Annotated in this window: 48 protein-coding genes, 4 tRNA genes and 1 riboswitch (1 of these 53 running past the window's edge); of the genes, 39 read left to right on the forward strand and 13 right to left on the reverse strand. The window is 61.0% G+C overall.

The features are described from left to right. Window positions 1-686 precede the first annotated feature (686 nt). Window positions 687-956 carry a DUF2790 domain-containing protein gene (locus QRN10_RS07025; RefSeq protein WP_181081214.1) on the reverse strand — a complete coding sequence of 90 codons (270 nt, stop codon included), beginning with the start codon at window positions 954-956 and terminating at the stop codon, window positions 687-689. A 400-nt stretch (window positions 957-1356) separates the two neighbouring features. Between QRN10_RS07025 and acs the strand changes: the two genes are divergently transcribed. The 7 genes from acs to argR all read left to right on the forward strand — a co-directional run bounded on the left by acs (window position 1357) and on the right by argR (window position 9218). Beyond that, window positions 1357-3312, forward strand: coding sequence for an acetate--CoA ligase (gene acs, locus QRN10_RS07030; protein ID WP_181081213.1), 1956 nt, complete (start codon window positions 1357-1359; stop codon window positions 3310-3312). Window positions 3313-3925: 613 nt separating this feature from the next. Beyond that, a complete protein-coding gene (gene aotJ / locus QRN10_RS07035) occupies window positions 3926-4711 on the forward strand; it encodes an L-arginine-binding protein AotJ (RefSeq protein WP_181081212.1) in 786 nt (261 codons plus the stop codon). 91 nt (window positions 4712-4802) lie between these two features. Beyond that, window positions 4803-5492, forward strand: a complete 690-nt coding sequence (locus tag QRN10_RS07040; RefSeq protein WP_003193627.1) for an ABC transporter permease — start codon at window positions 4803-4805, stop codon at window positions 5490-5492. Then, window positions 5489-6187 (forward strand): ABC transporter permease, encoded by a 699-nt coding sequence (locus QRN10_RS07045; RefSeq protein WP_181081211.1) that lies wholly within the window; start codon window positions 5489-5491, stop codon window positions 6185-6187. The genes QRN10_RS07040 and QRN10_RS07045 overlap by 4 nt, the downstream gene beginning before the upstream one ends. Before the next feature lies 1 nt (window position 6188). Next, on the forward strand, window positions 6189-7301 hold the full coding sequence (locus QRN10_RS07050; protein ID WP_253509036.1) for a succinylglutamate desuccinylase/aspartoacylase family protein: 1113 nt from the start codon (window positions 6189-6191) through the stop codon (window positions 7299-7301). A 27-nt stretch (window positions 7302-7328) separates the two neighbouring features. Beyond that, window positions 7329-8093, forward strand: a complete 765-nt coding sequence (locus QRN10_RS07055) for an ABC transporter ATP-binding protein (RefSeq protein ID WP_124368064.1) — start codon at window positions 7329-7331, stop codon at window positions 8091-8093. Window positions 8094-8237: 144 nt separating this feature from the next. Next, window positions 8238-9218 (forward strand): transcriptional regulator ArgR, encoded by a 981-nt coding sequence (gene argR, locus QRN10_RS07060; RefSeq protein ID WP_253509034.1) that lies wholly within the window; start codon window positions 8238-8240, stop codon window positions 9216-9218. 4 nt (window positions 9219-9222) lie between these two features. Here argR and QRN10_RS07065 read toward each other — a convergent pair whose 3' ends face one another. Next, window positions 9223-15150 carry a dermonecrotic toxin domain-containing protein gene (locus QRN10_RS07065; protein WP_285428077.1) on the reverse strand — a complete coding sequence of 1976 codons (5928 nt, stop codon included), beginning with the start codon at window positions 15148-15150 and terminating at the stop codon, window positions 9223-9225. A 303-nt stretch (window positions 15151-15453) separates the two neighbouring features. Here QRN10_RS07065 and QRN10_RS07070 point away from each other — a divergent pair, with 303 nt between their 5' ends. From QRN10_RS07070 to astE, 7 genes are all read left to right on the forward strand, one after another. Next, on the forward strand, window positions 15454-16674 hold the full coding sequence (locus QRN10_RS07070; protein ID WP_253509030.1) for an aspartate aminotransferase family protein: 1221 nt from the start codon (window positions 15454-15456) through the stop codon (window positions 16672-16674). A gap of 203 nt (window positions 16675-16877) precedes the next feature. Continuing rightward, the gene (gene aruF, locus QRN10_RS07075; protein ID WP_181081206.1) at window positions 16878-17897 is read left to right on the forward strand and encodes an arginine/ornithine succinyltransferase subunit alpha; all 1020 of its coding nucleotides are present in this window, start codon (window positions 16878-16880) and stop codon (window positions 17895-17897) included. 48 nt (window positions 17898-17945) lie between these two features. Then, window positions 17946-18971: an arginine N-succinyltransferase gene (gene astA, locus QRN10_RS07080; protein WP_285428079.1), complete on the forward strand. Its 1026-nt coding sequence runs from the start codon at window positions 17946-17948 to the stop codon at window positions 18969-18971. Beyond that, window positions 18971-20437 (forward strand): succinylglutamate-semialdehyde dehydrogenase, encoded by a 1467-nt coding sequence (gene astD / locus QRN10_RS07085; RefSeq protein WP_181081204.1) that lies wholly within the window; start codon window positions 18971-18973, stop codon window positions 20435-20437. The genes astA and astD overlap by 1 nt, the downstream gene beginning before the upstream one ends. Before the next feature lie 66 nt (window positions 20438-20503). Further along, on the forward strand, window positions 20504-21850 hold the full coding sequence (gene astB, locus QRN10_RS07090; RefSeq protein WP_285428080.1) for an N-succinylarginine dihydrolase: 1347 nt from the start codon (window positions 20504-20506) through the stop codon (window positions 21848-21850). Between the two features lie 23 nt (window positions 21851-21873). Further along, window positions 21874-22161, forward strand: a complete 288-nt coding sequence (locus tag QRN10_RS07095; RefSeq protein ID WP_181081202.1) for a topoisomerase II — start codon at window positions 21874-21876, stop codon at window positions 22159-22161. Window positions 22162-22173: 12 nt separating this feature from the next. Next, the gene (gene astE, locus QRN10_RS07100; protein WP_266246463.1) at window positions 22174-23178 is read left to right on the forward strand and encodes a succinylglutamate desuccinylase; all 1005 of its coding nucleotides are present in this window, start codon (window positions 22174-22176) and stop codon (window positions 23176-23178) included. A 60-nt stretch (window positions 23179-23238) separates the two neighbouring features. Here astE and QRN10_RS07105 read toward each other — a convergent pair whose 3' ends face one another. Beyond that, the gene (locus QRN10_RS07105) at window positions 23239-23748 is read right to left on the reverse strand and encodes a 6,7-dimethyl-8-ribityllumazine synthase (RefSeq protein WP_057723717.1); all 510 of its coding nucleotides are present in this window, start codon (window positions 23746-23748) and stop codon (window positions 23239-23241) included. Between the two features lie 97 nt (window positions 23749-23845). Continuing rightward, a riboswitch (FMN riboswitch) is annotated at window positions 23846-24015 on the reverse strand. Between the two features lie 190 nt (window positions 24016-24205). On the opposite strand from QRN10_RS07105, the gene ltaE reads away from it, so the two are divergent. The 8 genes from ltaE (at window position 24206) to mgtE (ending at window position 31935) form a co-directional block, all read left to right on the forward strand. After that, window positions 24206-25210, forward strand: coding sequence for a low-specificity L-threonine aldolase (gene ltaE / locus QRN10_RS07110; RefSeq protein ID WP_285428083.1), 1005 nt, complete (start codon window positions 24206-24208; stop codon window positions 25208-25210). Between the two features lie 146 nt (window positions 25211-25356). After that, complete coding sequence (gene alaS / locus QRN10_RS07115; RefSeq protein WP_181081199.1) at window positions 25357-27975, forward strand: alanine--tRNA ligase; 2619 nt, start codon at window positions 25357-25359, stop codon at window positions 27973-27975. A gap of 95 nt (window positions 27976-28070) precedes the next feature. Next, complete coding sequence (locus QRN10_RS07120; RefSeq protein ID WP_010208327.1) at window positions 28071-29312, forward strand: aspartate kinase; 1242 nt, start codon at window positions 28071-28073, stop codon at window positions 29310-29312. 175 nt (window positions 29313-29487) lie between these two features. After that, entirely contained in the window at window positions 29488-29676 is a 189-nt protein-coding gene (gene csrA, locus QRN10_RS07125; RefSeq protein ID WP_003175645.1) for a carbon storage regulator CsrA, read from the forward strand. Between the two features lie 62 nt (window positions 29677-29738). Continuing rightward, window positions 29739-29829, forward strand: a tRNA-Ser gene (locus QRN10_RS07130). Between the two features lie 108 nt (window positions 29830-29937). Next, a tRNA-Arg gene (locus tag QRN10_RS07135) sits at window positions 29938-30014 on the forward strand. A gap of 72 nt (window positions 30015-30086) precedes the next feature. After that, window positions 30087-30163: transfer RNA gene (locus QRN10_RS07140), tRNA-Arg, on the forward strand. A 329-nt stretch (window positions 30164-30492) separates the two neighbouring features. Next, complete coding sequence (gene mgtE / locus QRN10_RS07145) at window positions 30493-31935, forward strand: magnesium transporter (protein WP_181081198.1); 1443 nt, start codon at window positions 30493-30495, stop codon at window positions 31933-31935. 124 nt (window positions 31936-32059) lie between these two features. On the opposite strand, the gene QRN10_RS07150 is transcribed toward mgtE, so the two are convergent. The 3 genes from QRN10_RS07150 to QRN10_RS07160 form a co-directional block, all read right to left on the reverse strand. Further along, window positions 32060-32386 carry an Arc family DNA-binding protein gene (locus QRN10_RS07150; RefSeq protein WP_024076996.1) on the reverse strand — a complete coding sequence of 109 codons (327 nt, stop codon included), beginning with the start codon at window positions 32384-32386 and terminating at the stop codon, window positions 32060-32062. A gap of 430 nt (window positions 32387-32816) precedes the next feature. Then, window positions 32817-32996 carry a PA3371 family protein gene (locus tag QRN10_RS07155; RefSeq protein WP_181081197.1) on the reverse strand — a complete coding sequence of 60 codons (180 nt, stop codon included), beginning with the start codon at window positions 32994-32996 and terminating at the stop codon, window positions 32817-32819. A gap of 11 nt (window positions 32997-33007) precedes the next feature. Then, a complete protein-coding gene (locus QRN10_RS07160; protein ID WP_181081196.1) occupies window positions 33008-33235 on the reverse strand; it encodes a hypothetical protein in 228 nt (75 codons plus the stop codon). 326 nt (window positions 33236-33561) lie between these two features. Here QRN10_RS07160 and QRN10_RS07165 point away from each other — a divergent pair. Together QRN10_RS07165 and QRN10_RS07170 are read left to right on the forward strand one after the other, a co-directional pair. Next, a tRNA-Arg gene (locus tag QRN10_RS07165) sits at window positions 33562-33638 on the forward strand. A 287-nt stretch (window positions 33639-33925) separates the two neighbouring features. Continuing rightward, entirely contained in the window at window positions 33926-35308 is a 1383-nt protein-coding gene (locus QRN10_RS07170) for an MFS transporter (protein WP_181081195.1), read from the forward strand. Between the two features lie 60 nt (window positions 35309-35368). On the opposite strand, the gene QRN10_RS07175 is transcribed toward QRN10_RS07170, so the two are convergent. From QRN10_RS07175 to flgA, 4 genes are all read right to left on the reverse strand, one after another. Next, window positions 35369-36118: a flagellar brake protein gene (locus QRN10_RS07175; RefSeq protein WP_181081194.1), complete on the reverse strand. Its 750-nt coding sequence runs from the start codon at window positions 36116-36118 to the stop codon at window positions 35369-35371. A 95-nt stretch (window positions 36119-36213) separates the two neighbouring features. Further along, window positions 36214-36684 carry a flagella synthesis protein FlgN gene (locus tag QRN10_RS07180; RefSeq protein ID WP_181081193.1) on the reverse strand — a complete coding sequence of 157 codons (471 nt, stop codon included), beginning with the start codon at window positions 36682-36684 and terminating at the stop codon, window positions 36214-36216. 48 nt (window positions 36685-36732) lie between these two features. Further along, on the reverse strand, window positions 36733-37053 hold the full coding sequence (gene flgM, locus QRN10_RS07185) for a flagellar biosynthesis anti-sigma factor FlgM (RefSeq protein WP_181081192.1): 321 nt from the start codon (window positions 37051-37053) through the stop codon (window positions 36733-36735). 141 nt (window positions 37054-37194) lie between these two features. Beyond that, window positions 37195-37950 (reverse strand): flagellar basal body P-ring formation chaperone FlgA, encoded by a 756-nt coding sequence (gene flgA / locus QRN10_RS07190; RefSeq protein ID WP_181081215.1) that lies wholly within the window; start codon window positions 37948-37950, stop codon window positions 37195-37197. A gap of 81 nt (window positions 37951-38031) precedes the next feature. Between flgA and QRN10_RS07195 the strand changes: the two genes are divergently transcribed. From QRN10_RS07195 to QRN10_RS07225, 7 genes are all read left to right on the forward strand, one after another. Continuing rightward, window positions 38032-38964 (forward strand): chemotaxis protein CheV, encoded by a 933-nt coding sequence (locus QRN10_RS07195; protein ID WP_181081191.1) that lies wholly within the window; start codon window positions 38032-38034, stop codon window positions 38962-38964. Between the two features lie 44 nt (window positions 38965-39008). Further along, window positions 39009-39836, forward strand: a complete 828-nt coding sequence (cheR, locus tag QRN10_RS07200; RefSeq protein WP_181081190.1) for a protein-glutamate O-methyltransferase CheR — start codon at window positions 39009-39011, stop codon at window positions 39834-39836. Window positions 39837-40132: 296 nt separating this feature from the next. Beyond that, window positions 40133-40540: a flagellar basal body rod protein FlgB gene (flgB, locus tag QRN10_RS07205; RefSeq protein WP_017529461.1), complete on the forward strand. Its 408-nt coding sequence runs from the start codon at window positions 40133-40135 to the stop codon at window positions 40538-40540. A 3-nt stretch (window positions 40541-40543) separates the two neighbouring features. Continuing rightward, window positions 40544-40987 (forward strand): flagellar basal body rod protein FlgC, encoded by a 444-nt coding sequence (flgC, locus tag QRN10_RS07210; protein ID WP_024076985.1) that lies wholly within the window; start codon window positions 40544-40546, stop codon window positions 40985-40987. 15 nt (window positions 40988-41002) lie between these two features. Continuing rightward, entirely contained in the window at window positions 41003-41728 is a 726-nt protein-coding gene (gene flgD, locus QRN10_RS07215; RefSeq protein WP_253509022.1) for a flagellar hook assembly protein FlgD, read from the forward strand. Between the two features lie 31 nt (window positions 41729-41759). After that, entirely contained in the window at window positions 41760-43070 is a 1311-nt protein-coding gene (gene flgE / locus QRN10_RS07220) for a flagellar hook protein FlgE (RefSeq protein WP_181081188.1), read from the forward strand. Window positions 43071-43214: 144 nt separating this feature from the next. Next, a complete protein-coding gene (locus QRN10_RS07225) occupies window positions 43215-44255 on the forward strand; it encodes a hypothetical protein (RefSeq protein ID WP_285428085.1) in 1041 nt (346 codons plus the stop codon). An 82-nt stretch (window positions 44256-44337) separates the two neighbouring features. Here QRN10_RS07225 and QRN10_RS07230 read toward each other — a convergent pair whose 3' ends face one another. Then, on the reverse strand, window positions 44338-47232 hold the full coding sequence (locus QRN10_RS07230; RefSeq protein ID WP_141155820.1) for a ribonucleoside-diphosphate reductase subunit alpha: 2895 nt from the start codon (window positions 47230-47232) through the stop codon (window positions 44338-44340). Window positions 47233-47828: 596 nt separating this feature from the next. Here QRN10_RS07230 and QRN10_RS07235 point away from each other — a divergent pair. Together QRN10_RS07235 and QRN10_RS07240 are read left to right on the forward strand one after the other, a co-directional pair. Continuing rightward, window positions 47829-48554: a response regulator gene (locus tag QRN10_RS07235; protein WP_181081186.1), complete on the forward strand. Its 726-nt coding sequence runs from the start codon at window positions 47829-47831 to the stop codon at window positions 48552-48554. Further along, window positions 48551-50167 (forward strand): ATP-binding protein, encoded by a 1617-nt coding sequence (locus QRN10_RS07240; RefSeq protein WP_285428087.1) that lies wholly within the window; start codon window positions 48551-48553, stop codon window positions 50165-50167. The genes QRN10_RS07235 and QRN10_RS07240 overlap by 4 nt, the downstream gene beginning before the upstream one ends. Here QRN10_RS07240 and QRN10_RS07245 read toward each other — a convergent pair whose 3' ends face one another. Further along, window positions 50168-50893: a 4'-phosphopantetheinyl transferase family protein gene (locus QRN10_RS07245; protein WP_253509016.1), complete on the reverse strand. Its 726-nt coding sequence runs from the start codon at window positions 50891-50893 to the stop codon at window positions 50168-50170. A gap of 136 nt (window positions 50894-51029) precedes the next feature. Between QRN10_RS07245 and QRN10_RS07250 the strand changes: the two genes are divergently transcribed. Genes QRN10_RS07250 through QRN10_RS07260 form a run of 3 tightly spaced genes read left to right on the forward strand, consistent with a single transcriptional unit; the run spans window position 51030 to window position 53377 of the window. Further along, a complete protein-coding gene (locus QRN10_RS07250; protein WP_285428088.1) occupies window positions 51030-51338 on the forward strand; it encodes a hypothetical protein in 309 nt (102 codons plus the stop codon). An 18-nt stretch (window positions 51339-51356) separates the two neighbouring features. Further along, on the forward strand, window positions 51357-52034 hold the full coding sequence (locus QRN10_RS07255) for a response regulator (RefSeq protein WP_181081182.1): 678 nt from the start codon (window positions 51357-51359) through the stop codon (window positions 52032-52034). Next, on the forward strand, window positions 52031-53377 hold the full coding sequence (locus QRN10_RS07260) for an ATP-binding protein (protein WP_181081181.1): 1347 nt from the start codon (window positions 52031-52033) through the stop codon (window positions 53375-53377). The genes QRN10_RS07255 and QRN10_RS07260 overlap by 4 nt, the downstream gene beginning before the upstream one ends. A gap of 85 nt (window positions 53378-53462) precedes the next feature. Here the strand turns inward: QRN10_RS07260 and QRN10_RS07265 are convergent, their stop codons facing one another. Beyond that, the gene (locus QRN10_RS07265) at window positions 53463-54461 is read right to left on the reverse strand and encodes an AraC family transcriptional regulator (RefSeq protein WP_253509014.1); all 999 of its coding nucleotides are present in this window, start codon (window positions 54459-54461) and stop codon (window positions 53463-53465) included. Between the two features lie 347 nt (window positions 54462-54808). On the opposite strand from QRN10_RS07265, the gene QRN10_RS07270 reads away from it, so the two are divergent. From QRN10_RS07270 to QRN10_RS07280, 3 genes are all read left to right on the forward strand, one after another. Then, on the forward strand, window positions 54809-56140 hold the full coding sequence (locus QRN10_RS07270) for a dicarboxylate/amino acid:cation symporter (RefSeq protein ID WP_181081179.1): 1332 nt from the start codon (window positions 54809-54811) through the stop codon (window positions 56138-56140). A 136-nt stretch (window positions 56141-56276) separates the two neighbouring features. Further along, entirely contained in the window at window positions 56277-57263 is a 987-nt protein-coding gene (locus tag QRN10_RS07275) for an XdhC family protein (protein WP_285428089.1), read from the forward strand. Further along, window positions 57260-57671, forward strand: partial view of a nucleotidyltransferase family protein gene (locus QRN10_RS07280; protein ID WP_285428090.1) — the 5' portion only. 173 nt of this gene lie beyond the right edge of the window; 412 of the gene's 585 nt are visible here — the first part of the coding sequence; it begins with the start codon at window positions 57260-57262; its stop codon lies off the right edge, out of view. Before QRN10_RS07275 ends, QRN10_RS07280 begins: the two co-directional genes overlap by 4 nt.

Consider the following 57671-nt stretch of genomic DNA (forward strand, 5'->3'; position numbering starts at 1 on the left):
ACCGTCGAGGCGGTCCATGTTGGCTTCGGTGGCGTGGCCGGCGTTGGCGCCTTTGGTGGCTACTTCGCCTTCATCTTCTTTGTCGAATTCGTCCCAGCTCAGCATGACGTGTCGTCTCCTGCGTGAGGGCTCCAAGGTGCCCGTGTGAAACCGGATGGTTGGGTGTTCACACGGCTCTCGGGCCGCGGTGGATCTTAAGGAATCGTTTCTTGCAACAGCTCGCGCAGGCATTAAACGGAAATTGCGTAACGGGTGCTCTGCGTGAGGCTTGAGGGGCGGAGCAACAGGTGCAAGCTCCGGCGGTGGCCTCAGGTCTGGCTCTTCGTCCCTGTGTAAAGGGATATTGCAGGCCCGATTTACCCGCGCATTATAGGGAAAAATTCGGCTTTGTGTTGCGACGGATGGTCTCGGATCAGAGACAAAAAGGCGGCTATTTGAGCCAGAGTGAGGGTTTGCGGGGGGTTGATGGGGTAGGAAATTTTTGACGGGCGGTGGGCTATTTATTGTGGGGGGTAGGGTAGGGCTTTTTGAAGAGAGGAAGGGAGGGGAGGGGCTGAGTGACGACCGCTATCGGGGGCAACCCCATTCCCACATGTACCGCGTGCCTTGCCAGGCGTCGGTTCTTTGCCGCAAGAACGATTTCTTGCGGCGAATAAGATCCGGGTCTGTTCCAACTAACGAAGTTGTTATCCGTTAGAGCAACCATTACCCATCACGTGATAATTAAGAATGTGACGCTGACCTTGGGAATCTTCATATTCCATTTTTACCGGTACAACTTCGCAGACTTCCGGGATGTTGCTCATGGACAACACTTTGGCTACGTCCAGCTTGGTGCTGTAGGTGTAGTCCTCAACAATCGGTGCATTCTGGCCGGCCAGTTCAGTCGGGGCCTCGTCGGCCAGGGCGGCGGTGGCGCACAGGCTGCTGAGGGCCATAACTAATAAAGCTTTCATTACTGTATCTACCTTCTTCAGGGCGAAAGGGGTCACGGGGCCCTTGTGAGGCCGCGTGTGTAACTTAAAAGTTGGGAAGTTCGGATTAACGTTGCCTTCGTGGGGGCTGTTACGGTGTTAATCACGGTGCCTTGGTTGGCGGAACTGATTCTAGGCCTGCGGGTTATATTCATATACCCGTGCTTTTGATAAACACTTTTGGCGGTTTTTGTAACAATCGCCGAATCAGGTTTTTTCCATCTGCGCGCAAAGCCGCGCAGGCAGCGGGCCAGAGCGGTGTAAGGGCATAGCAGGGCAATTTGTAGGGTCTTGTTACTACCATCGTCGAATGGTTCTATAGGCTCACCCCGGCTACAACAGGGGCCATACAAAAACAACTATTGTCACCGAGGTAAGAAAGATGAGTGCGGCTTCCCTGTACCCCGTTCGCCCCGAAGTAGCAGCCAACACGCTGACCGACGAGGCGACCTACAAGGCCATGTACCAGCAGTCGGTGGTCAACCCCGATGGTTTCTGGCGCGAGCAAGCCAAGCGTCTCGACTGGATCAAGCCTTTCACCACGGTGAAGCAGACGTCGTTCGACGATCACCACGTCGACATCAAGTGGTTTGCCGATGGCACCCTGAACGTTTCCTACAACTGCCTGGACCGTCACCTCGCCGAGCGCGGCGACCAGGCGGCGATCATCTGGGAGGGCGATGACCCTGCCGAAAGCCGCACCATCACCTACCGCGAGCTGCACGAAGAAGTCTGCAAGTTCGCCAACGCCCTGCGTGGCCAGGACGTGCACCGTGGTGACGTGGTGACTATCTATATGCCGATGATTCCCGAGGCCGTGGTCGCCATGCTGGCGTGCGCGCGTATCGGTGCAATTCATTCGGTGGTATTCGGTGGTTTTTCGCCGGAGGCCCTGGCCGGTCGTATTATCGACTGTAAGTCGAAAGTGGTGATCACCGCCGACGAAGGTATCCGCGCCGGTAAGAAAATTCCGCTCAAGGCTAATGTCGACGATGCCCTGACCAACCCGGAAACCAGCAGCATCCAGAAGGTCATCGTGTGCAAGCGCACCAATGGCCAGATCAAGTGGAACCAGCATCGCGACATCTGGTACGAAGACCTGATGAAAGTGGCGGGCACCGTGTGTGCGCCCAAAGAGATGGGCGCCGAAGAAGCGCTGTTCATCCTCTACACCTCCGGTTCCACCGGCAAGCCTAAAGGCGTGCAGCACACCACCGGCGGTTACCTGTTGTACGCGGCCCTGACCCATGAGCGCGTGTTCGACTACCGCCCGGGCGAAATCTACTGGTGCACCGCCGACGTCGGCTGGGTCACCGGCCACACCTATATCGTTTACGGCCCGCTGGCCAATGGCGCGACCACGCTGTTGTTCGAAGGCGTGCCGAACTACCCGGACATCACCCGGGTGGCCAAGATCGTCGACAAGCACAAGGTCAATATCCTCTACACCGCACCGACCGCGATCCGCGCGATGATGGCCTCGGGCACCGCCGCCTGCGAAGGCGCCGACGGCAGCAGCCTGCGCCTGCTCGGTTCGGTGGGCGAGCCGATCAACCCGGAAGCCTGGGACTGGTACTACAAGAACGTCGGCCAGTCCCGTTGCCCGATTGTCGACACCTGGTGGCAGACCGAAACCGGCGGCAACATGATGAGCCCGCTGCCCGGCGCCCACGCGCTCAAGCCGGGCTCGGCGGCGCGGCCGTTCTTTGGTGTGGTGCCGGCGTTGGTGGATAACCTCGGCAACCTGATCGAAGGCGCCGCCGAAGGCAACCTGGTGATCCTCGATTCGTGGCCGGGCCAGGCGCGTACGCTGTACGGCGACCATGACCGTTTCGTCGACACCTACTTCAAGACCTTCCGTGGCATGTACTTCACCGGTGACGGTGCGCGTCGTGACGAGGATGGCTACTACTGGATCACCGGGCGCGTGGATGACGTGTTGAACGTGTCCGGCCACCGCATGGGCACCGCCGAGATCGAAAGCGCCATGGTCGCGCACCCTAAAGTTGCCGAAGCGGCGGTGGTGGGTGTGCCGCACGACATCAAGGGCCAGGGCATTTATGTCTACGTCACCTTGAATGGTGGCGAAGAGCCGACCGAAGCGCTGCGTCTGGAGCTGAAAAACTGGGTGCGCAAAGAGATCGGGCCGATTGCTTCGCCGGACGTGATCCAGTGGGCGCCGGGCCTGCCGAAGACGCGTTCGGGCAAGATCATGCGTCGTATCCTGCGCAAGATCGCCACGGCCGAATATGACGGGCTGGGGGATATCTCCACCCTGGCCGACCCGGGTGTGGTGGCGCATTTGATTGAAACGCACAAGACCATGAACGTCGCGTAAGGCGGGGTAGGTGGCAAACAGCCCCATTCGGCGTAGGCCGAGTGGGGCTTTTTTGTCGTTGCTTAAAAACGGTGGACATCCAAGTAGAGCGGGCGCAGAGCGTCCTGGGCTGCATTCCCACGCGGAGCGTGGGAACGATCAAGGTAGAAACCAATAAATATCGGTTTTTCCCGTAGGAGGTTTCTGAATGTTACCGAGCGGTGCAAATGTGTAACCTCCTGCCCAGGCATGAGGCAAAGCGCTACGCTCATGCCGCGAAAAACCGCGTTTTAGACACCCTTTGAAATAAGATTAAACGCCAGACTTGCCGTGCTAGAAGGGTTTGCGAATAATAGGCCCGCAATTTGCAGCATCAACAGGTTTAATATCTTTTGTCTCTGCATAAATTTCAGAGGCTGTCAATGAGCTGGAACCGCTTTCTCGGTGCTTCTGTAAATTGTTGTCGCATTGAGGAAATATCGGCTTCCGGCCTGTCGTTAGAATGCCGATCACTCGCTCGTCGTCGCAGGTAGCCACCGGCGCAGGACGCAGCACCGCTATTCGGTTTTACTCAATCGCATCGTGGGCCCTGGCTCATACTGCTGTTTCTGCCCTATACCGATGGAGTCCCAAGATGAAGAAACTCGTGCTGTTGGGCGCCCTGGCGCTGTCCGTGCTGTCCATGCAGGCTTTCGCTGAAGGCAAGCCGCTGAAAATTGGTATCGAAGCAGCCTACCCTCCGTTCGCATCGAAAGCGCCGGATGGCAGCATCGTCGGTTTCGACTACGACATCGGCAACGCGCTGTGCAAGCAGATGGACGTTAAATGCACCTGGGTCGAGCAGGAATTCGACGGTCTGATCCCCGCGCTGAAAGTGCGCAAGATCGATGCGATCCTGTCGTCCATGTCCATCACCGACGACCGCAAGAAGTCCGTCGACTTCACCAACCGCTACTACCTGACCCCGGCGCGCCTGGTGTTGAAGGAAGGCACGACCGTCAGCGACAGCCTGGATGAGTTGAAAGGCAAGAAGATCGGTGTGCAGCGCGGTTCGATCCATGATCGTTTCGCCAAGGAAGTGCTGGCCCCTAAAGGCGCCACCGTGGTTCCTTACGGCACCCAGAACGAAATCTACCTGGACGTGGCCGCCGGTCGTCTGGACGGCACCGTGGCTGACGCCACCCTGCTGCAGGACGGTTTCCTGAAGACCGACGCCGGCAAAGGCTTCGCGTTTGAAGGCCCGGCATTTACCGACGTGAAATACTTCGGCGACGGCGTAGGCATCGCGGTACGCAAAGGCGACAAGGAAAACCTGGACCGCATCAACGCTGCGATCGCTGCTATCCGTGCCAACGGCGAGTACAAGAAAATCCAGGACAAGTACTTCGACTTCGATATCTACGGCGCCGACGCCAAGTAAATCGTCGCGGCTGTCTGTCCAGAATGGCGCAAGCAACAGAATTCCTGCGGTTTGCGCCATTTTTTCATCCCCCTTTTCGAGGACCTGAATCATGTTGAAAGGCTACGGGGCCGTCATCCTCGATGGCGCATGGTTGACGCTTCAGCTCGCCTTGTCGTCCATGGCCTTGGCCATTGTTCTGGGTCTGATCGGGGTCGCGTTGCGCCTGTCGCCGGTGCGCTGGTTGGCCTGGCTGGGTGACTTGTACTCCACGGTGATCCGCGGGATCCCCGACCTGGTGCTGATCCTGCTGATTTTCTACGGCGGTCAGGACCTGCTCAATCGCGTCGCGCCGCTGCTGGGCTTTGACGACTATATCGACTTGAACCCCTTGGCCGCCGGCATCGGCACCCTGGGTTTCATCTTTGGCGCCTACCTGTCGGAAACCTTCCGCGGCGCCTTCATGGCCATCCCCAAGGGCCAGGCCGAAGCCGGCCTTGCGTATGGCATGAGCAGCTTCCAGGTGTTTTTCCGGGTGATGGTGCCGCAGATGATCCGCCTGGCGATCCCCGGCTTCACCAATAACTGGCTGGTACTGACCAAGGCCACCGCGCTGATCTCGGTAGTGGGCCTGCAAGACATGATGTTCAAGGCCAAGCAGGCGGCCGACGCCACCCGCGAGCCTTTCACCTTCTTCCTCGCAGTGGCGGCGATGTACCTGGTGATCACCAGCGTGTCGTTGCTGGCCTTGCGTTACCTTGAAAAGCGCTACTCGGTAGGCGTAAGGGCGGCTGATCTATGATCTTCGACTACAACGTCATCTGGGAGGCCATGCCGCTGTACCTCGGCGGCCTGGCGACCACCCTGAAACTGCTGGCGATCTCGCTGTTCTTCGGCCTGCTCGTGGCGGTGCCCCTGGGCTTGATGCGGGTGTCCAAGCAGCCGCTGGTCAACGGCGCGGCCTGGCTCTACACCTACGTGATCCGCGGCACGCCGATGCTGGTGCAGCTGTTTCTGATCTACTACGGCCTGGCGCAATTCGAAGCGGTGCGCGAGAGCTTCCTGTGGCCGTGGCTGTCCAGCGCGACGTTCTGCGCGTGCCTGGCCTTTGCGATCAACACCAGCGCCTACACCGCCGAAATCATTGCCGGTAGCCTCAGGGCCACTCCGAATGGCGAGATCGAAGCGGCCAAGGCCATGGGCATGTCGCGCTACAAGCTGTACCGCCGCATCCTGCTGCCGTCGGCTCTGCGCCGCGCGCTGCCGCAGTACAGCAACGAAGTGATCATGATGCTGCAGACCACCAGCCTGGCCTCCATCGTCACATTGATCGACATCACCGGCGCGGCCCGTACCGTCAACGCGCAGTATTACCTGCCGTTCGAAGCGTATATCACCGCCGGCGTGTTCTACCTGTGCCTGACCTTCATCCTGGTGCGCCTGTTCAAGTTGGCCGAGCGCCGCTGGCTGAGCTACCTGGCTCCACGGAAGCACTGATATGGAACGTATCGACCACCTGTTGCCCTGGGGCCACCTGGGCTGCGAGCGCCAGCTGAGTGTGTTCCGTTTCGGCAGCGGCGAGCGCAAGGCGTATATCCAGGCCAGCCTGCACGCCGATGAGCTGCCCGGCATGCGCGCCGCCTGGGAGCTGAAAAAGCGTCTGATCGAACTGGAACGGCAAGGCGCCCTCAACGGCGTGATCGAGCTGGTGCCGGTGGCCAACCCGATGGGCCTTGGGCAGCTGCTGCAAGGCAGCCACCAGGGCCGTTTCGAAGTGGGCAGCGGCAAGAATTTCAATCGCGACTTCGTTGAATTGAGCGAGCCCGTGGCCGAGCTGCTCACCGGCAAGCTGGGGGATGACCCTCACGCCAATGTGCGCCTGATTCGCCAGGCGATGAGCCAGGCGTTGGACGCACTGCCCGAGCCGAGCAGTCAGCTGCAGGGCATGCAGCGCGTATTGCTCAAGCATGCGTGCACCGCCGATATCGTGCTCGACCTGCACTGCGACGCCGAAGCCGCGCTGCACATGTACGCGTTGCCCCAGCACTGGCCGCAGTGGCGTTCGCTCTCGGCGCACCTGAATGTGAAGGTCGGCCTGCTCGCGGAAGACTCCGGCGGCAGTTCGTTCGATGAAGCCTGTTCGCTGCCGTGGTTGCGCTTGTCGCGGGCATTCCCCGAGGCGCAGATCCCGTTGGCGTGCCTGGCGACGACGCTGGAGCTGGGCGGTCAGGCCGACACCGGTCGCGACGAAGCGATCTTCCATGCCGAAGGCATCCTCGCCTTCCTCGCCGAGCAGGGCCTGATCAAAGGCGAGTGGCCGGCGCCGCAACACGAACCGTGCGAAGGCGTGCCGTTCGAAGGCACCGAGTTGCTGTTCGCGCCCCACGCCGGGGTGATCAGTTACCTGCGCAAGGCCGGGGACTGGGTCGACAAAGGCGAACCGATTTTTGAAGTGATTGATCCCCTGACCGACCGCGTGAGCATTATCTGCGCGGGCACCTCGGGGGTGCTGTTTGCCGTTGAACGGCTACGTTATGCCCAAGCGGGTTTCTGGCTGGCCAAGGTGGCGGGGCGCGAAGCGCTGCGACACGGGCGCTTGCTCAACGACTGACCACCTGTTTTTGTGAGAACCGACCGCATGTACAAGCTTGAAGTCCAAGACCTGCATAAACGCTATGGCAGTCATGAAGTGCTCAAAGGCGTGTCCCTGGCCGCCGCCGCCGGTGATGTGATCAGCATCATCGGTTCCAGCGGTTCGGGCAAAAGTACCTTTTTGCGCTGCATCAACCTGCTGGAGCAACCCCACGCCGGCAAGATCCTGCTCAATAACGAAGAGCTGAAACTGGTGGCCAACAAGGACGGCGCCATGAAGGCGGCCGATCCCAAGCAGCTGCAACGCATGCGTTCGCGCCTCTCCATGGTGTTCCAGCATTTCAACCTGTGGTCGCACATGACCGCGTTGGAAAACGTGATGGAAGCACCGGTGCATGTGCTGGGCATGTCGAAAAAAGACGCCCGTGAAAAGGCCGAGCACTACCTGGCCAAGGTCGGCGTGGGCCATCGCAAGGATGCGTTCCCCGGCCATATGTCCGGCGGCGAGCAGCAGCGCGTGGCGATTGCCCGTGCCCTGGCGATGGAACCGGAGGTGATGCTGTTCGACGAACCCACCTCGGCCCTCGACCCTGAGCTGGTGGGCGAAGTGCTCAAGGTGATGCAGGACCTGGCCCTGGAAGGCCGCACCATGGTGGTGGTGACCCACGAAATGGGCTTTGCTCGTGAAGTGTCCAACCAGTTGGTGTTTTTGCACAAAGGCATCGTCGAAGAACGCGGCAACCCGCGTGAAGTGCTGGTGAATCCACAATCGGAGCGGTTGCAGCAGTTCCTGTCCGGCAGCTTGAAGTAGCCACTCCGTGTGAGCGCTGCTTTATGTGGGAGGGGGCAAGCCCCCGCCCACATTGGATATTCATCGTTTTTGAGATTTGTGTTCATTTACGGGCTAGCATTGGCCCACGGCTTCTTTCACTGTTTTTGCTTCGGATAGCCTTCCATGACCGCCCACAAAATTGGTTTCCTGATCTGGCCCAGCACAAAAGCACTCACGCTTGCGCTGGCTGAGGAGGCCTTGCGCGTGGCCCAGCGGGTGCATCCGGAAGTGGTCTACGAGCTGTCGTTTCTGCTTGCCGAACCTGCCGCCGAAGGTGCCTGGCAACTGCCGGGCGAGCCGTGGGCCGGCAAGCTCGAAGGCTTTCAGAAACTGTTCCTGCTGGCCGACGAGCCACCTGCCGTCATCGCCTCTCAACTGAGCAGCGCGCTCAAGCAATTGGTGCGCGCCGGGTGTGTGATCGGCGGGTTGTCGGCCGGCGTCTATCCGTTGGCCCAGCTCGGTCTGCTCGACGGCTACCGTGCCGCCGTGCACTGGCGCTGGCAGGACGACTTTGCCGAGCGCTTCCCCAAGGTCATCGCCACCAGCCATCTGTTCGATTGGGACCGCGACCGCCTGACCGCCTGCGGCGGCATGTCGGTGCTCGACCTGCTGCTGGCGGTGCTGGCCCGTGACCACGGCGCCGAACTGGCCGGTGCGGTGTCCGAAGAACTGGTGGTCGAGCGCATCCGCGAAGGCGGCGAGCGCCAGCGTATCCCCCTGCAAAACCGCCTGGGCTCCAGCCATCCGAAGCTGACCCAGGCAGTGCTGCTGATGGAAGCCAACATCGAAGAGCCGCTGACCACCGACGAAATCGCCCAGCACGTGTGCGTGTCGCGACGACAACTGGAACGCATCTTCAAGCAATACCTCAATCGCGTCCCCAGCCAGTACTACCTGGAACTGCGCCTGAACAAGGCGCGCCAGATGCTCATGCAAACCAGCAAGTCGATCATCCAGATCGGCCTGTCCTGCGGCTTCTCTTCGGGGCCGCACTTCTCCAGCGCCTACCGCAATTTCTTCGGCGCCACCCCCCGTGAAGACCGCAACCAGCGCCGCAGCAGCAGCCCATTCGAGTTGTCGTCGGTGCCGGCCGAGCGCGGCTGACGGGTTACTCCTCCACGGGCTCCGGCGGTGTCGGCGGCGCCAGAGGGGCGCCTGCATCATCGTGGGCCGCATCCGCGACTCCCAGGTCATTGCCGGTCTGCAAGAAATAGGTTCTTAAACGCTCGATGCTGGCAGGCGAAAACGAGTTCCCACTGAAGTCAGACTCTTCATCGAAGGGCAGTTGCCGTTCGAGGATGTCGGCGGGCACCTCTACGATGGCGTTGTCGCTGACGTCCAATGTGGTCAGGTGATGCAGGCCAAATACGCCACTGGGAAACTCGGTGAGCCCGACGTCCTGCATATACAGCGACTGCAGGTTGGACAGCTGGCTCACGTCAATCGGCAGGCCCAGTGGGTTCTCGCTCAGGTCCAGGTACTCCAGTTGCGTCATCGCCGCCAGCGCGCCGGCGGTTTCCTCAGTCAGGATAATCCGGCATTCCTGAAGGCTCAGGGAGGTCAGGCTGGGTATGTCGAATATCGAGGAAGGCAGCTTGCTCAGGGCGTAACGGAACACCGACAGGCTTTTGAGTTTGGGAAAGCCTGCGAGCAACCCGTCGATGTCGGTGGTGATGTCGCCCGTGCTCAGGTCCAGTCGAGAGATGTGTTCGAAACGCGCGTTCAACCTCGGTAGTGCGCCACGCAGCGGTGTCTCAAACGTCAGCTCGTGAGTGGGTGGCTCGCCGCCATTGAGTTCATCCAACGGACTCTCGCGGCGCCAGCCCTGTTCCAGCAACTCTTTGAACATCAGGCGGTTGATCTGCTCCTGGGCCTGGAGCTGCTCATCCATCCGGGCGCCTTGCGTGGGCTCGGGTGCCGGGACATCCAGTGCCCACGTCTGCAAATCTGCGCAGAGCTGGCGGTACTCGGCTTCCAGGCTGTCGAGTGCTCGAGGTACGGCGTCCATATCGCCTGGCAGGTTGAACACAAAACGGTTGGCCTCCGCCGAAGAGAATGTTGGGTAAAGCACTGATACCCGCGCGCGCTCGTTGGCTGGCGCATCGGCTTGCAGATGCTCGCCCTGGGCCTGGCTGTAGGTTTTGATGTGCTGCAATGCCTGGCGCGACAGCGGGTTGCCCGATAGGTTGAAGGCTCTGGTGGCCGACGCAGGCAGTGCGAACAAATCCTCGGGCAACTGGCTGATCCGGTTGTGGCTCAGGTTGATTTCACGGCGTCCCGTGGGCACCAGCAGGCTGGCGGGGAGCTCGGTCATGCCGGTGTTTTGCAGCGATAGCCTGAACAACCTGGGCAGACGTTCGAAATCGGGTAGGTGGGTGAGCGGGTTGTGACTGAGGTCCAGGTGCTCAAGGTAGTACAGGCCGATAAGGCCTTGTTCCTCGCCGGCCGACAGGCGCACGCCGCAGCGTGGCAGCTGCAGCGAGACCAGGTAGGGCAGCTCGAAGACCGTGGGTGGAATGGCACCGAGCAAGGCGTTTTCCACCCGCAGGCTGGTCAGTTGAGGAAACGCTTTAAGGAACTGCGCCACTTGCAGTGGGCTGGCGTTACCTTGCAGCTCAAGCGATGAAACCTCGCGGAAAAGCACGCCCAGCGCCGGCAGGTCACCGGCAAGCGGCGAGGGAACACGCAGTGCGTAGGTCGGTACGATGCTGGTACTGCGCTCGTCCAACGCCGACTCCTTGCGCCAGCAGGCTTCAAGCAATGCCTTGAAGGTCTGGCGCGTCTGGATGTCCTGCGGACGTGGCGCTTGCGTGGCCCATTGGGTCAATTCTGTCTGCAGGGCTGTGTACTCCTGCTCAAGGCGTGTCAGTTCTATTCGCCCCATTTCCAAAGTGCCGTGCAGGCCAAAGATAAAACTGCGCACTTCACTGTCATTGAAGGACGGATAAAGCGCTTTAACCCGGGCGACGTCCAAGGCGTGTGGCGTGGCTTCCCAGTGGCTGCCGGTGCGTTGGAAGTAGATTTTCACCTGTTCCAGGGTCGTCGGGGTGAACGGGTTGTTCGCCAGGTCGAAGTGTTCGCTGACAGCCGCCGGCAAGGTGAACAGCTCGGCGGGCAACGCGCTGATGCGGTTGTTCGACAGGATCGCGGCTTCCAGTCGCGGGCGATTCGCCAGGCCTGGCGGTACTTCGGTGATACCTGTGTGGTTGAGGTCCAGAAAGCTCAGCTGCGGCATGTTCGTCACATCGGGCGTGATGCCCAACGGGTTGTTGTAGAGATCCAGGCTTCTGAGGCGCGTCATGGCCGACAGCGTTTGCGCGCTCCGGGCATTCAAGGTGATCGAACAGTTGCTCAGAATCAGTTCATTGAGGTGCGGCATGCCCGGTGTGGCGGCGGGAAGTGCGTTCAGCGGCATGTCGCGCACCGCCAGCAGGCGCAGGTTTGGAAACAGCGCCAGGAAGGCGTCGAGGTGCGCGACCGGGCGCTCGCTGCCTTGCAGTTCCAGGAGTGTCACGTGAGGCAAGCGTGCGGTCAGTTGTGGCAGCTCGCCTTCGATGGGGGCGCTGAGCAGCAGGCGCAGGCCGTTGCGGGTGATCGGCTCATAGTAGTCGTCGACCGTGGTTTCGTGGCGCCAGGCGCGCCGGATTTCATCGGCCCAAAGGCGGCGATTGCGCCTTGCATACGTGTAATCCTGATGCCTCAGGCGTTCTCCGGTGGTGGACCGCTGAGGTGTATTGCTTTCCCAGATATCCAGGTCATTGTCCAGTTGCGCGTATTCGACTCTCAGTGCCGCCACCGCGCTCGAGGGTCCACCGGGTAGGCGCTGCAGGGTGATGACCAGCGCATTGATGCGTTCTTGAGAGAGGCGGGGATAGAGCTGTTGCAACTGCGCCTGGATGCTTGGCACGGTGCCGGGCTGGTGCGCGGGTGCCGCTCGATAACCCTCCATGCCGCCGAGCAGGCGCATGGTACTGGGGTCATGGCTGGGCTTGAGAATGGGATCGGCCGCCAGTAACGGGCTGAGTTGGCGGTGTTCCAGTGCGTGTTCGGCCATTGCCTGCCTGAGCTGCGGGCCTTGGCCGATGTGCAGGCCCAGTGCGTCACGTTGGGTGTCGGGCAGGGCCTGCAGGACGGCGGTGTACAGGTCGGTGACCCCGAGCAGCTCATCGGTGAGCGTGGTCGGTGTATAGCCTCCGGTTTCGTGGCGGATCAAGGTTCGGTGGATAGGGGCGCTGGCGCTGCCAATGCTGTCGCGCAGCGGGCCGCTGGCACTGTAGTCCCTGACCTCGATACGCACGTCACTCGACCAACCCGGCAGGCGCTGCAATGAATGCAGGGCCAGGCGGTGGGTGTCCAGCGAAGCCAGCGACTCCCGATACAGCCCTTCATAGGCGCGAGCCACGCGTACCTGATGCAAGGCGGCGCGTGCCCGCTGTTGAAGGGATTGCGGGATATTGCCCTGGTTCAGCTCACGCAGTTCGCTGGTGCTGGCGTGATGCAGCAGCGCTTCGGCGGCGCTCAGAGGCAGGCCGCGCTCTGCGTTGATAAGACTTTGCAACCCAGCGTCGGTGGTGTGTTCCAGGCTGTGGTAGCGCGACTCGAACAGCGCCGCATGTTTGTCCTGGGCCAGGTCGGCCAATCGAGCCCTGAGGGTCCCGGCTCGTGCCTCCAGGGAGATCGGCGGCAAGCCGAACTCTTCCTCCAGCAACTGTTTACGTTCAGGTTCGTCCAGTGCATGCAGCAGGGTTTTCAACAGGTCGCCGTTCGTTAACTGTTCCTCGGGTATCTGCACCACGGCGGCATCCGGGTTGCCGACGACTTCCCAGGCAACGGTGCCGTGGCGGTCGAGAAAACGCAGGGTTTTGGTCTTGGGCCACAGGCCGTAACGGGTCAGCAGGAACAGCTGGGTCTGGGCATCGGCGTGACTATATACGGCCGGATCGTCGCTGCGCAGTTGAGCGGCGAAGGTGTGCAGGTCGTGGTCGATCTTGAAGCGCCTGAGGCTGTCGGCCAAGAGTGCCGGCGGCGGCTGCCGGTTCAGGTAGTGCGCGCGCAGCGCATCGTCATCGACCCCGCTGATGTGGCGAACCTGCTCCAGTTGGGCATCGCTCAGGGCATCGACCTGATGGCCGAGCCGGCGCAACAGGGTCGGGCGGTCCCACGCCAGCGGGTAGTCCAGTTCGGTGACCCAGGCACCGCGGTCATTGGTGTACAGGCGCGGACGGTAGGCATCGGGGCGTGAAGGATGTTGCAGGCGATAGTGCCCGGTTACAGGGTCCGTCGCCACGGCGTAGTGCTGGCCGGCCAGGGGCAGGACGTCTTTGCCGGCGTGGCGATACAGGCCCTTGGCATCGGGCATGGCGTCGGCGGGCAGCGACAGGTCGTGGGCATAGGGTGCCAGGTCCGCATTCCACAGCCTGGAGGAGCCATCCTTGCGCATGACCGGTGTGAGCGTGTCAAAAAATGCCCACACGTGCGCGGGCAGCGCCTGGCGCAGCAAACTTTCGGCGATGGGCAGGCCGGTGGCGAACAGGCCCAGTTGCACCAGTTGTTCAAGCACCGACATCAGGTGTTCGAAGGCTTGGTCCTTGACGCCTTCGGCCCAGTCGACAATGCCCTCGAAGGTCTCATCGAGCAATTGGTAGGCGGTGTAGCCGAGCATCAACAGCCCCAGTGGCGGCACGAAAGGCGCGGCGATGAAGGCGACGACCTGCAGCAAGGCCGAACTGATCTTACCCAGCAGGTCCCAACGCCGCCAGCGCGCCTGCTGGTCGACGCTGGCGGTAGCGATCGCCATGCTCCGCGCATCGTTGAGCAGCTTATTCAAGTGGCTGTGGTAGAGGTGCTCGAACAGGTCTTCGCCGAAAGGGGTGGAGACCGCTTGCAGGTCAGGAGCGGCTGTCGGTGTTTCGCGCCAGCTGGGGCGTGCGTCCCCCTGGGTGTGTGGATGCCAGGTGACTTCGCTGAGGCGCGTGTCCAGCAGGGTGAAAAAACGGCCCTGTTCCTCATGGCCGACAAAATGGCTGAAAAAGCGCTGGTACTTGGGATGGCGCAGTTTGATCGTCAGTTCCTGCATGAAGTGGGCGGTGGAGGGGTAGTACTTGAGCGGGTGTTCCGGGTCGCCGGGAATGTAGGCCACTACGGGCACCACGGTTTGACTGCGTTCAAGGTCTGCGGCAAACAGCACGATGCCGGTGAGCGGGGTGGACAGCAGGCTCAAGTCGTGACGCAGCAGCGAAGTGCAGTCCTGGCCATTGAACAGGCGCGCGAGGGGATCAACACTGGCTTGCGGGATGTCGCCCTTCATCCGTGCCATCTGCAAGGCGACCTTCAAGGCCGACTGGTGGCTTTGCCTGAGCTTGAGCTGCAGGGCCGCCTTGGCCGCCGCATCCTGCACCCCCAGGTACTGCTCGAGGTAGGCGCTGTACTGGCGGCCGATATCCAGCTCGCGGCATAGCTGGGTGAAGGCGGGTACGCTGATGCGGGTGGCGACGCCGGGCAGGCTTTCGAAATGGCCATCGGCACCGGGGCGGGTGATGAAGGTGGACGCTTCTTCGTACGCGCCTTCTCGGGTTTCCGATTCTTCGAAGTTGTGCAACGCCGCTTCCAGCAGCGACACCGTCCAGGTACGCGCGGCACCGGACTTGACCTTGAGCCAGGGAATGGTGGCGGGGATATAGAGCCGAAGGTAGGTGCTGCGCACATCACGCTCGACACCGAAGCGCTGCTTGAGGGCTTGTTGCAGAATCGGTGCGCCGAAGTCTTGGGGGGATTTGAGGCTGGTCATCACCCGGTCCACTTGGTTTTGCGCGGCCCACGCTTCGCCGATCAGCGGCTTGAGCGCGTCATGTTGCTCGGCGGTGGCATTCGCATGCCAGGGCTCGATGCGCGGGGTGACAGCCTTGAGGGCTGCCCGGCGAGCATCGGACGCGTTGCCCAGCCAGGCGGGAATGGCCTTCGCCAGTAGGTCGTGGTGAAGGTCGCGATAGGTGGGAAGTAAATCGAGCGGGGCGGTTGGGTCGGGTTGCACGGGCATCGGCTGGCGCCTTCATGTGGTAAATGAAGGCCTAGCAAGCCAGAGGGTGACATAGGGGCGGTGTTAGATAGTTGCGCGGCTTGTCCGGATTAAAACAATCCGCCTTGGCCTGCCTCTGCGGCTTTACACGGTTTAAACTGCGCCATTGCGACGCTATTTGTCGCATTGGCGTAAACCCACGAAAATCGCGGGTTGGCGCTATAAGAAGTTGTCGCTTGGCGGCAAGGCCGCGCCGAAAACTGTCCTTACAATCCCTGCATCGCCCGCCAGTTCCAGGCAGGCGTTCCTCTTCAGGAGACTCCGATGTCCGTTGAGCAAGCCCCGGTGCAACGTGCCGATTTCGACCAGGTCATGGTTCCCAACTACGCACCTGCCGCGTTCATTCCCGTGCGTGGCGCAGGTTCACGTGTATGGGACCAGGCCGGTCGCGAGCTGATCGACTTTGCTGGCGGCATCGCGGTCAACGTATTGGGCCATGCCCACCCGGCGTTGGTCGGCGCGTTGACCGAACAGGCCAACAAGCTGTGGCATGTCTCCAACGTGTTCACCAACGAGCCGGCCCTGCGCCTGGCGCATAAGCTGATCGACGCCACGTTTGCCGAGCGCGTGTTCTTCTGCAACTCCGGCGCCGAGGCCAACGAGGCCGCCTTCAAGCTGGCCCGCCGCGTGGCGTTCGACCGCTTCGGCAGCGAAAAATACGAGATCATTGCCGCGCTCAACAGCTTCCACGGCCGTACCCTGTTCACCGTCAACGTCGGTGGGCAGTCCAAGTACTCCGATGGTTTCGGGCCTAAAATCACCGGCATCACCCACGTTCCTTATAACGACTTGGAAGCGCTGAAAGCCGCCGTGTCGGATAAGACCTGCGCCGTTGTATTGGAACCGATCCAGGGCGAAGGCGGCGTACTGCCGGCCGAACTGGCTTACCTGCAAGGCGCCCGCGACCTGTGCGACGCGAACAACGCGCTGCTGGTGTTCGACGAAGTGCAGACCGGCATGGGCCGCAGCGGCCACCTGTTCGCCTACCAGCATTACGGCGTGACCCCGGACATCCTCACCAGCGCCAAGAGCCTGGGTGGCGGTTTCCCGATCGCGGCGATGCTCACCACCGAAGCGCTGGCCAAGCACCTGGTGGTCGGCACCCACGGCACCACTTACGGCGGCAACCCGCTGGCATGTGCGGTGGCTGAAGCGGTGATCGATGTGATCAACACCCCTGAGGTGCTGGCGGGCGTGAAGGCCAAGCACGCACTGTTCAAGGCGCGCCTGGAGCAGATCGGCAAGCAGTACGGCCTGTTCACCGAAGTACGCGGCATGGGCCTGCTGATCGGTTGCGTATTGAGCGATGCATTCAAGGGCAAGGCCAAGGACGTGTTCAACGCGGCCGAAAAAGAAAACCTGATGATCCTGCAAGCCGGCCCGGACGTGGTGCGTTTTGCCCCGAGCCTGGTGGTGGATGAGGCGGACATCAGCGAAGGCCTGGACCGTTTCGAGCGTGCGGTAAAGACGCTGACCCAAGCCTGATACACATCTGTCTGTCGGACCGGATCAAATGTGGGAGGGGCTTGCCCCCGATGGCGGTGTATCAGTCACAGATGTATCAACTGACAGACTGCTATCGGGGGCAAGCCCCCTCCCACACTGGAATATGCCCACTTGAAGCTATGTGGCGTTCCTGACCTGTCCGGTATTTTTTTCTGTGAATTTTCGAGTTAAGGAGTGACACCATGCTGGTGATGCGCCCCGCGCAAATGGCTGATCTGGGCGAGGTACAGCGTCTGGCTGCGGACAGCCCGATTGGTGTCACCTCCTTGCCGGACGATGTGGAACGCCTGAGCGACAAGATCGCCGCCAGCGAAGCGTCTTTCGCGGCCGAGGTGAGTTTCAACGGCGAAGAAAGCTATTTCTTCGTGCTCGAAGACACCGAGACCGGCAAGCTCGCCGGTTGCTCGGCCATCGTCGCCTCGGCCGGTTATTCCGAGCCGTTCTACAGTTTTCGCAACGAGACCTTCGTGCACGCCTCTCGCGAGCTGAAGATCCACAACAAGATTCACGTGCTTTCCCAGTGCCACGACCTGACCGGCAACAGCCTGCTCACCAGTTTCTACGTGGTGCCGGAACTGGTCGGCTCGCCGTGGTCGGAACTCAATTCCCGCGGGCGCCTGTTGTTTGTCGCCAGCCATCCGGAGCGCTTTGCCGATTCGGTGGTCACCGAGATTGTCGGCTACAGCGACGAGAACGGTGACTCGCCGTTCTGGGACGCCATCGGCCGCAACTTCTTCGACCTCAACTACGCCGCCGCCGAGCGCCTGTGCGGGCTCAAGAGCCGCACCTTCCTCGCCGAGCTGATGCCGCATTACCCGATCTACGTGCCGCTGCTGCCGGACGCAGCCCAGGAGGCGATGGGCCAGGTGCACCCGCGCGCGCAGATCACTTTCGACATTCTGATGCGCGAAGGCTTCGAGACCGATCATTACATCGACATCTTCGACGGCGGCCCGACGCTGCATGCGCGGGTCTCGGGCATCCGTTCGATTGCCCAGAGCCGCGTGGTGCCGGTGAAGATCGGCGAGATGGTCAAGGGCGTCGGCCGCCAGTACCTGGTCAGCAACGCGCAGCTGCAGGATTACCGTGCGGTGATGCTGGAGCTGGATTACGCGCCTGGCAAGCCGGTAACCCTGGACCTGGCCGCGGCTGAAGCCCTGGGCGTCGGCGAGGGCGCCAGTGTGCGCCTGGTCGCGGTTTAAACGCAGAGTTTCGCGGGTGGCCAAGAGCGGCCCGTCTGAGGAGATAGCATGATCGTTCGTCCCGTACGCAGCAGCGATTTACCGGCCCTGATTGATCTGGCGCGCAGCACCGGCACCGGCCTGACCACCCTGCCGGCCAACGAAGAGCGTCTGACCCACCGCGTGGGCTGGGCGGAGAAAACCTTTCGCGGCGAGGCCGGTCGCGGCGATGCCGACTACCTGTTCGTGCTGGAAAACGACGAGGGCCGCGTGGTCGGCATTTCCGCGATTGCCGGTGCCGTCGGCCTGCGTGAGCCCTGGTACAACTTCCGGGTGGGCCTGACCGTCAGCGCGTCCCAGGAATTGAACATCTACCGCGAGATCCCGACGCTGTTTCTGGCCAACGACCTCACCGGCAATTCCGAATTATGCTCGTTGTTCCTGCACGCCGATTACCGCAACGGTCTCAACGGCCGCATGCTGGCCAAGGCGCGCCTGTTGTTTATCGCGGAGTTCGCGCAGCTGTTCGGCAACAAGATCATTGCCGAGATGCGCGGCGTGTCCAACGAGGCCGGGCGTTCGCCGTTCTGGGAGAGCCTGGGCCGGCATTTCTTTAAAATGGAATTCAGCCAGGCCGACTACCTCACGGGCGTGGGCAACAAGGCGTTTATCGCCGAGCTGATGCCGAAGTTTCCGCTGTACAGCTGCTTTTTGTCCGAAGACGCGCGCAGCGTGATCGGCAAGGTCCACCCCGACACCGAACCGGCGCTGAGCATGCTCAAGAGCGAAGGCTTCAGCTACCAGGGCTATGTCGACATTTTCGACGCCGGCCCGGCGGTGGAATGCGAAACCAGCAAGATCCGTGCGGTGCGCGACAGCCAGTCGCTGGTGTTGGCCATCGGTACGCCAGGGGACGACGCCACGCCGTTCCTGATTCATAACCGCAAACGCGAAGATTGCCGCATTGCCGCCGCACCGGCGCGCCTGGCCGCCGGCACGCTGGTGGTCGACCCGTTGACCGCCAAGCGTCTGCAACTGGTGGTCGGCGATCAGGTGCGTGCCGTACCGTTGTCCGCTGCTCGGGAGTCGAAGTAATGAATTCGTTGTATATCGCAGGTAGCTGGCTGGCCGGCCAGGGTGAACTGTTTGAATCGCGCAACCCGGTGACTCAGCACGTGCTGTGGGCTGGCAACGGCGCCACCGCCGAGCAGGTCGAGTCCGCCGTACAGGCCGCGCGTCAGGCGTTCCCGAGCTGGGCTCGGCGCAGCCTGGAAGAACGCATCGCGGTGCTGGACGCTTTCGCCGCCACGCTCAAGCGCCGCGCCGATGAAATCGCCCGCTGCATCGGTGAGGAAACCGGCAAGCCGCTGTGGGAAGCGGCGACTGAAGTCACCAGCATGGCGAACAAGATCGCCATCTCCGTGCAAAGCTATCGCGAACGCACCGGCGAGAAGAGCGGCCCGCTGGGCGACGCCACCGCTGTGCTGCGCCATAAGCCTCACGGCGTGGTCGCGGTGTTCGGTCCGTATAACTTCCCCGGTCACTTGCCCAACGGGCATATCGTGCCGGCGTTGCTGGCGGGCAACACGGTGCTGTTCAAACCCAGCGAACTGACCCCGAAGGTCGCCGAGCTGACCGTGCAATGCTGGATCGAAGCCGGCCTGCCGGCGGGCGTACTGAACCTGCTGCAAGGCGCGCGGGAAACCGGAATCGCCTTGGCGGCCAATCCAGGCATCGACGGCCTGTTCTTCACCGGTTCCAGCCGTACCGGCAACCATCTGCACCAGCAATTCTCAGGGCGCCCGGACAAAATCCTGGCCCTGGAAATGGGCGGCAACAACCCGCTGGTGGTGGACGAAGTGGCCGACGTGGACGCGGCGGTCTACACCATCATCCAGTCGGCATTTATCTCGGCCGGCCAGCGTTGTACCTGCGCCCGTCGTCTGCTGGTGCCGCAAGGCGCCTGGGGCGATGCGTTGCTGGCGCGGTTGGTGGCAGTCAGTTCGACCATTGAAGTCGGCGCGTTCGATCAGCAACCGGCGCCGTTCATGGGCTCGGTGATTTCCCTCGCCGCCGCCAAAGCCTTGATGGACGCCCAGGAGCTGATGCTGGCCAATGGCGCCGTGGCGCTGCTGGAAATGACCCAGCCCCAGGACCAGGCAGCGTTGCTGACGCCGGGTATCATCGATGTGACCGGCGTGACCGAACGCGAAGACGAAGAGCTGTTCGGCCCGCTGCTGCAGGTGATCCGTTACCACGACTTCGAAGCGGCGATTGCCGAAGCCAACAACACCCAGTACGGCCTGGCCGCAGGCTTGTTGTCCGATTCCGAAGCGCGCTACCAGCAATTCTGGCTGGAAAGCCGCGCCGGTATCGTCAACTGGAACAAACAGTTGACCGGCGCCGCCAGCACCGCGCCATTTGGTGGAGTAGGGGCCTCGGGCAATCATCGCGCCAGTGCGTATTACGCGGCGGATTATTGCGCGTACCCGGTGGCATCGCTGGAAACCCCAAGCCTGGTGGTGCCCGCGACACTGACCCCTGGCATTACCCTCATCTAGAGGTGGGAGGGGATGTGTTGAAGACTTTTGATGCCTATAAAAACAGATGTTCGTGGAGCCTCGCCGATGAAATCCTATGAAGTCAATTTTGACGGTCTAGTGGGGCCGACCCATAACTACGGCGGGTTGTCCTACGGCAACGTCGCGTCCCAGAGCAACAGCCAGCAGTCTTCGAACCCCAAGGAAGCGGCGTTGCAGGGCTTGCAAAAAATGAAGGCCCTGATGGACATGGGCTTCGTGCAAGGCGTGCTGGCTCCCCAGGAACGTCCCGACGTGGCCGCGCTGCGCAACCTCGGCTTCAGCGGCAGCGATGCTCAGGTGATCCAGCAGGCGGCCAAGCAGGCCATGCCGTTGCTGGTTGCCAGTTGTTCGGCATCGAGCATGTGGGTGGCCAACGCCGCCACCGTCAGCCCCAGCGCCGACACCGCCGACGGCCGCGTGCATTTCACCGCCGCCAACCTCAACTGCAAATACCACCGCAGCATCGAGCACCCGACCACCAGTCGCGTGCTGGGCGCCATGTTTACCAACCCGCAGCACTTCGCCCACCACGCCGCGTTGCCGGCAGTGGCGCAGTTCGGCGACGAGGGCGCCGCCAACCACACGCGTTTCTGCCGTGACTACGGCGAGGCCGGTGTGGAGTTTTTCGTGTTCGGCCGCAGTGCGTTCGACACCCGCTACCCGGCACCGCAGAAGTACCCGGCGCGCCAGACCCTGGAAGCTTCCCAGGCCGTCGCCCGTCTGCATGGCCTGAAGGATGACGGCGTGGTCTACGCCCAGCAGAACCCGGCGGTGATCGATGCCGGCGTGTTCCACAACGATGTGATCGCGGTGGGCAACGGCGAAGTGCTGTTCTACCACGAGGATGCGTTTCTCAATACCGAGCAGATGCTCGGCGAACTGCAGGCCAAGCTGGGCAAGCTGGGCGGCAATTTCCAGTCGGTGTGTGTACCGCGCGCCCTGGTGAGCGTCGAGGACGCGGTGCGTTCCTACCTGTTCAACAGCCAGTTGCTGACTCGCGCCGACGGCTCGATGCTGCTGATCGTGCCGGAAGAGTGCCGCGCCAATGAACGCGTCTGGCAGTACCTGCAGGGCCTGACCGCCTCGGGTGGGTTGATCCGTGAAGTGAAGGTCTTCGACCTCAAGCAAAGCATGCAGAACGGCGGTGGCCCGGCGTGCCTGCGCCTGCGCGTGGCGCTGAACGAAACCGAACTGGCGGCGGTAAACCCAGGGGTTATCATGACCGCGCCGTTGTACGACACGCTGACCCAATGGGTCCACAAGCACTACCGCGACAGCCTGCGCGAAACCGACCTGGCTGACCCGCAATTGCTGCTTGAGTGCCGGACGGCACTGGATGAACTGACGCAAATCCTTAAACTGGGCGCGGTTTATCCTTTCCAGATCAATTAACGCCGCACGGCTGAGAGCATTTTATGACCGACACCCTGAAACTGATCCTTGAAGACACCGACGGCACCCAGCTGGAAACCTCCTGCACCCGCGTCGCCGTGGTGTGGCAGGGCAAGGAAATCTGGATTCAGCACGACGGCCGCGGCCAACTGCTGATCGGTGTGGACGTGGAGGAAGGCGACGCCGAGTACGCCAACCTGCTGATGCGCCCGTTGGCCACCAACCTGATGAGCCTGCAACTGGAAATGGAACCGGCCGACGTTGACGGCGATGATGACGATCACGTCCACGGTCCTGGCTGCAACCACTAAGGAAGCTTGCGTATGCTCGCCCTCGGCAAACTGCTTGAACTGACCCTCGCCGGTCGCGAACCGGCGCAAAAAATTCAACTGACTGTCGACGGCGTGCAGATGCGCTGGCTCAGCGAGGGCGCATTGGAAGTGCGACCTCCCGAGACAAGGGACAATGGCAGCGATCTGCTGCTGTCGTCCGGCATCCATGGCAACGAAACCGCGCCGATCGAACTGCTCGACCGCCTGTTGCATGGCATCGCCCGTGGGGACATCAAGCCCCGCACCCGTATTCTGTTCCTGTTCGGCAACCCCGAGGCCATGCGCCGCGGCGAGCGTTACCTGGAACTGGACATCAACCGGCTGTTCAACGGCCGTCACGAAAAAAACATCGGCCCCGAAGCCATGCGTGCCGCAGAGCTGGAACAACTGGCGCGCAGTTTTTTCAGCAAACCCGAGCGCACGCGCCTGCATTACGACCTGCACACCGCCATCCGTGGCTCCAAAATCGAGCAGTTCGCGCTGTACCCGTGGAAAGACGGGCGCCAGCATTCGCGTCGCGAGCTGGAACGTTTGCGTGCGGCGGGCATGGAAGCGGTGCTGTTGCAGAACAAAACCTCGATCACCTTCACGGCCTTCACCTACGAGCAACTGGACGCCGAGGCTTTCACCCTGGAATTGGGCAAGGCGCGGCCGTTCGGGCAGAACCAGGGGGTGGACGTTTCACGCCTGGAATCGCGCCTGACGCAGATCATCGAAGGCACCGAGCCTGCGACCGACAGCCTGGATGGGTTGAAACTGTTTGCCGTGTCGCGGGAAGTGATCAAGCACAGCGATGCGTTCCTGCTGCACTTGCCGGCGGATGTGGAAAACTTTTCTGAGTTGAAAAAGGGTTATCTGCTGGCCGAAGACGTGGCCAAGACCCGTTGGGTAATCGAGGAGGAGGGTGCGCGCATCATCTTCCCCAACCCGAAGGTGAAAAACGGTTTGCGGGCAGGGATATTGATTGTGCCGACCACGGACGTGGGCCTGGCATAGACCTGGACCGAATGTGAGAGGGGGCAAGCCCCCCTCCCACATTTTGTTTTGCAGTATTGCTTAGACTGCTACCGCCCGTGGCTCGCTGCGACGGATCGCCCGCACTTTGTGCAGCGTGTCGGCGCAGGTCCGTGCCGCTTCCTGGCCCTTGTGCACGAAGTGCTCGTAGAAGAACGTCGTGTGTTCGCTGCCGCCGTGGAAGTGATGCGGCGTCAGGGATACCGAGAACACCGGCACTTCGGTTTCCAGTTGCACCTGCATCAGGCCGCTGACCACCGATTGGGCGACGAACTCATGGCGGTAGATACCGCCATCCACCACCAGCGCAGCAGCGACGATGCCGGCGTAACGGCCGGTCTTGGCCAGCAGTTTGGCGTGCAGGGGCATTTCAAAGGCGCCGCCGACTTCGAAGAAATCGATGTCCGATTCCTGGTAGCCCTGGGCGATCATTTCGGCGAGAAAGCCTTTACGGCTCTGGTCGACGATATCCTTGTGCCAGCAGGCCTGGATAAACGCGACGCGCTCGCCGTGATGGTTTTTGCTTTTGCTGTCGATAGCGGTGGGTTGCATGTTCTGACTCCTGTTTAAGAAAAAAACAGGGCGTTATGAATCGAATGGGATTTAAGGGTACGCATGCGCAAACAGGCGTGCGGCCCTTAGGTGCCAATCCCGTTCTCTCTTCATCCGGACTATGACCGTCGGCCCCGGGATCACACCGGGTCTGCTGACCTTGGCGCCGGCCTGCGTGAGCAGTCCAAGGCGTCAAGCGCTCGCGGGCTATGCACATTGCGTGCAATTACCGCCGGTGGGGAATTGCACCCCGCCCTGAGAACGTTGCCGCCAGAACCCTGGCGGCGCAGAGTTTTTAACACGGTTTTTCAGAAACTGCACGGACGCCGTATCGATAAGCTATATCGGTTTGTTTGGTAGCTATTCGATTGACTGCACATAGGGCTTGATATCTCGCGGGTTTGCCCGCAGTAATCGTCAATACGACAAAACGCCCCACCTGCCCGAGGCCAGTTTGATGACCGTGATAGACCTTCGCAGCGATACCGTGACCCAACCCACCGCCGGCATGCGCGATGCCATGGCCAGCGCCGTCTGCGGCGATGACGTCTACGGCGAAGACCCCAGCGTCAACCGCCTGGAAGCCGAGCTGGCCCAACGCCTGGGGTTCGCCGCCGCGTTGTTCGTGCCCACCGGTACCATGAGCAATCTGCTGGCGCTGATGGCCCACTGCGAGCGCGGCGAGGAATACATCGTCGGCCAGCAGGCCCACACCTACAAATACGAAGGCGGTGGTGCGGCGGTGCTGGGTTCGATCCAGCCACAGCCGTTGGAAGTGCAGGCGGACGGTTCGCTGGATCTGGACCACGTGCTGGCCGCCATCAAGCCCGACGACTTCCACTTCGCCCGCAGCCGCTTGCTGGCCCTGGAAAACACCATGCAGGGCAAGGTGCTGCCGATGGAGTACCTGGCCAGGGCACGGGCATTTACTCGCGAACACGACCTGGCCCTGCATCTGGATGGCGCGCGGCTCTACAACGCGGCGGTCAAGCTGGGCGTGGACGCGCGTGAGATCGCCGCGCATTTCGATTCGGTGTCGGTGTGCCTGTCCAAGGGCCTCGGTGCACCCGTAGGCTCGGTGTTATGCGGCTCTACCGCGCTGATCGCCAAAGCGCGCCGGCTGCGCAAGATGGTCGGTGGCGGTATGCGCCAGGCCGGTGCTCTGGCGGCGGCGGGCCTGTATGCACTGGACCATCAGGTGCAGCGCCTGGCCGAAGACCATGCCAATGCCCAGTGGTTGGGGGATGAGCTGCGCAAGGCCGGCTACACGGTGGAGCCGGTGCAGACCAACATGGTCTATGTGCAGGTGGGCGACCAGGCGCAGGCCTTGAAGGCGTTTGCCGCCGAGCGCGGGATCAAGTTGAGCGCCGCCCCGCGTCTGCGCATGGTCACTCATCTGGATGTAAGCCGGGCGCAGATGGCGCAGGTGCTGGAGACATTCGTCGAATATTCGCAAAAATGATCGTGCAGACCGTCTAATTGAACGTCGCTATCGCATAAACACGCTGTACCACCGGCAAAGGGCCGATATAATGCGGCCCTTTGCCGTCGCTCCGTCTGATGATGTTGCGCACTGGCCTTTGGCCGCAGCCTCCGTGGAAGAACCTAATGAAAAGCGCAGAAATCCGTGAAGCCTTCCTTCGCTTCTTCGAAGAGCAAGGTCACACCCGTGTCTCCTCCAGCTCCTTGATCCCAGGCAATGATCCCACCCTGCTGTTCACTAACGCGGGGATGAACCAGTTCAAGGACTGCTTCCTGGGCCAGGAAAAGCGCGCCTACACCCGTGCAGTCAGCAGCCAGAAGTGCGTGCGCGCCGGTGGTAAGCACAACGACCTGGAAAACGTCGGCTACACCGCCCGCCACCACACCTTTTTCGAAATGCTCGGCAACTTCAGCTTTGGCGATTATTTCAAGCAGGACGCGATCAACTTCGCCTGGACCTTCCTCACCGGCGTACTGAAACTGCCGAAGGAAAAACTGTGGGTCACCGTTTACGAAAGCGATGACGAGGCGTACGACATCTGGACCAAACAGGTCGGCGTGCCGGCCGAGCGCATGGTGCGCATCGGCGACAACAAAGGCGCGCCGTACGCGTCAGACAACTTCTGGACCATGGGCGATACCGGCCCGTGTGGCCCATGCACCGAGATCTTCTACGACCACGGCGCCGACATCTGGGGTGGCCCGCCGGGTTCGCCCGAAGAAGACGGCGACCGTTACATCGAGATCTGGAACAACGTCTTCATGCAGTTCAACCGCACCGCCGACGGCGTGCTGCATCCGTTGCCGGCGCCGTCGGTGGACACCGGCATGGGCCTGGAGCGGATCAGTGCGGTGATGCAGCACGTCCATTCCAACTACGAAATCGACCTGTTCCAGAGCCTGTTGGCGGCGGCCGCCAAGGCTATCGGTTGCAGCAATGACAACCAGGCCTCGCTCAAGGTAGTGGCCGACCATATTCGTTCGTGCGGCTTCCTGATCGCCGACGGCGTGCTGCCGTCCAACGAAGGCCGTGGCTACGTGCTGCGCCGCATCATTCGTCGCGCCTGCCGCCACGGCAACAAGCTGGGCGCCAATGGCAGCTTCTTCTACCAGATCGTCGCGGCCCTGGTCGCCGAGATGGGCGATGCCTTCCCGGAACTCAAGCAGAACCAGGCGCACATCGAGCGTGTGCTCAAGGCCGAAGAAGAGCAGTTCGCCAAGACCCTGGAACAGGGCCTGAAGATTCTCGAGCAAGACCTTGCCAACCTGTCGGGCAACGTGGTGCCGGGTGACGTGGTGTTCAAACTCTATGACACCTACGGTTTCCCGATGGACCTGACCGGCGACATCGCCCGCGAGCGCAACCTGACCCTCGACGAAGAAGGTTTCGAGCGCGAGATGGAAGCCCAGCGCGTGCGCGCACGTTCGGCCAGCGCTTTCGGCATGGACTACAACAGCCTGGTCAAGGTTGACGTGGCCACCGAGTTCACCGGCTATAAGGCCACAAGCGGAGCGGCCAAAGTGGTTGCCCTGTATAAGGACGGCCAGTCGGTCGACGTTTTGAACGAGGGCGACGAGGGCGTCGTGGTGCTGGACCAGACCCCGTTCTACGCCGAATCCGGCGGTCAGATCGGCGACTGCGGTTTCGTCAAATCCACCTCCGGCCGTTTCGACGTGCGCGATACCACCAAGACCGGTGGCGCCTTCCTGCACCACGGTGTGCTGGCTTCGGGCAGCCTGACCGTGGGTTCGCCGGTCGACACCCAGGTAGACGCCGATGTGCGTCACGCCACGGCGCTGAACCACTCGGCCACCCACTTGCTGCACGCCGCACTGCGTCAGGTGCTGGGCGAGCACGTCCAGCAGAAAGGTTCGTTGGTCGACAGCCAGCGCCTGCGTTTCGACTTCAGCCACTTCGAAGCGATCAAGCCTGAGCAGATCAAGGCGCTGGAAGACATCGTCAACGCCCAGATCCGCAAGAATACCCCGGTCGAGACCGAAGAGACCGATATCGAGACGGCCAAGGCCAAGGGCGCCATGGCGCTGTTCGGCGAGAAGTACGGCGACAGTGTGCGCGTGCTGAGCATGGGCGGCGACTTCTCGGTGGAACTGTGTGGTGGTATCCACGCCAACCGCACCGGCGACATCGCTTTGCTCAAGATCATCAGCGAAGGTGGCGTGGCGTCCGGTGTGCGTCGTATCGAAGCGGTGACCGGTGCTGCGGCCCTGGCCTACCTGAATGCGGCGGAAGAACAACTCAAGGAAGCGGCCAGCCTGGTCAAGGGCAGCCGCGACAATCTGGTCGACAAGCTGTCCGCCGTACTGGAGCGCAACCGTGCGCTGGAGAAACAGCTGGAGCAGTTGCAAGCCAAGGCCGCCAGTGCTGCGGGCGACGATCTGTCAGCTTCGGCCGTCGACGTCAAGGGCGTGAAAGTTCTGGCTGCGCGCCTGGACGGTCAGGACGGCAAGGCGTTGTTGGCGCTGGTCGACCAGTTGAAGAACAAGCTCGGCCGCGCAGTGATCCTGCTCGGCGGTGTCCATGAGGATAAGGTCGTTCTGGTTGCCGGTGTAACCAAAGACCTGACTGGCCAACTCAAAGCCGGTGATTTGATGAAGCAAGCCGCCGCGGCAGTGGGCGGGAAGGGCGGTGGTCGTCCGGACATGGCGCAAGGCGGTGGTGTAGACGCCGGTGCCCTGGATGCGGCCCTGGCCCTGACCGTGCCGTTCGTCGAGGCTGGCATTTAAGGCGCTGTTAATCGGCCCGTGGTCTAGTCGCGGGCCTGACCAGTGCGGGTGGATTGGAAATTTAGGCGCCCCTTTACGGGCTGAGGCGGCTGGAAATGGCTTTGATCGTACAGAAATTTGGAGGCACCTCGGTCGGTTCTGTCGAAAGAATCGAGCAGGTGGCCGACAAGGTTAAGAAATTCCGCGACGCGGGCGACGACCTGGTGGTGGTGCTGTCGGCCATGAGCGGCGAGACCAATCGCCTGATCGATCTGGCCAAGGCAATCAGTGGCGACCAGCAACCGCTGCCGCGCGAGCTGGATGTGATCGTGTCCACCGGTGAGCAGGTGACGATCGCTTTACTGGCCATGGCCCTGAACAAACGCGGCGTGCCGGCGGTGTCCTACACGGGCAGCCAGGTGCGCATTCTGACCGACAGCGCGCATACCAAGGCGCGTATCCTGCAGATCGACGATCAGAAAATCCGTACTGATCTCAAGGCCGGGCGCGTGGTAGTTGTAGCAGGCTTCCAGGGTGTGGACGAGCAGGGCAACATCACGACCCTGGGGCGTGGCGGTTCGGATACCACCGGCGTAGCGCTGGCGGCGGCCCTCAAGGCTGACGAGTGCCAGATCTACACCGATGTGGATGGCGTCTATACCACTGACCCACGCGTGGTGTCGGTGGCCCAGCGCCTGGACAAGATTACCTTCGAAGAGATGCTGGAAATGGCCAGCCTCGGTTCGAAGGTGTTGCAGATCCGCGCGGTGGAATTCGCCGGCAAGTACAACGTTCCGCTGCGCGTATTGCACAGCTTCAAAGAGGGTCCGGGCACCCTCATTACTATTGATGAAGAGGAATCCATGGAACAGCCGATCATTTCCGGCATCGCTTTCAATCGCGATGAAGCCAAGCTGACGATCCGTGGCGTGCCAGACACTCCGGGTGTGGCGTTCAAGATCCTGGGCCCTATCAGCGGCGCGAACATTGAAGTCGACATGATCGTGCAGAACGTTTCGCACGATAACACCACCGATTTCACCTTCACCGTGCACCGCAATGAATACGATGCGGCGGAGCGGATTCTGCAGAACACGGCCAAGGAAATCGGTGCCCGTGAAGTGGTGGGCGACACCAAGATTGCCAAGGTGTCGATCGTTGGTGTGGGCATGCGTTCCCATGCAGGCGTTGCCAGCCGCATGTTCGAGGCTCTGGCCAAGGAAAGCATCAACATCCAGATGATCTCCACCTCGGAAATCAAAGTCTCGGTAGTGATCGAAGAAAAGTACCTTGAGCTGGCCGTACGCGCGTTGCACACCGCTTTTGAGCTTGACGCTCCGGCCCGACAGGGCGAGTGATGCACTGCCTGAAAGGCGCGGTTTACCGCGCCTTTCATTTTTTTGTAGGGCGCATGGTCTTTTGCCTGCGCTGGACAATACTTAGGTGGGTAGGGCTATGGCCTTCTGGTTGTAGGTCGATTGCCTTTTTTTTGCAGACTGTTGTTCCTGAACTGAAATGCGTGAGGAGAAAGGCATGCTGATTCTGACTCGTCGTTGCGCAGAAAGCCTGATTATCGGTGATGGCGAAATCACCGTGACCGTGCTCGGCGTCAAAGGCAATCAAGTGCGTATCGGAGTTAACGCTCCGAAAGAGGTAGCGGTTCACCGCGAGGAAATTTACCTGCGGATCAAGAAAGAGAAGGACGAAGAACCAAGCCTTTAATTTTTATCGTTTTTTATGTTTGCAAACGGGGATCAACGTGGTTAATATACGCCCCGTGTTGCGGAGAGCTGGCCGAGTGGCCGAAGGCGCTCCCCTGCTAAGGGAGTACACCTCAAAAGGGTGTCGGGGGTTCGAATCCCCCGTTCTCCGCCATTATTTGCTTAGTACGTTGCAATCTGGATTTATCGGTAAGTTGTTGAAATTACTCGAAAAAATCGCTTTACATAGAGATTGAACGGCCTATAATGCGCGGCAACAAATGCACTCGTAGCTCAGCTGGATAGAGTACTCGGCTACGAACCGAGCGGTCACAGGTTCGAATCCTGTCGAGTGCACCATTTAAGAGTTAGTTGCAGCAATGCAGGTAGCTTGGCTCCAACCAGTTGTGATCTGGTCTAAAAACACAATATGCACTCGTAGCTCAGCTGGATAGAGTACTCGGCTACGAACCGAGCGGTCACAGGTTCGAATCCTGTCGAGTGCACCATACAAACAAAAAGCCCGCCTAGTGCGGGCTTTTTGCCGTCTGGGTTTTATCTTTTTTCGCTCCAGTCATGTGTTTTCCTTTTCTGCTGCGTCGTCGCAGTTCATAGATGCGGCTACTACTCAACTTTGGCTTGCAAGCGCTTGTTCTTTCCAGTTTTTTAACATTAAAAGCGCCCGCAAAGGTGTATCATTGCGCCCGTCAGCCCCGCCGGGGCTTGTGGAATACCTCCATGGACTTACCCAGTAGTTACTCAGTACCGCGTTTTACCAATCATGAATTGACTGATTGATCCTTCCGGCGTGCCCTGCTGCTGGGAGTGGAGCTCGCCTATGACCGAAGTTGAAGTAAAGAAAACTCAAGAAAGCCTGCAGGATCGCCTTGCTCAAGTCATCGAGCTGCTGCAGCGCCAACGTGTGGTCGAAGACCTCACGCATCGCCAGGAAGGTCCGCACCACGACCGCGTCGAAAACCTGGTACACCGGCAAAACCTCGTCGAGCTGCAGCGCAAGCTCGACGACTTGCACTCCGCCGACGTCGCTTACATTCTCGAAGCCCTTCCGCTCGATGATCGCCTGACCCTCTGGCAGTTGGTCAAGGCTGATCGCGACGGCGACATCCTGCTCGAAGTATCCGACTCGGTGCGCGAAACCCTGATCGCCGACATGGACGATCATGAGCTCCTCGCCGCTGCCAAGGAGATGGATGCCGACGAACTCGCCGACCTGGCCCCTGAGTTGCCTCGGGACGTTGTCCATGAGCTGATGGAAGCGCTCGACGGTCAGCAGCGTGAGCGCGTGCGGTCGGCGTTGTCCTATGACGACGACCAGGTCGGCGCGCTGATGGACTTCGAGATGGTCACCATTCGCGAAGACGTCAGCCTGGAAGTGGTGCTGCGTTACCTGCGCCGGCTGAAAGAATTGCCTGGCCATACCGACAAGCTGTTCGTGGTCGACTACGAAGGCATTCTCAAGGGCGTCCTGCCGATCAAGCGCTTGCTGGTCAATGACCCGGAGAAAAAAGTAGCCGACTTGATGGCCAGCGACACGGTGAGCTTCCATCCTGACGAGGACGCCTATGAGGCGGCCCAGGCGTTTGAGCGGTATGACTTGATCTCCGCGCCGGTGGTCGACAAGAACGGCAAGCTCATTGGTCGTTTGACCATCGACGAAATCGTCGACCTGATCCGTGAAGAGAGTGAAACCGAAGTCCTCAACATGGCGGGTCTGCGTGAAGAGGAAGATATTTTTGCTTCGGTCTGGCGCTCGCTGCATAACCGCTGGGCCTGGCTGGCAATCAATCTGATTACCGCGTTTATCGCTTCACGCGTAATCGGACTGTTTGAAGGCTCCATCGAGAAACTGGTGGCGCTGGCGGCATTGATGCCGATTGTGGCGGGTATCGGCGGTAACTCCGGTAATCAGACCATTACCATGATCGTGCGTGCGATGGCGCTGGATCAGGTGAGCACAGCCAACTCCTCGCGGTTGTTGCGCAAAGAGCTGGCGGTTGGTCTGATCAATGGGCTGGTATGGGGTGGAGTGATCGGCGTAGTGGCTTACTTGCTCTACGGCAGCTGGTCGCTCGGGGTGGTGATGACGGCTGCCATGACCCTGAACCTGTTGCTCGCTGCACTTATGGGGGTGCTGATCCCGATGACATTGGCGCGCTTGGGGCGCGACCCTGCCATGGGCGCCAGTGTCATGATTACGGCCATGACCGACAGTGGCGGTTTCTTTATCTTCCTGGGTCTGGCGACGATCTTCCTGCTCTGAGCCATGCCCATGCGCGGCGTTCCCGTCGCGGCGCTGCGGGAGCGAGCTCGCTCCTGCATTTCAACACTCAAATCCCAGGCAAAAAAAAGCCAGCACTAGGCTGGCTTCGGCTTTCAGTAGCGTATCAGTCGGCTTCTGCGGCCGCCTCGACGTCGTGCGCAATAAGCGAGACGAGCGCATTTTGCTGGCGGTGGGAGAGCTGACGGAAACGCTGCAGCAGTTCGCGTTCGTGCAGCGACAGCTCCGGGCTGTCCAGGCGCATGCTCAACTCTTCGCCCAGCGCACCTTCCTGAATAAGGCTCTGTTCCAGGCGCGCGATGATTTCGGAGTTCATGCTGCGGTGATGATTGCGAGCCACCTCGGCAATGCGTTCCCGCATTCCGTCTGGCAGACGTACGACGAACTTGTCAGCCGTACGGCTGGAATAAATTGCCTGTTTCAATGGGCGCATATATTTAACCGGTTAGTTCAGGGGAGCGGTTTTTGGAATTGGCCGCAAGATGAGTGTTAAGACAAGACTCACGACCAAAGTTCAACCCGAATTGCAAAGAGGCCGCATCATGCCTCAGATTTGCCAGTTCCTTGGCGTCAATTCTGTGACAAATATTGAACTGCCTGGAGGCTTTATGCCAGCACTGATTTACATTTTTGCGGACTGGTTGGAAAACTTCCCGTCGGGAGGATTTCAGTAATCATTCCTGCAAAACCAAGCCACAGCTGGGGTTGAGGGCCGCACATCCTAACGCAGAGTGGCCTTTTGCCCTTATGTTTAAGACTAGTGGCAATCTGCCGATTGACTAGGTCGAGGCGACGTAAGGTAGGGCGAAGGAGAGGGGGGGGTGGCAGGTGTCGGGCGAATATCCATGATTCAGACGCGAGAGTCAGCGCAACACTGGGTCGAACTTGATACGGCGCCCTACGATCAGGGTCAGCAACCACAGGCAGGCGCAGACGCCGCTGGCAATGAATGCCGTGGTCTGCTCGTCTTGGGCATGCGTTCCCAAGCCATATATGCAGGTTGCAGTGGTCAGGCAAAGGAAAAACCAGGCGGATTTACTCATCGATCGTGTCCTTAGAAAACCCAGTGTTCGGATGCGGGGGCGCCCTGGGTATCTTGTGCAAGGCGTACCGGGGATTGCGCGCCAGGCGTCATTACCGCCAGTTGCGGGCGTTGTTGCAGATGGTGCGGAATCGCCTGGCTGATCTGGGCCGGATCCGGCGCCTGTGACGACTGGAAGTGAAACATCACCAGCGCAGCCAAGGCGATTGTATTGAGGGCTAACAGAAGGGCACTGTTCATGGTGATGTACTCCGCTTACCGCCGTGGCTGAATAGGGTGTTTGCGAGAGGGATAGTGCAGGTCTCGTGCCAAACTATTTTATTAATGAAATCAACGGTTTGGTTGAGTATTGAAGGCTTTGGAGGTTGCAATTTGCAACATGGTCACTGAGGGGGAGTGCATTTTGCACGATGACGGCTATCTCCCGTGTTTGCTGGACGAAACTGCACATTCCGGCCTCGGGATCGCCCTACACTCAAAAAGCTGACGGACGACATGACAAAATGCACCTCGGCCGTTAACATGCACGCCGTCCATCGCCTTACCCGGCTTGGTGGCTGTCATTAGTCCCAGTAGCTCAATTGGATAGAGCATCCCCCTCCTAAGGGGAAGGTTGGCCGTTCGAACCGGCCCTGGGACACCAGATTCAAAGCCCCGCACGGAGATATCCGGCGGGGCTTTTTTGTGTGCGCCGGATCTTTTCCAACCCCGGTCGAACCTTGGCGACGATCCAGGTTCACAGCAGGGGCTTGGCGTGTATTTAGTGCAACGTTGTAACTTGCACCTCACTGGGCAGCGTCTGAGCTGTAGCCAATCGTTTTAAACAAATTTTCCCCGGAAACCGCCCGTACCGCCTGTCCGGAACCGGCTACCCAGGACTATCATGCCGATAGCCCTGTCTCTCACTGCAAGGAGCCGCTCGGAACGCCGATGCGCCAGATCTGGAAATCTTTTCGAGCCCTTTATTTCGCCTCCTTGATGATGCTGATCGGCTCCGGCCTGCTCAGTACTTACCTGGCCCTGCGCCTGGCGGCCGATCATGTCGACAGCCTGTGGGTGGGTGCGCTGATGGCGGCCAACTACTTCGGCCTGGTGCTGGGCGGCAAAATCGGGCACCGCCTGATTGCCCGGGTCGGGCATATCCGCGCCTATGCTACCTGCGCCGGGATCGTCGGCGCCGCAGTGCTTGGCCATGGTTTGATCGACTGGCTGCCGGCCTGGATCGTGTTGCGGGTGATCGTGGGCCTGGGGATGATGTGCCAGTACATGGTTATCGAAAGCTGGCTTAACGAACAGGCGGATGCCAAGCAGCGTGGCGTGGTGTTCAGCGGTTATATGATCGCTTCGTACCTGGGCCTGGTGCTCGGGCAGTTGATCCTGGTGATGCATCCCCAGCTCGGCCTTGAGCTGCTGATGCTGGTGGCGCTGTGCTTTGCGCTGTGCCTGGTGCCGGTGGCGATGACGCGGCGCATCCACCCCGCGCCCTTGCACCCGGCACCGATGGAGCCGCGCTTCTTTATCAAGCGCGTGCCGCAATCACTGAGCACGGTACTCGGCGCGGGGCTGATCGTCGGGTCGTTCTACGGCCTGGCGCCGCTCTACGCGGCCCAGCAAGGGTTGACGACCGAGCAGGTCGGTCTGTTCATGGGTAGCTGCATTTTCGCCGGCTTATTGGTGCAGTGGCCGCTGGGCTGGCTGTCGGACCGCTATGACCGCGCGCTGCTGATCCGCTGCTTTGCGCTGTGCCTGGCCGTTGCGGCCCTGCCGCTGGCGATCCTCACCCAAGTACCGCTGGAGGTGCTGTTCGTCGCCGGATTCCTGTGCTCGCTGGTGCAGTTCTGCCTTTACCCGTTGGCGGTGGCGTTTTCCAATGACCATGTCGAGGGCGATCGTAGGGTTTCCCTGACGGCCATGCTGCTGGTGACTTATGGCGTTGGCGCCAGTATCGGGCCGCTGCTCGCGGGCGTGGTGATGAAGCTGTTCGGCAGCCAGATGCTGTACGCGTTTTTCAGCCTGTGTGCGCTGATTCTGGTATGGCGCATTCGTCCTAAAGCGGTGACCAACCTGCACCAGGTGGACGATGCACCGTTGCACCACGTGGCCATGCCCGACAGCATGTCCAGTTCGCCGCTGGTAGCGGCACTGGATCCGCGGGTGGATGAGCAGGTGGTGCAGGACCAGATGCAGACCACTCCGCCTGAGGCGCAAACCGACCCCGAGCAGCCGCCGGTCGACGAGCCGAGCCCTGAACCGCCCACCGAACCGTTGGACCCGGACGAGCATCCTCACGACTTGAGCAGGGCGCGCCCCTGAAACAAAAAACGGGCAGCCCCTTTAAGGAGCTGCCCGTTTTTTTGTCGCTGACCGGACCGTTTAAAAATCGTCGTCTTTATCGAATCGACGGGCTTCGCGCTGCAACTGGTAAACAAATCGCTCAACCTGGCGCTGCACCAGGCCACTCATGTTGTGGAAGCGTACGCCGGCGAAAGTGGTGTTGATCTTTTCTTCGAAGTGCAGGTAACGCAGTTCGACTGAGGTGGTCATGCTGCCGAAGGGCAGGGCGGCGACAAAGCGGTCGTACACCTGTCCCAATTGCAGGCGCGCGCAGATATCACCCTCAAAACGCAATTTGCAGCCGGTAGCGGAAATATCCAGTAGCTTGCCGCTGACCGGTGCCTTGAGCTTTTCGCCGCCCAGCTCGATGTTCACCAATTGCGCCAGTTTCAGAGCGGCGCGAAAGGCATTGCGCCGCTGATGGTAGACCACCTCGTCGGGCATGCTGCCGGTATAGATGCGATGGCCGTTTTTTTCGCTGATGGTCAGGCTGCCGTTGCTTTCCCAGGCGACACGCACGCCGTCGTGAAAGCCTTCGATGCGGAACGGCTCGCCGTTTTCAAGGTGGCGTTCACCGTCGCGGGGGATCATTTCGTCCAGCGCCAGGGTCTTGTTGTCCCGGTCGACATCCACCAGATAACTCTGGAAACGCTGGCTGCGCTCGTGGAAGGTGATGATCAGCGGGTCATGGCTTTCCTGCAGCATTCGCAAGGTGCCGGCGATTTCCAGGGGCGTGGTGAGGACCTTGGGGGGCTGCGGAGCATCTTCCGCATTAAGGGCGTTGAACACGGTTCTTCCATCTCCAGGCAAAATACGACTACACGCAAGAACCGGCATTTTGCCAGCATGTAGCGCGCCTTGGATAGGGCGCGCGATAAACGATGTCAGGCTTGGCTGCGAGTGCTTGGCTTGACCAGGCGCGAGGTGGAACCCTGGGCATTGTAAAGCGCCGGTGGCTCGCCGCCGTGGAGGATACGCAACTGGTTGGCCGTGGTGGCTTGCTGAAGCTGGATCGATTGGCCGTTAAGCTGGTTGGCTTCCTGGCACTTGGCAAGCAATTGATTGAGTTCTTTGCTCTGGGCCAGCAGCTGTTCGCCGACCGAGGAGTGGCTGGCCAGTTGCGCGAGCCCGTCGTGATTGGCCGGCAGGCCCAGGCTGATCAGGATCTGGCTGCGTTTTTTGCCGTGCTGCTCCAGCAGGACAATCAGCGACTGCTTGCGCGCGAGAATTTCTTCGAGCAGCGGCATGTCCCGACCGTAGAGGGCCAGGGACTCTTCTTTGAGCAGATCGAGCAATTGTTGCGTCGGCTCAAGATCATCGATGATCAGTTGAAGCAGATTTTCGTCGTGATGCATGGCTGGCCTTGGGATTTAAGCGTCCAGAAGCCCAGCGCAGGCCTTTGCCTAGCGCTCGGCTTCGAAGTTAAGCAGCTTGCTGGCGACACGGTTGCTGTCGACTTTGTAGCTGCCATCAGCGATTGCCTGTTTCAATTCGGCCACGCGGGCTTTATTGACGACCGGTTGATCGCGCAGCGAGTCAGTGACCTTCTGCAACTGTTGAGCCTCATTGCTCAGGTGTACCGATTCCCCGCTCTGGCTGGCGCTGGCCTGTTCTGCCTTGGCGGGCAGCGCAGCCTTGGCGTCTGCACTTTCCTTGGCACCTGAAGTGCGCGTGGCGCCGGACGTAGCCGGGGAGTTATTTAAACGACTGAAATCAATGACCATGATAAAAAACCTCTGGGTATTTGGACGCTTGCCATGTTTTCGGCCATACCCGGATTAACTTTAGGCGCGAATGACAATAAATCTCCACACGGGACTTGTCCGTGCACAGTGTAGGAAAACCCAGCGTCCTCTACCAGTGATCTATAAGGCCACCTCGACTTGCCCCGGCGCGGTCACGCGCGCCTTGATGACGCGATTGGAGTTGAGATTCTTGACGCGGATCTGTTCGCTCATGCCCCCGTTGGACAGCGCTTCTCCCGGCATTTTCACGTTCAAGGCGCCGCTGCTGGCGGAAATCACCACTTGATCGCCCTTGCGAATCACCTCGGCCTGCTCCAGATGGACCAGCGTGAGGAGCTGGTCGGTGACCACTGGTCGGGTCAACCTCTGGCCGATGGCCTGATCAACGGACGTCAGATAGCCCTGATTGATCTGGCTGATGTCGCGTTCACGCAGCACCACGTCTTCAAAACTGATGATGCCGGTGCGTTTGAGCGGTCTCGCTACCACGACCACATCGCGAAACAGTTTGACCTGCGCCGGCACAAACACCGTCCAGGGCGAGGCGCCGTCGCAGCGTACACGCACCGTCACGCGGCCGATGGGCTGGGCCGGGCTTTCCAGGGTCGCTGTCAATTCCTTGTCGCATAGTGGCATGCGCAGGCGTGGGTCCAGCTGGTTGACTTGGATTTCATAACGCCCCGGCGTCTGTGTGCTTGCCAGATAATCTTCTACAGTGAACTCAAGAAAGCCCTGAGTGACGCCGATAAGGAGATCAGGCAAGGTGACGTTCTCTGCGCGGGCCGTGGCGCCCAGGCAGAAAGCAAGCAATGCCAACGTGACGCAGAGCAATCTGCGGTGGCGGGGGTGTCGGGAAACTGTCGTTTTCATATCCATAGCCAACAAATAGCAAAGCTCGTGCCGTTTAGTGTTGGGTGCGCGTCGTACCCCCGAAGGTTTTAGCGTAGGAGTCTGGGCATGGCAGGTGTAATGGATTCAGTAAACCAGCGCACACAGCTGGTAGGGCAGAATCGCCTGGAATTGTTGCTTTTTCGCCTTGATGGCGGGCAACTGTACGGCATCAACGTGTTCAAGGTGCGGGAAGTGTTGCAGTGCCCCAAGCTGACGATCATGCCCAAGTCCAGTCCGGTGGTGTGCGGCGTGGCGAATATTCGTGGCGCGACCATCCCGATTCTTGACCTGGCGTTGGCGACCGGTTCGTCGGGCCTGCAGGATCGCGAGAGTCCGTTCGTGATCATCACCGAGTACAACACCAAGACCCAGGGCTTCCTGGTGCGCTCGGTGGAGCGCATCGTCAACATGAACTGGGAAGAGATCCATCCGCCACCCAAGGGCACCGGCCGCGATCATTACCTCACGGCGGTGACGCGGGTCGATAACCAGTTGGTCGAAATCATCGACGTGGAAAAAATTCTCGCCGAAGTGGCTCCCACCTCGGAGACGATTTCGGTGGGAGTGGTGGACGCCGAGACGGCGCACAAGGCCGTGTCCCTGCGTGTGCTTACCGTGGACGACTCCTCGGTGGCGCGTAAGCAGGTGACCCGTTGCCTGCAAACCGTCGGCGTTGACGTGGTGGCGCTCAATGATGGCCGCCAGGCGCTGGATTACCTGCGCAAACTGGTGGACGAAGGCAAGAAGCCGGAAGAAGAATTTCTGATGATGATCTCGGATATCGAGATGCCGGAAATGGACGGCTACACTCTCACGGCCGAGATACGAAGTGACCCGCGTATGCAAAAACTGCATATCGTCCTGCATACTTCGCTGTCGGGCGTCTTCAACCAGGCTATGGTCAAGAAGGTCGGGGCGGATGACTTCCTGGCCAAATTCCGTCCTGATGACCTCGCATCCCGGGTAGTCGACCGGATCAAGGCAGCAGATCACAGCTAAGGTATTTCCTTGGCGGTCATACGATTTAAGAGGCGGTAGTATCAGTGTCTACGGGTAATTTGGATTTTGAACAGTTCCGGGTCTTCCTGGAAAAAGCCTGTGGCATATTGCTCGGTGAGAACAAGCAGTACCTGGTATCCAGCCGTCTCAACAAGCTCATGGAGCAGCAGGGCATCAAGTCCCTGGGCGAGTTGGTTCAGCGGATCCAGAGTCAGCCGCGCGGTGGGCTCAAGGAGATGGTGGTCGATGCCATGACCACCAACGAAACCCTGTGGTTTCGAGACACTTACCCCTTTGAGGTGCTCAAGAGCAAGGTGCTGCCGGAGGCCATCAAGGCCAGCCCCGGCCAGCGCTTGCGCATCTGGTCGGCGGCCTGTTCGTCGGGGCAGGAGCCATACTCGATTTCCATGGCCATCGACGAGTTCGAGCGGACCAACATGGGCCAGTTGAAGGCCGGGGCACAGATCGTCGCCACCGACCTGTCCGGGACCATGCTGACCAATTGCAAGACCGGCGAGTATGACAGCCTGGCCCTGGGCCGTGGTTTGTCCCAGGAGCGTCTGCAACGTTACTTCGACTCCAAAGGGGCGGGGCGTTGGGCGGTCAAGGCGCCGATCAAGAGCCGCGTGGAGTTCCGTTCGTTCAACCTGCTCGACAGTTACGCCAGTCTGGGCAAGTTCGACATGGTGTTCTGCCGTAACGTGCTGATCTATTTCTCGGCGGAAGTGAAGAAAGACATCCTCTTGCGCATCCATGGCACGCTCAAGCGGGGCGGCTACCTGTTCCTCGGGGCCTCCGAAGCACTGAACGGCCTGCCGGACCATTACCAGATGGTGCAGTGCAGCCCTGGCATCATTTACCAGGCCAAGTAAACAAGGCCTGTGCAGTCAAAAATGTGGGAGGGGGCTTACCCCCGATAGCGTTTGGATCAGTCACCTATCCATGACTTGATACGCCGCTGTCGGAGGCAAGCCTTCTCCCACTTTTAGTTTCGCGGCAATCCCCCATTGCCGCTTTACTGGCGCCAGGCGGAAGCCGCTTGCCGCTTTTCTGGCATTGCCGCCGGCAATATCGGCTTAAGTCCTTGATATACGGGCGTTGAAAAGATTGGCATGCACCTTGCTATACCTCTGTTAACGAACAGCAGGTCAGCCTAAAGGTTTCCGCCATGAGCATCAGCTTCGATAAAGCGCTCGGTATCCACGAACAAGCCCTGGGCTTCCGCGCCCAGCGTGCCGAAGTCCTGGCCAACAACATTGCCAACGCCGATACCCCGAACTACAAGGCTCGGGACCTGGACTTTTCTGCCGTGCTCGCCGCGCAGCAGGACAAGACCAAGAACGGCACCTTCGCCTTGAACATGACCAACAACCGTCATATCGAAGCGCAAGGCCTGAGCAGTGGCGACGAGTCGCTGCTGTATCGCACGCCGATGCAGCCGTCCATCGACCAGAACACCGTCGATGCGCAGTTGGAGCAATCGGCCTATGCCGAGAACTCGGTGAACTTTCAGGCCAGCTTTACCCTGCTCAACAGTAAATTCAAAGGGCTGATGTCAGCCCTGCGTGGAGAGTAAGCCATGTCCCTGTCCAGTGTTTTCAATATTGCCGGCAGTGGCATGAGCGCGCAGACCACGCGCTTGAACACCGTCGCCAGTAACATCGCCAACGCCGAGACTGTGTCTTCGAGCATTGACCAAACCTACCGCGCCCGTCACCCGGTGTTCGCCACCATGTTCCAGGGCGGGCAGAGCGGCGGCAGCGATTCGCTGTTCCAGAACCAGGATGCCGCAGGCCAGGGCGTGCAGGTGCTCGGTGTGGTCGAAGACCAGAGCAACCTCGAAGCCCGTTACGAGCCGAACCATCCGGCGGCCAACGAAAAAGGCTACGTGTACTACCCGAACGTCAATGTGGTCGAGGAAATGGCGGACATGATTTCGGCCAGCCGCTCGTTCCAGACCAACGCGGAAATGATGAACACCGCCAAAACCATGATGCAGAAGGTCCTGACCCTGGGTCAGTGATAAGGGGCGCCAACCATGGCCATTGTCGATACGTCTAACAATACGGCGGTTCAGGACCTTTTCAATTCGAAGGTCAAGACGGCGTCGGACAACACTAATCTGGCGAACGCCTCCAAGGCCGCGACCGGCAATCAGTCGCTGGGCAAGGACGCGTTTCTGCAGTTGCTGGTCACCCAGCTGAAAAACCAGAACCCGCTGTCGCCCCAGGACAACGGCGCGTTCGTCGCCCAACTGGCGCAGTTCAGCAGCCTGGAAGGTATCAACACCCTGAACGACTCGGTGAACTCGATTTCCAGCAACTTCAGCTCCTCCCAGGCGTTGCAGGCTTCGTCGTTGGTGGGGCGCTCGATCATCACCCAGACCGACAAGGCGCTGGTCGATACCAGCAAGAGCATGAACGGTTCGGTGGCAGTGACGGCGGCGACGGGCAATGTGTCCGTCAAGATCACCGACAAGGACGGCAATGTGGTCCGCACTATCGACATGGGCGCCCAAAGCGCCGGCACGTCCGACTTTATCTGGGACGGCAAGAACGACAAGGGTGAAGTGGCGGCGGCGGGTACTTATACCTTCGCGGCCACCACCAAGAACGACAAGGGCGAATCGGTGGCCCTGGCCACCTCGCTGCCGGCAACCGTCACCAGCGTGACATTGAGCAAGACCGGCGGCGAAATGCTGCTGAACCTTGCGGGCGGCATGGGCAGCGTCAAGCTGTCGCAAATTCAGACTATCGGTACATAGAGCCGGCTAAATACGGCAGAGGGAGAGAAACATGTCTTTTAACATCGGCCTTAGCGGCCTCTATGCGGCCAACAAACAGCTGGACGTGACCGGCAACAATATCGCCAACGTTGCGACCACCGGCTTCAAGTCGTCCCGTGCGGAATTCGCCGACATCTACGCCGCGTCCAAACTGGGCACCGGCCAGAACAGCATCGGTAACGGCGTGAACCTGGCGGCGGTGTCGCAGCAATTCACCCAGGGCGACGTCAACGGCAGCGGCGGTATCCTGGACATGGCGATCCAGGGTGGCGGGTTCTTCGTGCAGAAGGGCAGCGACGGTTCGCTGGAGTACACCCGTTCCGGTGCGTTCCGTGCCGACAAGGACGGCTACATCACCAACAACACCGGCACCTCGCGTCTGCAGGGTTACGCTGCGGATGACGACGGCAAGATCATCAAGGGCGGCCTGACCGACCTGCAATTGAACCTGTCCAACCTGCCGCCGAAGGCGTCCACCAAAGTGGACTCCACCAGTAACCTGAACTCCTCTGAGCCGGTGATCGACCAGACGCTCAAGCCGTTCAACCCGTCCGATACCAGTACGTTCACCACCCAGTACAGCACCACGTTGTACGACTCCCAGGGCAACGCGCACCCGATGGTGCAGTACCTGGTGAAAACCGACGGCAACAAGTGGAACGCCTATACCTTGATCGATGGCCGCAACCCGGACGGTTCGGCGCCGACCGGCACGCCTTCGACGCCGCCTGTACCGTCGACCCTGAGCTTTGACGGTGCCGGCAAACTCACCGGTATTCTGACCGGTACCGTTTCCAGCACGACCCTGAACGTTACTGGGTGGGTACCGGGTACCGTGACCAACGGCGTATGGAAGGCAAACGGCGCGGATGCCAACCCGACCGGTATCGCCATCAACATGGCTAACATCACCCAGTACAACTCGGCCACCTACCGTAACCCACCGGTGACCGACGGTTATGCCACCGGCCAGATCACCGGCCTCAAAATCGACGGCAACGGTGTACTGTTCGCAACGTTCAGCAACCAGCAGAGCAAGGCCATCGGCCAGATTTCTCTGGCCAGCTTCAACAACGAACAAGGCCTGCAGCCGGCGGGCGGCACTTCCTGGCGTGAAACCTTCGCCTCGGGCCAGCCAGGTTACGACACCCCGCAGTCCGGGACCTTGGGCTCGATCGTGGCCAACTCCCTGGAGAACTCCAACGTCAACCTGACCAACGAGCTGGTGGACCTGATCAAGGCCCAGAGCAACTACCAGGCGAACGCCAAGACCATCTCCACCCAAAGCACCATCATGCAGACCATCATTCAGATGACCTGATGCCATGGCGTCACGCGCTTGACTGAAAACCCCTCGATCGAGGGGTTTTTTTTTCTGACGAATATCGTATGGAACGCCCTACGCCCTCAATGCCACCCAGGAGGCGGCAAGCCGTTGAGCTTGTGATCTGGGGTGGGGACAGCGATGGGAAATCAGTGGCAGGTGGGTTTTGCCGGGGCCGCTGCAGCGGCACCGCTTTATTTGAGCGGCAAGGGCGCGACAGACGATATCAGCGAGGACGCGGGCGCAACTAAGAACGCTGTCGCAGCACTGCTCAAGGAACTGGACGACGCCCAAAGTACCGGCAAGAGCCAGACCGTCCGGGAGCTACGCGACAAGCTCAATGAGAAGCGCAATGCGCTGGGGGACGAGGCGTTCAAGAAGATCCTCGAGCAACTCAAGGACGAATGGTCCCGACGATGGCTTGAGCTGTTGAAGATGCTGTTTCCGGATTTGTTTCCGGATGCGCCTTCTCCTTCTCCCGCGCCCCCATCGCCTGGTGGCGGCGGTGGCGGCGGTCATTTTCCTGGCCGCGGCGGGTTCGGTCCCAGCGAGTCGATGAGCCACAAGCCGATTACCGAAGGCTCAAGGCACTATAACTACAAGCCCGACACGAGCAGCCCCGGGCAGAAGCCGAACAATATCTGGAGTGGGTTCAGCCAGGGGCCTGACGGCAATTGCGTGACGGTATCGGCAATAAAGGCTGCAATGATGCAGTACGGCCAAAAACCTACGGACGTTTTCAAAGAGGTCAAGGAGGTTGGCAACGGCTATGAAGTGACCATGCGTGACGGCTTCCAGCTGTCTTTGTCCAAGGATGAAGTGAGGCAGGCGGCCACGCATGCGCGTTTCAAGGGCGATGACCCGGCAATGATGACCGATGCCAACTTCATGTATGCCGCGAGCGCCAAGCGGGCGCAGATGGAAAACAACGATGGTAGCGCCGGACGCAGTTTTCAGGCGGCCATGAACAGCCTCAACGATGGTGAACACTCGCGTGAAGGGCTGGATCGTTTGGGTTTGAGGGGACGTTACCGGCCGGCAACCGATGCTGACTTGAGAAGCAGCAAGGTGGGGACGGTGGAATACGACGGTCATTCGATGGCCGTGATTGAGGGCCGTATTGAGTTGTGGGGCAAACGCGGCGGCATGCCTCGATCGGGTATTGCAACCGTCTTGTTCTAGTCGCGGCGCTGTTCATCCGGCAAAACAAAGCCCCCGGTATGCGATAAGCATAACGGGGGCTGGTTAACCCAGCGGGCTCAGCTTATTGGCAAGCTTCGCAATCCGGCTCGTCGATCGCGCAGGCCTTTGGCACTGGCGCCGGGCCGGCCGGGGCGGCGAGTACCGAATCATCACCGTGGTTGCCGCTGGACACTGCGTTCAGCTTACCGGTGTTGATGGTCGACTTCTCGGTGCTGGTCGCGGCCAGGGCACGGAGGTAGTAAGTGGTTTTCAGGCCACGGTACCAAGCCATGCGGTAGGTCACGTCCAGCTTCTTGCCCGAAGCGCCGGCGATGTACAGGTTCAGGGATTGCGCCTGGTCGATCCACTTCTGACGACGGCTGGCGGCGTCAACGATCCACTTGGTGTCCACTTCGAACGCAGTCGCGTAGAGCTCTTTGAGTTCCTGCGGGATGCGCTCGATCTGCTGCACGGAACCGTCGTAGTACTTCAGGTCGTTGATCATGACCGAGTCCCACAGGCCGCGGGCCTTGAGGTCGCGCACCAGGTACGGGTTGATCACGGTGAATTCGCCCGACAGGTTCGATTTCACATACAGGTTCTGGTAGGTCGGTTCGATCGACTGCGACACGCCGGTGATGTTGGCGATGGTGGCGGTCGGTGCGATGGCCATGATGTTGGAGTTACGAATACCTTTCTGCACACGAGCACGTACCGGTGCCCAGTCCAGGGTTTCGTTCAGGTCAACGTCGATGTACTTCTGGCCACGGGCTTCGATCAGGATCTGTTGCGAATCCAGCGGCAGGATGCCCTTGGACCACAGCGAACCCTGGAACGTCTCGTAGGCGCCGCGCTCGTCGGCCAGGTCGCAGGAAGCCTGGATCGCGTAGTAGCTGACCGCTTCCATGGACTTGTCGGCGAACTCGACCGCAGCGTCCGAACCGTAAGGAATGTGCTGCAGGTACAACGCGTCCTGGAAGCCCATGATCCCGAGGCCCACCGGGCGGTGCTTGAAGTTGGAGTTCTGCGCCTGCGGCACCGAGTAGTAGTTGATGTCGATCACGTTATCGAGCATGCGTACGGCGGTGTTGACGGTGCGCTCCAGCTTGGCGGTGTCCAGCTTGCCGTTGACGATGTGGTTCGGCAGGTTGATCGAGCCCAGGTTGCAAACGGCGATCTCGTCCTTGTTGGTGTTCAAGGTGATCTCGGTGCACAGGTTCGAGCTGTGGACCACGCCCACGTGCTGCTGCGGGCTGCGCAGGTTGCACGGGTCCTTGAAGGTCAGCCATGGGTGGCCGGTTTCGAACAGCATGGACAGCATCTTGCGCCACAGGTCTTTGGCCTGGATGGTCTTGAACAGCTTGACCTTGCCTGGGTACTCGGTGAGGGCTTCGTAGTACTCGTAGCGCTCTTCGAAGGCCTTGCCGGTCAGGTCGTGCAGGTCCGGTACTTCGGAGGGCGAGAACAGGGTCCACTTGCCGTCATCGAAGACGCGCTTCATGAACAGATCCGGGATCCAGTTGGCGGTGTTCATGTCGTGGGTACGACGACGGTCATCACCGGTGTTCTTGCGCAGCTCGATGAACTCTTCGATGTCCATGTGCCAGGTTTCCAGGTAGGCACACACAGCGCCTTTGCGCTTGCCGCCCTGGTTGACCGCTACGGCGGTGTCGTTCACCACTTTCAGGAACGGTACGACGCCCTGGGACTTGCCGTTGGTGCCCTTGATGTACGAACCCAGTGCGCGCACCGGCGTCCAGTCGTTGCCCAGGCCACCGGCGAATTTGGACAACATGGCGTTGTCGTGGATCGCGTGGTAGATGCCCGACAGGTCGTCCGGCACGGTGGTCAGGTAGCAGCTCGACAGCTGTGGACGCAGGGTACCGGCGTTGAACAGGGTCGGGGTCGACGACATGTAGTCGAAGGACGACAGCAGGTTGTAGAACTCGATCGCACGGTCTTCTTTGTGCTTCTCTTCGATCGCCAGGCCCATGGCCACGCGCATGAAGAACACTTGCGGCAGTTCGAAACGGATACCGTCCTTGTGGATGAAGTAACGGTCGTACAGGGTCTGCAGGCCCAGGTAGGTGAACTGCTGGTCACGCTCGTGGTTGATCGCCTTGCCGAGTTTTTCCAGGTCGAAAGTGGCCAGGACCGGGTTCAGCAATTCGAATTCGATACCCTTGGCGATGTACGCAGGCAGGGCCTTGGCGTACAGCTCGGCCATTTCGTGGTGGGTGGCGCTGTCGGCCACGCCCAGGAAGCCCAGGCCTTCGGCACGCAGGGTGTCCATCAGCAGGCGCGCGGTCACGAACGAGTAGTTCGGTTCGCGTTCAACCAGGGTACGGGCGGTCATCACCAGGGCGGTGTTGACGTCGGTCAGGGCCACGCCGTCGTACAGGTTCTTCAGGGTTTCGCGCTGGATCAGGTCGCCGTCGACTTCTTCCAGGCCTTCGCAGGCCTCGGTGATGATGGTGTTCAGGCGGCCCAGGTCCAGCGGCGCGAAGCTGCCGTCGGCCAGGGTGATGCGGATCGACGGGTGCGCTTGTACCGCCGCTTCTTCGGCGGGCGTGCGCACGGCACGTTCCTTGGCGCGCGAATCGCGGTAGATCACGTAGTCGCGAGCCACTTTCTGCTCGCCGGCACGCATCAGGGCCAGTTCGACCTGGTCCTGGATTTCTTCGATGTGGATGGTGCCGCCCGAAGGCATGCGGCGCTTGAAGGTCGCAGTGACTTGTTCGGTCAGGCGGGCAACGGTGTCGTGGATGCGCGACGAAGCGGCAGCGGTGCCGCCTTCAACTGCAAGAAACGCTTTGGTGATGGCGACGGTGATTTTGTCATCGGTATAAGGAACGACAGTGCCGTTACGCTTGATCACGCGCAGCTGGCCAGGTGCGGTGGCGGACAGATCCATAGTCGAATCGGCGGCCTGCGGCACGGAGCCCTGCGGGTTCTCGCGAGTTGTGTCGGTTTGCATGGGGGGATGTCTCCACGTTCTATATTTGATTGCGAGTGCCAGGCTCTTCCTGCAACACCCGTACCGTTTTCCATATCGGGATGGAGAAACAGGTGCCATCCGCGTGAGCGGTTTGGTCTACTGAAAATCGGTTGGTTCCACGCTGCACTAACAAATAAAGCGCTTGAGTTTCGAGCCACTTGTGTGGTTGGGCGTTTAGGTCGAAAACGCTACATGTAGGGTCTTCGATGCCGCCGAGCTACAAGATAATGCGTTTTGGAGGGCTTAGCAACGCAGTAACCTGTGGATAACGCTGTGGGTAAAATGTGTATGAAAGGTGCAATGGTCTTGTAGGCCGCGTTACCACTGCGTCGGACCGTTTGTCATGAAATGTTTCGTCCAAAAAACCAGGGTGCCCTTTTCGAAGGGCGCGAACCCTATCACAAAAAAACACGATCACCGAATGGATTTCCCGCCTTGTGTTTGAGGGCTGGCCCATGGCTACAATCGGCGCTAGTTTGTCCGCGCCACGTGACAACTTAAGGCGCGTGCTTGCGGCCCTCTGGGCTTTTTCGCGAGCGCGCTCGCTCCAATAATAAATACAACCGAGGTAGCTGATGGAGCACGACGCCTGGCACATCCTGATCGTCGAGGACGACGAGCGACTGGCCGAGCTGACGCGCGATTACCTGCAAAGCAACGGTCTGCGGGTCGCAGTGGAAGGCAATGGGGCGCTGGCGGCTGAGCGCATCATCCGCGAGCAGCCGGACCTGGTGATCCTCGACCTGATGCTGCCCGGCGAAGACGGCCTGAGCATCTGTCGCAAGGTGCGTGAGCGCTACGACGGTGTCATCCTGATGCTCACCGCGCGCACCGACGATATGGACCAGGTGCTGGGCCTGGACCTGGGGGCCGACGATTATGTGTGCAAACCGGTACGCCCGCGCCTGCTGCTGGCACGGATCCAGGCGCTGTTGCGCCGCAGCGAGCCGGCGCAAGCGCAGGCCTTGGCGCTTGAGCGGCGCCTGCAATTCGGCCCGCTGGTGGTGGACAGCGCGTTGCGTGAGGCGTGGCTGCATGACGCCGGTATCGAACTGACCAGCGCCGAATTCGACCTGCTGTGGCTATTGGTCGCGAATGCCGGGCGCATTCTGTCCCGCGAAGAAATCTTTATCGCCCTGCGCGGCGTCGGCTACGACGGTCAGGACCGCTCCATTGATGTGCGCATCTCGCGCATTCGCCCTAAAATCGGTGACGACCCGATCCACCCGCGCCTGATCAAGACCATCCGCAGCAAAGGCTACCTGTTCGTCCCCGAAGCCGCCGTCGACCTGCAGCTGTGAACTCAATCTTCCTGCGCATCTATGGCGGTATGTGTGCCGCACTGATCCTGGTGGCGCTGCTCGGCGTGCTCGCCTTGCACCTGCTCAACGAGGTGCGCAGCGACCAATACCGCGAGCGCCTGGCCCACGGCACATTTGCCCTGATGGGCGACAACCTTCAGCCCATGAACCGCATCGAACGCCAGCGCGCCCTGGCGGTGTGGGAGCGTTTACTCGGCATACCACTGGAGTTGCGCACCTTCGCCGACGCCCGCCTGGACCTGGGCCAGCGCACCAGCCTGCAGCGCGGCCAGGTGCTGGTGCAACAGACCGGCCCGCATGCGGCGCGGGTGGTGCGGTTGGTCAGCGAGCAGGAACAACTGGTGCTGACCGGCGAAGTGCAGCAAATCAGCGAACAGTTGGCGCGCGCGACGATTTACCTGCTATCCGATGAACTGGTGCGCTATCCCGTGGCGGAACAGCCTCAACGGCTGGCGGCTATAAAGGAGACCAAAGGCTTTGGCTTCGACATGCGCCTGATGACCCTGGACCAGGCCGACATGGATGACGACCAGCGCCGGCGCGTCTCCGAGGGCGATACGGTGATGGCGCTGGGTAAGGGCGGCGACTCGATCCGTGTGTTTGCCGGCATGGTCGGCACGCCGTGGGTGTTGGAGATCGGCCCGCTGTACCAGATGAACCCGTATCCGGCGCAATGGCTGATCCTGATCGCCTTGATCGGCCTGACCCTGATCGGCCTGATCGTGTATTTCCTGGTGCGCCAGCTGGAACGTCGGCTCAAAGGGTTGGAAGCCGCCGCCACGCGTATCGCCAAGGGCAACCTGCACGTGCGTGTGCCGGCCCGGGGCGCGGATTCGGTCGGGCGTCTGGCGGCGGCCTTTAATGGCATGGCCGAGCACTTGCAGCAGTTGCTGGCGATCCAGCGCGAACTGGTGCGTGCGGTGTCCCATGAGCTGCGCACGCCGGTGGCGCGCCTGCGCTTTGGCCTGGAGATGCTTGGCGAGGCCGCTACGTCTGAAGCGCGCCGCAAATACCTGGAGGGCATGGACAGTGATATCCAGGATCTGGACGGCCTGGTGGATGAAATGCTGACCTACGCGCGACTGGAGCAGGGGTCGCCGGAGCTGAATTTCCAGCGCGTGGACCTGGATGGGCTGCTCGATCAGGTGATCGGCGAATTATCGCCACTGCGCCCGACTATCGTCGTCAGTCGCGGCATTTGCCTGTCATCGGCCCTTTGGGACGGCGCCCGGGTCGATGCCGAGCCGCGCTACCTGCACCGCGCGCTGCAGAATCTGGTGACCAACGCCATGCGTCACGCCCGCAGCCAAGTGTTGATCAGTTATCAGGTAGGGCAGGTACGCTGCCGTATCGACGTGGAAGATGACGGCCCCGGCGTACCGGAAAGCGCCTGGGAGCGCATCTTCACGCCGTTCCTGCGCCTGGACGACAGCCGCACCCGCGCTTCCGGCGGGCATGGGCTGGGCTTGTCGATCGTGCGGCGCATCATTTATTGGCACGGCGGGCGAGCGTTGATCAGCAAAAGCAACAACCTGGGCGGCGCGTGTTTCAGCCTGAGCTGGCCGAGGGACCAGGATAAGCACGCGCACTGATCAGCACGCCTGGGCCTGCACGGCCACCAGGCTCAGCAACTGACCGTCGTCCAGTGCGAACTGGCCTTGCAGCTCCGTACCCTGGCACCATTCGTGGGACAGGTCCGTGAGCAACCGCAGGCGTGCATGGCCTGTGTCAGACCACTCCAGCAGCTCGGCATGCTCAAAGTAAAAGCGCTTGTGCACGAGCGGGTAGAGCGCCTTGAACAGGCTTTCCTTGAGCGAAAACGTCAGTGTCACCAGCAGCGCGACCTGCTCTGGCTTGAGTCTGGCCATGCGTTGCAGTTCATCGGCGGTCAGAATCTCCCCGGCCAGGCGTTGCGCCCGTTCGGCACTCAGCAGATTTTCCAGGTCCATGCCCAGGCCGCGCCATTGCGCCGTGTGCCCGACAATTGCGGCGGCGTGCCCGGTGCTGTGGGTGATGGAACCGCTGACAGAGGGGGGCCAAACCGGCGCGCGATCTGCGCCGATCGCCGGGATGCAATCGGGATGACCTAGCTGGTGCAGGGCGGCGCGGGCGCACACGCGGCCGGCCAGGAATTCGGCCTGACGCTTGGCGACCGAACGCTGGATGCTCGCCGGTGGCGGCACGGCGCAGCGTTGAAAATCGTCCACCGCCAGCATCGCGGGATCGAAACGGGTGCTGAGCAACACCGTGCCCGCCAGTGGATCGGGCAGGGGCCAGCGGGCGTCGAGCGGAGTGCAGCAAGCGGGTAGGAGATTCATGGGGCGGTATTTTGCCCAGTTGCCGTCTCACAGGATAGCCCGCGCCGGTTCAGGCCAGGTTCAGAGCCTGTTCAGGGGGAGTTCAGGGGCGCCTGCGTAGTCTGGCCGGACAGCCAAACGCGTATGAGGTAACACCATGACTGCGATCAAAAAGCTGATGCTGGCCTTGACCCTGCTGAGTGCCGCTGCCGGAGCGCAGGCGTCGGAGGGCGCCTTCGCCGAATTCGGCAGGGAGAAAACCAGAAAGCCCAGTAACCTGATCCATCGTGTGAGCTTCGAAGAAGCGGGCTGCCAGACCTCGCCGTGGGGCCAGGCCTTGGGCGCGACGACCCCGCAGCCAGCCTACCGCGTCGGTTATGCGCAGCTGACCGGTCAATTCAATGGCATCAAACTGCGCCCGCAAGACCTGCAGGGCCGCTATGATGTCACCCAGTCGGACAGTTGATACGCTTTGGAGAGCCCTATGAAATTGCTGGTGGTGGAAGATGAGGCGCTGCTGCGCCATCACCTGTTTACCCGCCTGACCGACAGCGGCCATGTGGTCGAGGCCGTGGCCAATGCCGAGGAGGCCTTGTACCAGACCGGCCAGTTCAATCACGACCTGGCCATCGTCGACCTGGGCCTGCCGGGCATGGGCGGCCTGGACCTGATCCGCCAGTTGCGCGCCAAGGGCAAGACGTTCCCGATTCTGATCCTCACCGCGCGCGGCAACTGGCAGGACAAGGTCGAAGGCCTGGCCGCCGGCGCCGACGACTATGTGGTCAAGCCGTTCCAGTTCGAAGAGTTGGAAGCCCGCATGAACGCACTGTTGCGCCGCTCCAGCGGGTTTACCCAGTCCACCATCGTCGCCGGGCCGTTGCTGCTGGACATCAACCGCAAGCAGGCGTCCCTCGACGAACAGCCCCTGGCGCTGACCGCCTACGAATACCGCATCCTCGAATACCTGATGCGCCATCACCAGCAAGTGGTCGCCAAGGACCGCCTGATGGAACAGCTCTACCCGGATGATGACGAGCGCGACCCGAATGTCATCGAAGTGCTGGTCGGTCGTCTGCGCCGCAAACTGGAAGGCCCGGCCGGGTTCAAGCCGATCGACACCGTGCGTGGCCTGGGCTATCTGTTTAATGAGCGCTGCCGTTGATTCGCTCGTTACGTGTGAGACTGATGCTGGCGGCCGCCACCCTGGCCGTGCTGTTTATGCTCGGCCTGCTGCCGGCGATGCAAGGTGCGTTCAGCCTGGCGTTGCAGGATTCCATCGAGCAGCGCCTGGCGTCGGATGTGACCACGCTGATCTCCGCCGCGCGGGTGGAAAACAACCACTTGCTGATGCCGGCGCAACTGCCGGATGAACGCTTCAACCTCGCCGACAGCCGGCTGCTGGGTTATATCTACGACCGCGAAGGGCACCTGGTGTGGCGCTCGCGCGCGACCCGCGAAGAAAACATCAATTACAAACCGCGCTATGACGGGCGCGGCAACGAGTTTGCAAGGATTCGCGAGGCCAATGGCCAGGAATTCTTCGTGTATGACGTCGAGGTCAAGCTGCTCGGCGGCAAGAGCGCGGCATTCAGTATCGTCGCCCTGCAACCGGTGCGCGAATACCAGTTGACCCTCGAAGGTCTGCGCGAAAACCTCTACCTGGGCTTCGGCGCGGCGTTGCTGGTGCTGCTGACTCTGCTGTGGCTGGGCCTGACCTGGGGCCTGCAGGCGTTGCGGCGGTTGAGCCAGGAACTGGACCAGATCGAAGGCGGTACCCGCGAAAGCCTGTCCGAACAGCATCCCCGCGAACTGCTGCGTCTGACCGGTTCCCTGAACCGTTTGTTGCACAGCGAGCGCGAACAACGCACGCGTTACCGCGATTCCCTCGACGACCTGGCCCACAGCCTGAAAACCCCGCTCGCGGTGTTGCAGGGTGTGAGCGAAGACATGGCCCAGCGCCCCGAAGACCGCGATCAGGCCCGGGTACTGCAAACGCAGATCGAACGCATGAGCCAGCAGATCAGCTACCAGCTGCAGCGTGCCAGCCTGCGCAAGAGCGGCTTGGTGCGCCATCAGGTGCGCCTGGAACCGGTGGTCCAGAGCCTGTGCGACACATTGGGCAAGGTGTACCGCGACAAAGCAGTGACGGTCTCCTTCCAGTTGCCCCAGGCGTGCGACGTGCCCATCGAGAAGGGGGCCTTGCTCGAGTTGCTCGGCAATCTGTTGGAGAACGCCTACCGCCTGTGCCTGAGCCAGGTGCGCATCAGCCTGATCGAAAACGAAGACGGCACGGAACTGTGCATCGAAGACGATGGCCCCGGTGTGCCGCCGGACCAGCGGGCGCGCATCCTGCAACGCGGCGAGCGCCTGGACCGCCAGCATCCTGGGCAGGGCATCGGCCTGGCGGTGGTCAAGGACATTATCGAAAGCTACGGCGCGCGGCTGACCCTGGACGATTCACCCCTGGGCGGCGCGGCGTTCAGGATTCACTTCCCCGCCGTGTGATCTTCAGTGGCTGGGCTGGCCATGCACGGGGCAAGCCCGCTCACCATAGCAAGCCCCCGATGAGGCCCTCACACACGACGCAGTGCTAGCTCTCCTGCGCCCGATAGGCGCCCGGTGTCAGCCCCGTCCACTTCTTGAACGCCCGATGAAACGCCGACGGTTCTGAAAAACCCAACTGCTCGGCGATCTGCTGCAAGGACAGATCCGCCCGACCCAGGTGGTAGATGGCGATGTCCCGCCGCAATTCATCCTTGAGCGCCTGGAAACTGGTGCCTTCTTCGCGCAGGTGCCGGCGCAGGGTTTGCGGGCTGATATGCAGATGCTGGGCGACCGCTTCCAGGTCGGGCCAGGGCGTGCGGTCGCGGCTCAGCAGGCGGCGCAACTGGCTGCTCAGGCTGTCGCCTTCATCCGGGCGCGATAACAGGTCGGCCGGGGAGCGCGCGAGGAAATGCTTGAGGGTGCGCTCGTCCTGCAGCAACGGCAGGCTCAGGTAGCGCACCGGAAACACCAGGCTGCTGTGCGGTGCACCGAACACCTGGGTGCAGGGGAACAGCAGGTCGTATTCGCTGGCATGGGGCGGCCTGGGGTAGGCGAAGGTGGCCTGGTGCAATCGGATACGCTGGCCGATCAGCCAACTGCCCAGGCGGTGCCAGATCACAAGCAGGCACTCGCTGAGGAAGTGGTCCGGGTCCCAGAGTCGCGAATGGTCCAGGCTCAGGCGCGCCATTTCGCCTTCGCGCGTCAGCTGCCAACGCGGGCCCTGCGGGAATAAGCTATAAAACAGTAAGCCGCGTTCCAGAGCCTTCTCCAGGGTGCGGCAGTGGATCAGCGCGTGGCACATCATGGCGAAGGTGCCGCGTTTGCTGGGGCCATCGGCGAACCCGAGGTATTCGTCGTCCAGCGCCAGCCAGAGCATTTGCAACAACCGGGTAAATTGCTCCGGCGCGATGCGGGCGCGGGGTTCGGTCAACAGTTCCTGTGGGATGCCCACCTGCTGCAGCAGGGCCGAATAGTCATGACCGGCCCGACGCGCACCCCCCAGAGCGGCGCGGGCAAAGTGGCTGGCAATGGTTCGTTCACGCATGCGGGGCCCTCGTCCATGGAGTGGCGGATGGTAGCCACCGCCCGGCGGGCGCGGCAAGGCGGATATCCGCCAAATTGCAGGGCACTGCAGAGCGGTGCGGCGGAAAACCGCCACGTATTGATCTGCGTTGGTGGCGGCTTGAAACCGCCGGCCCCGGTGTCTAAAGGCCCTCAGCGGATTTATGCAAAGTGGCACGGCGTTTGCGATAGGTCGACAGGTAAGGCAGTGAAAGATTTATCCCACTGCCCTCACAAACAACAAATCCCTCCAGTGCAGGAGGGTTCGCAATTCAAGTGTCGTGGGCAATGGCGGATATTTGCCACACGGGACGTTTGAGGAATTTTGCAATGACGACTCGTCAGCCACTCTACAAATCCCTGTATTTCCAGGTGATCGTTGCAATCGTTATCGGTATCTTGCTCGGTCACTTCTACCCGCAGACCGGCGTGGCCCTCAAGCCACTGGGTGACGGGTTCATCAAACTGATCAAGATGGTCATCGCCCCGATCATCTTCTGTACCGTTGTCAGCGGCATCGCCGGCATGCAGAGCATGAAATCGGTGGGCAAGACCGGCGGCTACGCGCTGCTCTACTTTGAAATCGTCTCCACGATTGCCCTGCTGATCGGTCTGGTGGTGGTGAACGTGGTGCAGCCGGGTGCCGGCATGCACATCGACGTAGCCACCCTGGACGCTTCTAAAGTCGCGGCCTACGTGACCGCCGGTGCAGACCAGAGCGTGGTTGGCTTTATCCTCAACGTCATCCCGAACACCATCGTCGGCGCCTTCGCCAACGGCGATATCCTGCAAGTATTGATGTTCTCGGTCATCTTCGGCTTTGCCCTGCACCGCCTGGGTGCCTACGGCAAACCGGTGCTGGACTTCATCGATCGCTTCGCCCACGTGATGTTCAACATCATCAATATGATCATGAAGCTCGCGCCGATCGGTGCCCTGGGCGCCATGGCGTTCACCATCGGTGCCTACGGTGTGGGTTCGCTGGTGCAACTGGGCCAGCTGATGATCTGCTTCTACATCACCTGTGTGCTGTTTGTGGTCGTGGTGCTGGGCGCCATCTGCCGCGCCCACGGTTTCAGCGTGCTGAAATTGATCCGCTACATCCGTGAAGAGCTGCTGATCGTTCTGGGTACGTCCTCCTCCGAATCCGCGCTGCCACGCATGCTGATCAAGATGGAGCGTCTTGGCGCGAAGAAATCCGTAGTCGGTCTGGTGATCCCGACCGGCTACTCCTTCAACCTCGACGGTACCTCGATCTACCTGACCATGGCCGCCGTGTTCATCGCCCAAGCGACCGACACCCACATGGATATCACCCACCAGATCACCCTGCTGCTGGTGCTGCTGCTGTCTTCCAAGGGTGCTGCGGGCGTGACCGGCAGCGGCTTCATCGTCCTGGCGGCGACCCTGTCGGCTGTCGGCCACCTGCCGGTCGCCGGTCTGGCGCTGATCCTGGGCATCGACCGCTTCATGTCCGAAGCCCGTGCGCTGACCAACCTGGTGGGTAACGCCGTTGCCACCATCGTCGTGGCCAAGTGGGTCAAGGAACTGGACACCGATAAACTGCAGAGTGAGCTGGCGTCGGGCGGTACCGGTATTTCCGAATCCCGTGAACTCGATGACCTGGGCGTGGCCGAAGGTCCTGCACCGGTGGTCAAGTAAGACGCTGATGGCGTGAACTGACGCCCCCAGCCTTGCACAAACGCCCCGACATGTTCGGGGCGTTCGCGTTTATGGCTCGGCACTTCGGGCGATTTTTTGGTTTACAGTGAGCGCGATAGTGACCGCGGGAGGCTTGATGGACAGTGTGGATCTGAATGTTCTGCGTAGCGTGCTGGAGTGGCGCCGCGCCGGGCAGCGAGTGGTGTTGTACAGCGTGGTCCAGACCTGGGGCAGCGCGCCACGCCCACCGGGCGCCATGTTGGCGTTGCGTGGCGATGGCGTGGTGATCGGCTCGGTATCCGGCGGTTGCATCGAAGATGACCTGATTGCCCGCCTGCACGACGGCCGCCTGGTAGACGACGGTCCGCCGGTACAGTTAGTGACCTACGGCGTCACCCAGGACGAAGCCGCACGTTTTGGTCTGCCTTGCGGCGGCACCTTGCGCCTGACCGAAGAGCGGGTGCAGGACTGGCAATGGGTCGCCGACCTGCTGGCACGCTGCGAGGCCCATGAGATTGTCGCACGGGAGCTGAACCTGACCACGGGCGAGGTCACCTTGAGCGGCGCCACCAAAACCGATGGTCTGAGCTTTGACGGTGAACGCCTGCGCGCCATCTACGGCCCGCGTTGGCGCCTGCTGCTGATCGGCGCCGGGCAGCTGTCGCGCTACGTCGCGGAAATGGCGCGCTTGCTGGATTTCGAAGTGCTCATCTGCGATCCCCGCGAAGAGTTCGTGTACGGCTGGGAGGCGCAGCACGGGCGCTTCGTGCCGGGCATGCCCGATGAAGCGGTGCTGTCTATCCAGACCGACGAGCGTACGGCTATCGTCTGCCTGACCCACGACCCGCGCCTGGACGATATGGCGCTGCTGACGGCGTTGGACTCCCGTGCGTTTTACATCGGCGCGCTGGGCTCGCGGGTCAACAGTCAGAAACGCCGGGACAACCTGGCGGCGTTGGGGCTGACGGCGCAGGCGATTGCGCGGTTGCACGGGCCGATCGGCCTGCATATCGGCAGTCACACGCCGTCGGAAATCGCCTTGTCGCTGATGGCGGAAATTGTCGCGATCAAGAACGGCGTGGCGCCTATGCAGAAAAAACACTTGCCGGTGCTGGCTGAGTGACCGTCACGGCGATAGTGCTGGCGGCAGGGCAGGGCAGCCGTTTCCGCGCCGAAGCCGGGGCTGACCAGGACAAATTGCTGGCGCCCTGCGTGGGTCTGGACGGTGTGACCCGGCCGGTGATTGAGCAGGTGCTGGTCAACCTACCCGCCGCTGTGGTTGAGCGCTGGGTCGTGACACTGCCGGAGCGCACCGACGTCATTCGGCTGGCTGAAGCCTACGGCTGCCAAGTCCTGACGTTGTGCTCCGCCGGCATGGGCGAAAGCCTTGCGGCGGCCGTCGCGGCCAGTGATAACGCCGAGGGCTGGCTGGTGCTGCTGGGGGATATGCCGTTTATCCAGGCATCCAGCATCGAGCAGGTGATCCACGGGTTATCCAGAGAAGGCATCCGTGTGCCTGTGCAAGCCGGCC

It is taken from the genome of Pseudomonas sp. lyk4-R2A-8, assembly GCF_030209095.1.
GTDB classification, from domain to species: Bacteria; Pseudomonadota; Gammaproteobacteria; order Pseudomonadales; family Pseudomonadaceae; genus Aquipseudomonas; species Aquipseudomonas quebecensis.

What these genes read in the sequence shown, in the direction of transcription:
- QRN10_RS07025 (WP_181081214.1), bottom strand. Translation starts at nt 956, where the DNA reads ATGAAAGCTTTATTAGTTATGGCCCTCAGCAGCCTGTGCGCCACCGCC.
- acs (WP_181081213.1), top strand. Translation starts at nt 1,357, where the DNA reads ATGAGTGCGGCTTCCCTGTACCCCGTTCGCCCCGAAGTAGCAGCCAAC.
- aotJ (WP_181081212.1), top strand. Translation starts at nt 3,926, where the DNA reads ATGAAGAAACTCGTGCTGTTGGGCGCCCTGGCGCTGTCCGTGCTGTCC.
- QRN10_RS07040 (WP_003193627.1), top strand. Translation starts at nt 4,803, where the DNA reads ATGTTGAAAGGCTACGGGGCCGTCATCCTCGATGGCGCATGGTTGACG.
- QRN10_RS07045 (WP_181081211.1), top strand. Translation starts at nt 5,489, where the DNA reads ATGATCTTCGACTACAACGTCATCTGGGAGGCCATGCCGCTGTACCTC.
- QRN10_RS07050 (WP_253509036.1), top strand. Translation starts at nt 6,189, where the DNA reads ATGGAACGTATCGACCACCTGTTGCCCTGGGGCCACCTGGGCTGCGAG.
- QRN10_RS07055 (WP_124368064.1), top strand. Translation starts at nt 7,329, where the DNA reads ATGTACAAGCTTGAAGTCCAAGACCTGCATAAACGCTATGGCAGTCAT.
- argR (WP_253509034.1), top strand. Translation starts at nt 8,238, where the DNA reads ATGACCGCCCACAAAATTGGTTTCCTGATCTGGCCCAGCACAAAAGCA.
- QRN10_RS07065 (WP_285428077.1), bottom strand. Translation starts at nt 15,150, where the DNA reads ATGCCCGTGCAACCCGACCCAACCGCCCCGCTCGATTTACTTCCCACC.
- QRN10_RS07070 (WP_253509030.1), top strand. Translation starts at nt 15,454, where the DNA reads ATGTCCGTTGAGCAAGCCCCGGTGCAACGTGCCGATTTCGACCAGGTC.
- aruF (WP_181081206.1), top strand. Translation starts at nt 16,878, where the DNA reads ATGCTGGTGATGCGCCCCGCGCAAATGGCTGATCTGGGCGAGGTACAG.
- astA (WP_285428079.1), top strand. Translation starts at nt 17,946, where the DNA reads ATGATCGTTCGTCCCGTACGCAGCAGCGATTTACCGGCCCTGATTGAT.
- astD (WP_181081204.1), top strand. Translation starts at nt 18,971, where the DNA reads ATGAATTCGTTGTATATCGCAGGTAGCTGGCTGGCCGGCCAGGGTGAA.
- astB (WP_285428080.1), top strand. Translation starts at nt 20,504, where the DNA reads ATGAAATCCTATGAAGTCAATTTTGACGGTCTAGTGGGGCCGACCCAT.
- QRN10_RS07095 (WP_181081202.1), top strand. Translation starts at nt 21,874, where the DNA reads ATGACCGACACCCTGAAACTGATCCTTGAAGACACCGACGGCACCCAG.
- astE (WP_266246463.1), top strand. Translation starts at nt 22,174, where the DNA reads ATGCTCGCCCTCGGCAAACTGCTTGAACTGACCCTCGCCGGTCGCGAA.
- QRN10_RS07105 (WP_057723717.1), bottom strand. Translation starts at nt 23,748, where the DNA reads ATGCAACCCACCGCTATCGACAGCAAAAGCAAAAACCATCACGGCGAG.
- ltaE (WP_285428083.1), top strand. Translation starts at nt 24,206, where the DNA reads ATGACCGTGATAGACCTTCGCAGCGATACCGTGACCCAACCCACCGCC.
- alaS (WP_181081199.1), top strand. Translation starts at nt 25,357, where the DNA reads ATGAAAAGCGCAGAAATCCGTGAAGCCTTCCTTCGCTTCTTCGAAGAG.
- QRN10_RS07120 (WP_010208327.1), top strand. Translation starts at nt 28,071, where the DNA reads ATGGCTTTGATCGTACAGAAATTTGGAGGCACCTCGGTCGGTTCTGTC.
- csrA (WP_003175645.1), top strand. Translation starts at nt 29,488, where the DNA reads ATGCTGATTCTGACTCGTCGTTGCGCAGAAAGCCTGATTATCGGTGAT.
- mgtE (WP_181081198.1), top strand. Translation starts at nt 30,493, where the DNA reads ATGACCGAAGTTGAAGTAAAGAAAACTCAAGAAAGCCTGCAGGATCGC.
- QRN10_RS07150 (WP_024076996.1), bottom strand. Translation starts at nt 32,386, where the DNA reads ATGCGCCCATTGAAACAGGCAATTTATTCCAGCCGTACGGCTGACAAG.
- QRN10_RS07155 (WP_181081197.1), bottom strand. Translation starts at nt 32,996, where the DNA reads ATGAGTAAATCCGCCTGGTTTTTCCTTTGCCTGACCACTGCAACCTGC.
- QRN10_RS07160 (WP_181081196.1), bottom strand. Translation starts at nt 33,235, where the DNA reads ATGAACAGTGCCCTTCTGTTAGCCCTCAATACAATCGCCTTGGCTGCG.
- QRN10_RS07170 (WP_181081195.1), top strand. Translation starts at nt 33,926, where the DNA reads ATGCGCCAGATCTGGAAATCTTTTCGAGCCCTTTATTTCGCCTCCTTG.
- QRN10_RS07180 (WP_181081193.1), bottom strand. Translation starts at nt 36,684, where the DNA reads ATGCATCACGACGAAAATCTGCTTCAACTGATCATCGATGATCTTGAG.
- flgM (WP_181081192.1), bottom strand. Translation starts at nt 37,053, where the DNA reads ATGGTCATTGATTTCAGTCGTTTAAATAACTCCCCGGCTACGTCCGGC.
- flgA (WP_181081215.1), bottom strand. Translation starts at nt 37,950, where the DNA reads ATGGATATGAAAACGACAGTTTCCCGACACCCCCGCCACCGCAGATTG.
- QRN10_RS07195 (WP_181081191.1), top strand. Translation starts at nt 38,032, where the DNA reads ATGGCAGGTGTAATGGATTCAGTAAACCAGCGCACACAGCTGGTAGGG.
- flgB (WP_017529461.1), top strand. Translation starts at nt 40,133, where the DNA reads ATGAGCATCAGCTTCGATAAAGCGCTCGGTATCCACGAACAAGCCCTG.
- flgC (WP_024076985.1), top strand. Translation starts at nt 40,544, where the DNA reads ATGTCCCTGTCCAGTGTTTTCAATATTGCCGGCAGTGGCATGAGCGCG.
- flgD (WP_253509022.1), top strand. Translation starts at nt 41,003, where the DNA reads ATGGCCATTGTCGATACGTCTAACAATACGGCGGTTCAGGACCTTTTC.
- flgE (WP_181081188.1), top strand. Translation starts at nt 41,760, where the DNA reads ATGTCTTTTAACATCGGCCTTAGCGGCCTCTATGCGGCCAACAAACAG.
- QRN10_RS07225 (WP_285428085.1), top strand. Translation starts at nt 43,215, where the DNA reads ATGGGAAATCAGTGGCAGGTGGGTTTTGCCGGGGCCGCTGCAGCGGCA.
- QRN10_RS07230 (WP_141155820.1), bottom strand. Translation starts at nt 47,232, where the DNA reads ATGCAAACCGACACAACTCGCGAGAACCCGCAGGGCTCCGTGCCGCAG.
- QRN10_RS07235 (WP_181081186.1), top strand. Translation starts at nt 47,829, where the DNA reads ATGGAGCACGACGCCTGGCACATCCTGATCGTCGAGGACGACGAGCGA.
- QRN10_RS07245 (WP_253509016.1), bottom strand. Translation starts at nt 50,893, where the DNA reads ATGAATCTCCTACCCGCTTGCTGCACTCCGCTCGACGCCCGCTGGCCC.
- QRN10_RS07250 (WP_285428088.1), top strand. Translation starts at nt 51,030, where the DNA reads ATGACTGCGATCAAAAAGCTGATGCTGGCCTTGACCCTGCTGAGTGCC.
- QRN10_RS07255 (WP_181081182.1), top strand. Translation starts at nt 51,357, where the DNA reads ATGAAATTGCTGGTGGTGGAAGATGAGGCGCTGCTGCGCCATCACCTG.
- QRN10_RS07265 (WP_253509014.1), bottom strand. Translation starts at nt 54,461, where the DNA reads ATGCGTGAACGAACCATTGCCAGCCACTTTGCCCGCGCCGCTCTGGGG.
- QRN10_RS07270 (WP_181081179.1), top strand. Translation starts at nt 54,809, where the DNA reads ATGACGACTCGTCAGCCACTCTACAAATCCCTGTATTTCCAGGTGATC.
- QRN10_RS07275 (WP_285428089.1), top strand. Translation starts at nt 56,277, where the DNA reads ATGGACAGTGTGGATCTGAATGTTCTGCGTAGCGTGCTGGAGTGGCGC.